General features: G+C 71.5%; 49 protein-coding genes (2 of these 49 cut by a window edge). 13 read left to right on the top strand and 36 right to left on the bottom strand.

Translation table 11 applies throughout. The annotated features are described in order from the left end of the window. The 10 genes in view from Ade02nite_RS26280 to iolC are tightly spaced (at most 15 nt apart) and all read right to left on the bottom strand, a layout consistent with a single transcriptional unit that may run on beyond the window. A protein-coding gene (locus tag Ade02nite_RS26280) for a Gfo/Idh/MocA family oxidoreductase (RefSeq protein WP_203769312.1) crosses the window boundary here: on the bottom strand, window positions 1–828 show its 5' portion. It extends 189 nt beyond the left edge of the window; 828 of the gene's 1,017 nt are visible here — the first part of the coding sequence; it begins with the start codon at window positions 826–828; its stop codon lies off the left edge, out of view. A gap of 10 nt (window positions 829–838) precedes the next feature. Beyond that, the gene (locus Ade02nite_RS26275; protein WP_203769310.1) at window positions 839–1,654 is read right to left on the bottom strand and encodes an ATP-binding cassette domain-containing protein; all 816 of its coding nucleotides are present in this window, start codon (window positions 1,652–1,654) and stop codon (window positions 839–841) included. A 4-nt stretch (window positions 1,655–1,658) separates the two neighbouring features. Further along, window positions 1,659–2,714 carry an ABC transporter permease gene (locus Ade02nite_RS26270; protein WP_203769308.1) on the bottom strand — a complete coding sequence of 352 codons (1,056 nt, stop codon included), beginning with the start codon at window positions 2,712–2,714 and terminating at the stop codon, window positions 1,659–1,661. 13 nt (window positions 2,715–2,727) lie between these two features. After that, window positions 2,728–3,720: a sugar ABC transporter substrate-binding protein gene (locus Ade02nite_RS26265; RefSeq protein ID WP_203769306.1), complete on the bottom strand. Its 993-nt coding sequence runs from the start codon at window positions 3,718–3,720 to the stop codon at window positions 2,728–2,730. Next, complete coding sequence (locus Ade02nite_RS26260) at window positions 3,717–4,649, bottom strand: TIM barrel protein (RefSeq protein WP_203769304.1); 933 nt, start codon at window positions 4,647–4,649, stop codon at window positions 3,717–3,719. Before Ade02nite_RS26260 ends, Ade02nite_RS26265 begins: the two co-directional genes overlap by 4 nt. A 15-nt stretch (window positions 4,650–4,664) precedes the next feature. Further along, a complete protein-coding gene (locus Ade02nite_RS26255; protein ID WP_203769302.1) occupies window positions 4,665–6,161 on the bottom strand; it encodes a CoA-acylating methylmalonate-semialdehyde dehydrogenase in 1,497 nt (498 codons plus the stop codon). Between the two features lie 8 nt (window positions 6,162–6,169). After that, window positions 6,170–8,023: a 3D-(3,5/4)-trihydroxycyclohexane-1,2-dione acylhydrolase (decyclizing) gene (gene iolD / locus Ade02nite_RS26250; RefSeq protein ID WP_203769300.1), complete on the bottom strand. Its 1,854-nt coding sequence runs from the start codon at window positions 8,021–8,023 to the stop codon at window positions 6,170–6,172. After that, window positions 8,020–8,907 (bottom strand): 5-deoxy-glucuronate isomerase, encoded by an 888-nt coding sequence (gene iolB / locus Ade02nite_RS26245; RefSeq protein WP_203769298.1) that lies wholly within the window; start codon window positions 8,905–8,907, stop codon window positions 8,020–8,022. Before iolB ends, iolD begins: the two co-directional genes overlap by 4 nt. Beyond that, complete coding sequence (locus Ade02nite_RS26240) at window positions 8,907–9,764, bottom strand: Cgl0159 family (beta/alpha)8-fold protein (RefSeq protein ID WP_203769290.1); 858 nt, start codon at window positions 9,762–9,764, stop codon at window positions 8,907–8,909. The genes iolB and Ade02nite_RS26240 overlap by 1 nt, the downstream gene beginning before the upstream one ends. Further along, the gene (gene iolC / locus Ade02nite_RS26235) at window positions 9,757–10,683 is read right to left on the bottom strand and encodes a 5-dehydro-2-deoxygluconokinase (protein WP_239169064.1); all 927 of its coding nucleotides are present in this window, start codon (window positions 10,681–10,683) and stop codon (window positions 9,757–9,759) included. Before iolC ends, Ade02nite_RS26240 begins: the two co-directional genes overlap by 8 nt. A 307-nt stretch (window positions 10,684–10,990) precedes the next feature. On the opposite strand from iolC, the gene Ade02nite_RS26230 reads away from it, so the two are divergent. Beyond that, window positions 10,991–11,707, top strand: coding sequence for a GntR family transcriptional regulator (locus Ade02nite_RS26230; protein ID WP_239169063.1), 717 nt, complete (start codon window positions 10,991–10,993; stop codon window positions 11,705–11,707). A 136-nt stretch (window positions 11,708–11,843) separates the two neighbouring features. Here Ade02nite_RS26230 and Ade02nite_RS26225 read toward each other — a convergent pair whose 3' ends face one another. Further along, window positions 11,844–12,203: a pyrophosphohydrolase domain-containing protein gene (locus Ade02nite_RS26225; protein WP_203769284.1), complete on the bottom strand. Its 360-nt coding sequence runs from the start codon at window positions 12,201–12,203 to the stop codon at window positions 11,844–11,846. Between the two features lie 191 nt (window positions 12,204–12,394). Here Ade02nite_RS26225 and Ade02nite_RS49570 point away from each other — a divergent pair, with 191 nt between their 5' ends. After that, a complete protein-coding gene (locus Ade02nite_RS49570; protein ID WP_239169062.1) occupies window positions 12,395–14,170 on the top strand; it encodes a serine/threonine-protein kinase in 1,776 nt (591 codons plus the stop codon). Window positions 14,171–14,214: 44 nt separating this feature from the next. On the opposite strand, the gene Ade02nite_RS26215 is transcribed toward Ade02nite_RS49570, so the two are convergent. Genes Ade02nite_RS26215 through Ade02nite_RS26205 form a run of 3 tightly spaced genes read right to left on the bottom strand, consistent with a single transcriptional unit; the run spans window position 14,215 to window position 17,032 of the window. Further along, entirely contained in the window at window positions 14,215–14,817 is a 603-nt protein-coding gene (locus Ade02nite_RS26215; protein WP_203769282.1) for a GNAT family N-acetyltransferase, read from the bottom strand. Further along, entirely contained in the window at window positions 14,814–16,331 is a 1,518-nt protein-coding gene (locus Ade02nite_RS26210; protein WP_239169061.1) for an APC family permease, read from the bottom strand. Before Ade02nite_RS26210 ends, Ade02nite_RS26215 begins: the two co-directional genes overlap by 4 nt. Window positions 16,332–16,381: 50 nt before the next feature. Continuing rightward, entirely contained in the window at window positions 16,382–17,032 is a 651-nt protein-coding gene (locus tag Ade02nite_RS26205) for a GOLPH3/VPS74 family protein (protein ID WP_203769271.1), read from the bottom strand. A 461-nt stretch (window positions 17,033–17,493) separates the two neighbouring features. On the opposite strand from Ade02nite_RS26205, the gene Ade02nite_RS26200 reads away from it, so the two are divergent. Together Ade02nite_RS26200 and Ade02nite_RS26195 are read left to right on the top strand one after the other, a co-directional pair. Next, window positions 17,494–18,264: a dioxygenase family protein gene (locus tag Ade02nite_RS26200; RefSeq protein WP_239169060.1), complete on the top strand. Its 771-nt coding sequence runs from the start codon at window positions 17,494–17,496 to the stop codon at window positions 18,262–18,264. A gap of 126 nt (window positions 18,265–18,390) precedes the next feature. Continuing rightward, the gene (locus Ade02nite_RS26195) at window positions 18,391–19,407 is read left to right on the top strand and encodes a TerC family protein (protein ID WP_203769269.1); all 1,017 of its coding nucleotides are present in this window, start codon (window positions 18,391–18,393) and stop codon (window positions 19,405–19,407) included. On the opposite strand, the gene Ade02nite_RS26190 is transcribed toward Ade02nite_RS26195, so the two are convergent. The 9 genes from Ade02nite_RS26190 to Ade02nite_RS26150 form a co-directional block, all read right to left on the bottom strand. After that, window positions 19,395–19,652 carry a hypothetical protein gene (locus Ade02nite_RS26190; RefSeq protein ID WP_203769267.1) on the bottom strand — a complete coding sequence of 86 codons (258 nt, stop codon included), beginning with the start codon at window positions 19,650–19,652 and terminating at the stop codon, window positions 19,395–19,397. The genes Ade02nite_RS26195 and Ade02nite_RS26190 overlap by 13 nt on opposite strands. Window positions 19,653–19,821: 169 nt before the next feature. Continuing rightward, window positions 19,822–22,725, bottom strand: a complete 2,904-nt coding sequence (locus Ade02nite_RS26185) for a LuxR family transcriptional regulator (RefSeq protein WP_203769265.1) — start codon at window positions 22,723–22,725, stop codon at window positions 19,822–19,824. A gap of 480 nt (window positions 22,726–23,205) precedes the next feature. Continuing rightward, window positions 23,206–23,775: a hypothetical protein gene (locus tag Ade02nite_RS26180; protein ID WP_203769263.1), complete on the bottom strand. Its 570-nt coding sequence runs from the start codon at window positions 23,773–23,775 to the stop codon at window positions 23,206–23,208. Between the two features lie 11 nt (window positions 23,776–23,786). Then, window positions 23,787–24,986: an ABC transporter permease gene (locus tag Ade02nite_RS26175; RefSeq protein WP_203769261.1), complete on the bottom strand. Its 1,200-nt coding sequence runs from the start codon at window positions 24,984–24,986 to the stop codon at window positions 23,787–23,789. A 73-nt stretch (window positions 24,987–25,059) separates the two neighbouring features. Then, window positions 25,060–25,800: an ABC transporter ATP-binding protein gene (locus tag Ade02nite_RS26170; protein WP_203769253.1), complete on the bottom strand. Its 741-nt coding sequence runs from the start codon at window positions 25,798–25,800 to the stop codon at window positions 25,060–25,062. Next, entirely contained in the window at window positions 25,797–27,035 is a 1,239-nt protein-coding gene (locus Ade02nite_RS26165) for an efflux RND transporter periplasmic adaptor subunit (RefSeq protein WP_203769251.1), read from the bottom strand. Before Ade02nite_RS26165 ends, Ade02nite_RS26170 begins: the two co-directional genes overlap by 4 nt. A 66-nt stretch (window positions 27,036–27,101) precedes the next feature. Then, window positions 27,102–28,613, bottom strand: coding sequence for a sensor histidine kinase (locus Ade02nite_RS26160; protein ID WP_203769243.1), 1,512 nt, complete (start codon window positions 28,611–28,613; stop codon window positions 27,102–27,104). Window positions 28,614–28,644: 31 nt separating this feature from the next. Beyond that, window positions 28,645–29,400, bottom strand: coding sequence for a response regulator transcription factor (locus Ade02nite_RS26155; RefSeq protein ID WP_239169059.1), 756 nt, complete (start codon window positions 29,398–29,400; stop codon window positions 28,645–28,647). Between the two features lie 70 nt (window positions 29,401–29,470). Further along, window positions 29,471–30,823 (bottom strand): efflux RND transporter periplasmic adaptor subunit, encoded by a 1,353-nt coding sequence (locus tag Ade02nite_RS26150; protein ID WP_203769241.1) that lies wholly within the window; start codon window positions 30,821–30,823, stop codon window positions 29,471–29,473. Window positions 30,824–31,001: 178 nt separating this feature from the next. Between Ade02nite_RS26150 and Ade02nite_RS26145 the strand changes: the two genes are divergently transcribed. Beyond that, a complete protein-coding gene (locus tag Ade02nite_RS26145) occupies window positions 31,002–31,601 on the top strand; it encodes a hypothetical protein (protein WP_203769239.1) in 600 nt (199 codons plus the stop codon). Window positions 31,602–31,841: 240 nt separating this feature from the next. Here the strand turns inward: Ade02nite_RS26145 and Ade02nite_RS26140 are convergent, their stop codons facing one another. Then, a complete protein-coding gene (locus tag Ade02nite_RS26140) occupies window positions 31,842–32,312 on the bottom strand; it encodes a hypothetical protein (RefSeq protein WP_203769237.1) in 471 nt (156 codons plus the stop codon). A gap of 119 nt (window positions 32,313–32,431) precedes the next feature. After that, a complete protein-coding gene (locus tag Ade02nite_RS26135) occupies window positions 32,432–33,430 on the bottom strand; it encodes a LacI family DNA-binding transcriptional regulator (protein ID WP_203769235.1) in 999 nt (332 codons plus the stop codon). Between the two features lie 56 nt (window positions 33,431–33,486). Here Ade02nite_RS26135 and Ade02nite_RS26130 point away from each other — a divergent pair, with 56 nt between their 5' ends. Continuing rightward, window positions 33,487–35,862 (top strand): beta-glucosidase family protein, encoded by a 2,376-nt coding sequence (locus Ade02nite_RS26130; RefSeq protein ID WP_203769233.1) that lies wholly within the window; start codon window positions 33,487–33,489, stop codon window positions 35,860–35,862. A gap of 496 nt (window positions 35,863–36,358) precedes the next feature. Here the strand turns inward: Ade02nite_RS26130 and Ade02nite_RS26125 are convergent, their stop codons facing one another. After that, the gene (locus Ade02nite_RS26125) at window positions 36,359–36,946 is read right to left on the bottom strand and encodes a TetR/AcrR family transcriptional regulator (RefSeq protein ID WP_203769231.1); all 588 of its coding nucleotides are present in this window, start codon (window positions 36,944–36,946) and stop codon (window positions 36,359–36,361) included. Window positions 36,947–37,015: 69 nt separating this feature from the next. On the opposite strand from Ade02nite_RS26125, the gene Ade02nite_RS26120 reads away from it, so the two are divergent. Next, a complete protein-coding gene (locus tag Ade02nite_RS26120; protein ID WP_203769229.1) occupies window positions 37,016–38,428 on the top strand; it encodes an MDR family MFS transporter in 1,413 nt (470 codons plus the stop codon). Window positions 38,429–38,435: 7 nt separating this feature from the next. On the opposite strand, the gene Ade02nite_RS26115 is transcribed toward Ade02nite_RS26120, so the two are convergent. From Ade02nite_RS26115 to Ade02nite_RS26105, 3 genes are read right to left on the bottom strand one after another with little or no spacing between them, the layout of a single operon-like run. Continuing rightward, window positions 38,436–39,059, bottom strand: coding sequence for a class I SAM-dependent DNA methyltransferase (locus tag Ade02nite_RS26115; protein ID WP_203769221.1), 624 nt, complete (start codon window positions 39,057–39,059; stop codon window positions 38,436–38,438). Between the two features lie 3 nt (window positions 39,060–39,062). Then, window positions 39,063–39,410 (bottom strand): ClpX C4-type zinc finger protein, encoded by a 348-nt coding sequence (locus Ade02nite_RS50970; protein ID WP_203769219.1) that lies wholly within the window; start codon window positions 39,408–39,410, stop codon window positions 39,063–39,065. Window positions 39,411–39,426: 16 nt separating this feature from the next. Continuing rightward, a complete protein-coding gene (locus Ade02nite_RS26105) occupies window positions 39,427–40,047 on the bottom strand; it encodes a hypothetical protein (RefSeq protein ID WP_239169058.1) in 621 nt (206 codons plus the stop codon). Window positions 40,048–40,137: 90 nt separating this feature from the next. On the opposite strand from Ade02nite_RS26105, the gene Ade02nite_RS26100 reads away from it, so the two are divergent. The 4 genes from Ade02nite_RS26100 to Ade02nite_RS26085 all read left to right on the top strand — a co-directional run bounded on the left by Ade02nite_RS26100 (window position 40,138) and on the right by Ade02nite_RS26085 (window position 43,683). Next, complete coding sequence (locus Ade02nite_RS26100; protein ID WP_203769215.1) at window positions 40,138–40,545, top strand: ankyrin repeat domain-containing protein; 408 nt, start codon at window positions 40,138–40,140, stop codon at window positions 40,543–40,545. A gap of 156 nt (window positions 40,546–40,701) precedes the next feature. Beyond that, on the top strand, window positions 40,702–41,265 hold the full coding sequence (locus Ade02nite_RS26095) for a histidine phosphatase family protein (RefSeq protein ID WP_203769213.1): 564 nt from the start codon (window positions 40,702–40,704) through the stop codon (window positions 41,263–41,265). Window positions 41,266–41,319: 54 nt separating this feature from the next. After that, on the top strand, window positions 41,320–43,125 hold the full coding sequence (locus Ade02nite_RS26090) for a LamG-like jellyroll fold domain-containing protein (RefSeq protein WP_203769211.1): 1,806 nt from the start codon (window positions 41,320–41,322) through the stop codon (window positions 43,123–43,125). 90 nt (window positions 43,126–43,215) lie between these two features. Further along, window positions 43,216–43,683: a MaoC family dehydratase gene (locus Ade02nite_RS26085; RefSeq protein WP_203769209.1), complete on the top strand. Its 468-nt coding sequence runs from the start codon at window positions 43,216–43,218 to the stop codon at window positions 43,681–43,683. Between the two features lie 45 nt (window positions 43,684–43,728). Here the strand turns inward: Ade02nite_RS26085 and Ade02nite_RS26080 are convergent, their stop codons facing one another. Together Ade02nite_RS26080 and Ade02nite_RS26075 are read right to left on the bottom strand one after the other, a co-directional pair. Next, window positions 43,729–44,334: an FMN reductase gene (locus tag Ade02nite_RS26080; protein ID WP_203769207.1), complete on the bottom strand. Its 606-nt coding sequence runs from the start codon at window positions 44,332–44,334 to the stop codon at window positions 43,729–43,731. Next, a complete protein-coding gene (locus Ade02nite_RS26075) occupies window positions 44,331–45,434 on the bottom strand; it encodes an LLM class flavin-dependent oxidoreductase (RefSeq protein ID WP_203769205.1) in 1,104 nt (367 codons plus the stop codon). The genes Ade02nite_RS26080 and Ade02nite_RS26075 overlap by 4 nt, the downstream gene beginning before the upstream one ends. 138 nt (window positions 45,435–45,572) lie before the next feature. Here Ade02nite_RS26075 and Ade02nite_RS26070 point away from each other — a divergent pair, with 138 nt between their 5' ends. After that, window positions 45,573–46,520: an FAD-dependent oxidoreductase gene (locus tag Ade02nite_RS26070; RefSeq protein ID WP_203769198.1), complete on the top strand. Its 948-nt coding sequence runs from the start codon at window positions 45,573–45,575 to the stop codon at window positions 46,518–46,520. Here Ade02nite_RS26070 and Ade02nite_RS26065 read toward each other — a convergent pair. From Ade02nite_RS26065 to pgi, 3 genes are all read right to left on the bottom strand, one after another. Beyond that, entirely contained in the window at window positions 46,498–47,856 is a 1,359-nt protein-coding gene (locus Ade02nite_RS26065; RefSeq protein WP_203769191.1) for a carbohydrate-binding protein, read from the bottom strand. The genes Ade02nite_RS26070 and Ade02nite_RS26065 overlap by 23 nt on opposite strands. A gap of 64 nt (window positions 47,857–47,920) precedes the next feature. Then, the gene (locus Ade02nite_RS26060) at window positions 47,921–49,027 is read right to left on the bottom strand and encodes a winged helix DNA-binding domain-containing protein (protein WP_203769189.1); all 1,107 of its coding nucleotides are present in this window, start codon (window positions 49,025–49,027) and stop codon (window positions 47,921–47,923) included. A gap of 36 nt (window positions 49,028–49,063) precedes the next feature. After that, window positions 49,064–50,695: a glucose-6-phosphate isomerase gene (gene pgi / locus Ade02nite_RS26055; RefSeq protein ID WP_203769187.1), complete on the bottom strand. Its 1,632-nt coding sequence runs from the start codon at window positions 50,693–50,695 to the stop codon at window positions 49,064–49,066. 153 nt (window positions 50,696–50,848) lie between these two features. Between pgi and Ade02nite_RS26050 the strand changes: the two genes are divergently transcribed. Further along, complete coding sequence (locus tag Ade02nite_RS26050) at window positions 50,849–52,795, top strand: glycosyltransferase family 39 protein (RefSeq protein WP_239169057.1); 1,947 nt, start codon at window positions 50,849–50,851, stop codon at window positions 52,793–52,795. A gap of 143 nt (window positions 52,796–52,938) precedes the next feature. Here the strand turns inward: Ade02nite_RS26050 and Ade02nite_RS26045 are convergent, their stop codons facing one another. Together Ade02nite_RS26045 and Ade02nite_RS26040 are read right to left on the bottom strand one after the other, a co-directional pair. Then, window positions 52,939–55,206, bottom strand: coding sequence for a putative bifunctional diguanylate cyclase/phosphodiesterase (locus Ade02nite_RS26045; RefSeq protein WP_203769185.1), 2,268 nt, complete (start codon window positions 55,204–55,206; stop codon window positions 52,939–52,941). A gap of 80 nt (window positions 55,207–55,286) precedes the next feature. Then, window positions 55,287–56,513, bottom strand: the 3' portion of a protein-coding gene (locus Ade02nite_RS26040) for a CBM96 family carbohydrate-binding protein (protein WP_203769183.1). Its footprint extends 321 nt past the window's final position; 1,227 of the gene's 1,548 nt are visible here — the last part of the coding sequence; its start codon lies off the right edge, out of view; its stop codon occupies window positions 55,287–55,289.

The following is a 56,513-nucleotide window of genomic DNA, read 5'->3' as shown; positions in this document are numbered from 1 at the left end:
GTACGCGCGCAGGAACCTCTCCCGCCAGTCCGCCGGTACCGGGCGGGAGTCCGTCCCCGCGTGGCGCACCGTCACCGGGCTCGCGTTGCCCAGCGCCGCCGTGCCGTTCTCGCCCACCACCTCGCCGCGGATGTCGTACCCGTAGCGGATGTTCACCGAGATCTCCACGTCGACCAGCACCCCGCTGCTCATCTCGAGCAGCAGCATCAGCGGGTCCTGGAGCTCGCCGCCGTTGCGGCTCCGCCGGGGCACCAGCACGCGGACCGCCGCCACCTCGTCGTCGAACAGCCAGCGCACCATGTCGATCTCGTGCACCGCCGTGTCGGTGATCGCCATCTCCTTCTCGTAGAACGCCGGCACGCTCGCGTTGCGGTGGGTGCAGTGCATCATCAGCGGCGACCCGATCACGCCCCGGCCCAGCGCGGCCTTCAACGCTCGGTATTCGCCGTCATAACGACGCATATATCCGACTTGCACCAGTCGCCGGCCGACGACGACTTCGGCATCGATGATCCGCAGGCACGCCTCCTGGGTGGTCGCGAGCGGCTTCTCGCAGAACACCGGCTTCCCGGCGTCGATCGCGGCCAGCACGTACTGCTCGTGGGTCGGCCCCCAGGAGCAGACGACCACGGCGTCGACCTCCGGATCGTTGATCAAGTCGACACCGAGAGAGTGAACCCGCGCGCCTGTGCGCGCGCCGACCGAGGCGGCCACCGCGGTGTCGACGTCCGAGACCGCGGTCACGCGGACACCGGCCAGCACGGTGGTCATCCGGCGGATGTGGTCCTGCCCGATCATCCCGGTGCCGATGACTCCGACCTTCAGCATGCGGCCTCCCCTAGCGCTTCAGCTCGTGGGACAGCTCGGCGAGCTCGTCGCCGCCGGCCATCTGCTGGGTCAGCTCGTCGAGGCCGACCTCCTTGCGGGTCTTGTCGAGCGCGGTCGCGCCGAGCTTCAGGATCACGAAGTGGTCGCCGACCATGTAGGCGTGGTGCGGGTTGTGCGTGATGAACACGACGCCCAGGCCGGCGTCGCGCGCCGCGGCGACGTACTTGAGCACCACGCCGGACTGCTTCACGCCGAGGGCCGCCGTCGGCTCGTCGAGGATCAGCACGCGGGCGCCGAAGTAGACGGCGCGGGCGATGGCCACGCACTGCCGCTGACCGCCGGAGAGCGTACCGATGGGCTGGTTGATGTCCTTGACGACGATGCCCATCTTGCGCAGCTCGGCGTCGGCGATCTCCCGCATCTGTTTGACCTTGAGGCCGGCCAGCGGGTACTTGCCGGCGGTCAGCTCGGAGCCGAGGAAGAAGTTGCGCCAGACCTCCATGAGGCCGACCACGGCGAGGTCCTGGTAGACCGTCGCGATGCCGTGGGCGAGCGCCTCGCGCGGCGAGCTGAAGTTGACCTCCTTGCCGTCGACGCGCAGGCTGCCCTCGTTGTGCGGGTGCAGGCCAGAGATGATCTTGATCAGGGTCGACTTGCCGGCGCCGTTGTCGCCGAGCACGCAGGTCACCTCGCCCGCGTTGACGCGCAGGTTGATGCCGCGCAGGGCCCGGATCGCGCCGTACGACTTGCCGACGCCCTCCATCTCGACCAGTGGCTCGCCGCGGTGCAGGCCCTTGTCGGCGTGCTCCGCCAGGGTGTCGGTCATGGGGTCACCCCACCTTCCGCCGGGTGGACATGCGTTTGACGTAGAGGTTCACCAGCACGGCGAGCAGCAGCATCACGCCGAGGAACGCCTTGAACCAGTTGGGGTCCCAGCCGGCGTAGATGATGCCGAGGCTGGTCATGCCGAAGATGAACGCGCCGATGGCGACGCCGATCGCGTTGCCGAAGCCGCCGGTCAGCAGCGTGCCGCCGACGACCGCCGCGATGATGTAGAGGAACTCGTTGCCGACGCCGCCGCCCGCCTGGAGCGTGTTGAAGCGGAAGAGCTGGTGCATGCCGACGAACCAGCCGAGGAACGAGACCACCATGAAAAGGCCGATCTTGGTACGGACGACAGGCACGCCGACCGCACGGGCGCTGTCCGGGTTGCCGCCGACCGCGAAGATCCAGTTGCCCACCCGGGTGCGCTGGAGGGTCCACGCCGCGAGCGCGACGAAGAAGATCCACCAGAGGACCGAGGTCCAGATCGTCACCGACCCGACCTTGAAGCTGGACGCGAAGATCGTGCCGAGCGAGTCGAAGCCGTCGATGTTGCTGATGTCCGGCGTCGACACCGTGCCGGTGACCAGCTTGGTCACGCCGAGGTTGGCGCCCTGGAGCACGAAGAACGTGCCGAGCGTGATGAGGAAGCTCGGGATGCCGGTGCGCATCACCAGATAGCCGTTGAGGAAGCCGATCAGCAGGCAGAACGCCAGCGACAGCAGCGCGCCGACCCACAGGTTCACCCCGTAGTACCAGCAGAACATCGAGCTGGTGAGGCCCGCGGTGTAGACGATGACGCCGGCCGACAGGTCGAACTCGCCGCCGATCATCAGCAGGCCGACGCCGACGGCGACGATGCCGATCACCGACGACTGGTAGAGCACGGTGAAGAACGACTCGGCCGAGCGGAACGAGGGCGCCAGCACGAGGAAGAAGACGAAGATGATGATCGCCGCGACCAGGGCGCCGATCTCGGGCCGCGCCATGAGCCGGCTGGCCAGGGCGGGCCGGACCGGCTCGGCCGAATGGGAAGAGGGTGCCGGAGCGACTGTCTGAGTCATGAGGGCACCTCCTCTACCGCGTGTTGTTCTTGGTGAAGGGAAGGATCTTGTCGATGTTCGTGGAGTCCACGAAGGACGGACCGGTCAGCACGGCCTTGCCGCCGCCGATGTCGTTGCCGTTCTTGAGGTTCAGGTAGAGCGACGTGACCGCCATGTAGCCCTGCACGTACGGCTGCTGGTCGATCGAGAAGACGATGTTGCCGTTCTTGATCTCGGTGGCCGCCTGCTCGTTGAGGTCGAAGGTGACCAGCTTGGCCTCGCTGCCGGACTGCTCCTTGGCCTTGATCGCGTCGAGCGCCTGCGGGGCGCCGAGCGTGACGATCGCGTCGATCGACTTGTCCTGCGCGAGCTTGGCCTGCAACGTCGAGGTGACGGCCGCGTCGTCGGCGCCGTTGACCTGGATGTTCTCGGTGCCGGGCACGGAGCTCTTCACGCCGGCGCAACGCGCCTCCAGGGCCACCGAGCCGGTCTGCTGGATCACGCAGAGGGGGTGCTTGACGCCCTGCTCGGCGAGCTTCTTGCCGGCCTCGGTGCCCGCGAGGGTCTCGTCCGAGCCGAAGTACATCAGCGCGCCGAGCCGCTGGTAGTCGTCGATGCCGGAGTTGAAGCCGACCACCGGGATCTTCGCGTCGCTCGCCGCCTTGACCGCGCCGGCCAGCGCGTCCGGGGTGACCAGCGTGGTGGCGATGGCGTTGACCTTCGAGTCGACGGCGTTCTGGATCAGCACGGCCTGCTTGGGCGCCTCCGGGTCGTTCGAGTACTTCAGCGTGACGCCGGTGTCCTTCGCGGCCTGGTTGGCGCCGTTCTTGACCTTGTCCCAGAACGTGTCGCCGGGCGTCTCGTGCGTGATGAAGGCGATCGTGTAGCCGGAGCTGCCGGGCGCGTTGCCGCCGGCGCTGTCGGTCTCGTCGGTCTTCTCGCGGCCGCCGCCACTGCACGCGGTGGCGGCGAGGACCACTGCCGCGCCGAGCGCGGCGATCCGGAAGGTGCGGGTCCGAGCGGTCATATCTTCTCTCCTGAGGGACGGGGATCGGTGGAGGTGAGTCCGCGGCTGTTCAGGTAGGCGCGCGTGCGCTGCGCGATCGGCAGCGGCACGTCGAAGTCGACCGGGTACATGTCCTGCTCGACGACGACGAAGATCTCGGCGTCGAGCTCGCTGAGCGCGTCGAGCACGGAGGGGACGTCCGGCTCACCCGCCGGGGGTTCGACGCTCGCGCCCATCGCCACGGCCTGGCCGAAGGCGAGGTCCTCCGCGACGGCGCGCCGGGCGACGGCGGGATCCATCTGCTTGATGTGGACGTAGCCGACGCGCTCGGGGTATTTGCGGATCAGGCCGGGCACGTCGGCCCGCCGGTACGCGAGGTGCCCGGTGTCCAGGCAGAGCGAGACGAAGCGCGGATCGGTCTCCTCCAGGAAGCGCTCGGTCTGCTGCTGGGTCTCCACCTGGTAGTCCGCGTGCGGGTGGAAGCGCATGTGGACGCCGTACTCCTCCAGCAGGATCCGCCCGAGCGTGTTGGTGTTCCGGATCAACGCCCGCCAGGAATCCGGATCGAGCTCGGACGCCTCCAGATAGGCGCCGGTGGCATCGTCGCGATAGCCGGGCACGGGCACGAAGACGACATTTCGCGCACCGACCGCGGCGGTCAGCTCGGCGACCTTCCTGGTCTCGGCGAGCACGGAGTCGAAGTTCTTGTGCGGCCCGCCCGCGCCGGCCACGGTGCCGCCGGCGATGGAGAGGCCGCGGGCGGCGACCTCGTCGCGCAACCGGGCGGGATCGGTCGGCAGATAGCCGTACGGCCCGAGCTCCAGCCAGCGATAGCCGGCCGCGGCCATCTCGTCCAGGAACCTGTTCCAGGGTGTCTGCTTGGGGTCGTCGGCGAACCACACACCCCAGGAGTCGGGGCAGCTACCGAGTTGCAAGTGACGGATCTGCATGTGCGAGGCTCCGAATCAGCTGGCGGTCGGGAAGTGCAGGGACGCGTCGGAAGGACCCGAGACGTGCGGCCAGCGGGAGGTGACGACCTTGCCGCGCGTGTAGAAGGAGACGCCCTCGGGCCCGTGGATGTGCTTGTCGCCGAAGAGTGAGTTCTTCCAGCCGCCGAAGGAGTAGTAGGCCATCGGTACCGGGATCGGGACGTTGATGCCGATCATGCCGACGTGGACGCCGCGCTGGAACCGGCGCGCTGCCTCGCCGCTGTTCGTGAAGATCGCCGTGCCGTTGCCGTACGGGTTGCTGTTGATCAGGTCGATCGCCGCGTCGGCGGTGTCGGCGCGCACCACCGACAGCACCGGACCGAAGATCTCCTCGCGGTACACGTCCATCTCGGTGCCGACCTGGTCGAGCACCGTCGGCCCGACGAAGAAGCCGTCCTCGTAGCCGGGCACCCGCAACCCGCGCCCGTCCACCGTCACCTTGGCGCCCTGCCGCTCGCCGCTGTCGATCAGCCCCTCGATGCGCTGCTTCGCGGCCGCCGTGACGACCGGGCCCATCTCGCTGGCCGGGTCGCGGCCCGAGCCGACCACCACGTCGCCGGCCTTGCGCGACACCAGGTCGACCAGCGCGTCGCCGGCCGCGCCCACGGCCACCGCCGCCGAGATCGCCATGCACCGCTCCCCCGCCGAGCCGAACGCCGCCGCGGTCAGGTGCCCGGCCGCGAAGTCGAGGTCGGCGTCGGGCAGCACGATCGCGTGGTTCTTCGCGCCACCGAGCGCCTGCACCCGCTTGCCGTGCGCGTTGGCCTGCTCGTGGATGTAGCGGGCGATCGGCGTGGAGCCGACGAACGAGACCGCCGCCACGTCCGCGTGGTGCAGCAGCGCGTCCACCGCGACCTTGTCGCCGTGCACGACGTTGAAGACGCCGTCCGGCAGCCCGGCCTGCTTGAGCAGCCCGGCGACGAAGGTGGACGCCGACGGGTCGCGCTCGCTCGGCTTGAGCACGAACGTGTTGCCGCAGGCGATCGCCACCGGGTACATCCACATCGGCACCATGGCCGGGAAGTTGAACGGGGTGATGCCCACGCAGACGCCGAGCGGCTCGCGGAAGCTGAACACGTCGACGCCGGTGGACGCCTGGTCCGAGTACGAGCCCTTGAGCAGCTCGGGGATGCCGCAGGCGAACTCGATCACCTCGAGGCCGCGCTGCACCTCGCCGGCCGCGTCGGAGAGCACCTTGCCGTGCTCGTCCGAGATGATCTCGGCGAGCTGCTTGACGTTCGCGTTGACCAGCTCGCGGAAGTTGAACATGATCTTGGTGCGCTTGCTGAGCGACGCCTGGCTCCACGTCTGGAACGCGATGCGGGCCGACGTGACCGCGGCGTCGACGTCCTCGGCGGACCCGAGCACCACCTCGTGCTGCTGCTGCCCGGTGGCCGGGTTGTAGACGTGGCCGCGACGGTCGCCGGACCCGGCGGTGAGCTCGCCGTCGATCCAGTGCTCGATGGTTGACATGCCTTCTCCTAGAGGTATTGCCGCTGGTCGCGCTTCGCGGCGTCGTAGGTGGCCCGCGCCGCCCGGGTGCTGTCCAGAGCCGACACCTCCGGCACGGGCACGTCCCACCACGACTCGGAGGACGGCACCGGCGACAGCGGATCGGTCTCGATGTGCACGACCGTGAGCCGGTCGGCCTCGCGGGCCCGCTTGAGCCCGTCGCGCAGGTCGGCGATCGTGCGGCAGCGGAGGACGTCGGCGCCCAGGCTCTCCGCGTTCGCCGCCAGGTCGACGGGCAGGTGGCCGCCGTCGTAGTCCTGGGACTCGCCGCGGAACCGGTAGCTCGTCCCGAACCGCTGGGACCCCAGCGACTCGGAGAGCGCGCCGATCGAGGCGAACCCGTGATTTTGCACCAGGACGACGACGAGCTTGATGCCCTCGGCGACCGCGGTGACGAGCTCCTGCGCCATCATCAGGTACGAGCCGTCGCCGACCAGCGCGTAGACCTCGCGCGACGGGTCGGCCATCTTGATGCCGAGCGCTCCGGCGATCTCGAAGCCCATGCAGGAGTAGCCGTACTCGACGTGGTACTGCTTCGGGTCGCGCGCCCGCCACAGCAGCTGGAGATCGCCGGGCATGCTGCCGGCCGCCTGCACCACCACGTCCCGCGCTCCGCACGCGTCGTTGACGGCCCCGATCACCTCGCTCTGCGCGGGCAGAGGGCCATGACCCAGGTGGTACGCCCTGTCGACCGCCTCCTGCCACCGGGCCACGTCGGCGCGGTAGTCGACCGGGAACCGCCGACCGTCCAGCGCCGCGAGCAACTCGGAGAGCCCGGCCTGCGCGTCCGCGACGATCGGATAGGCCGACTCCTTGTGCGCGTCGAACGAGGCCACGTTGATGTTGACGAACTTGACCGCCGGGTTCTGGAACGCGGTGCGCGACGCGGTGGTGAAGTCGCTGTACCTCGTGCCCACGCCGATGACCACGTCCGCCTCGCGGGCCAGCCGGTTGGCCACCGGGGTGCCGGTCGCGCCGACGCCGCCGACCGCGTTGGGGTGGTCCCAGCTCAGCGCGCCCTTGCCGGCCTGGGTGTCGGCGACCGGGATGCCGGTCTCACGGGCGAACTGGGCGAGCTCCGGGGACGCCTCGGCGTAGATGACGCCGCCGCCGGCGATGATCAGCGGGCGCTTCGCCTCCCGGATCACCTCGGCCGCGCGCTCCACGATCGCCGGCTCGGCGAGCGGGCGGGGCACGTGCCAGACCCGCTTGGCGAACAGCGCGTCCGGGAAGTCGTACGCCTCGGCCTGCACGTCCTGGGGCAGGCAGAGGGTGACCGCGCCGGTCTCGGCCGGGTCGGTCAGCACCCGCATGGCGGCGAGCAGCGCGGACGGCAGCTGCTCGGGACGCCAGACCCGGTCGAAGAAGCGGGAGAGCGGGCGGAACGCGTCGTTCACCGACACGTCGTAGCTCCGCGGGTCCTCCAGCTCCTGCAGCACCGGGGAGGCGGCCCGGGTCGCGAAGACGTCGGAGGGCAGCAGCAGGACGGGCAGCCGGTTGACCGTGGCGAGCGCGGCACCGGTCAGCATGTTCGTCGAGCCGGGGCCGATCGACGCGGTGCAGGCAAGCGTGGACAGCCGGTTCCTCATCCGGGCGTAGCCGGCGGCGGTGTGCACCATGGCCTGCTCGTTGCGGGCCAGCCGGTACGGAAGATCGGCCTCTCCGGTGCGCTGCGCCTGCAACAGCGCCTGGCCGAGACCGGCGACGTTGCCGTGCCCGAAGATGCCGAGGCAGCCGGCGATCGTGCGCTGCTCGGTGCCGTCGCGCTCGGTCCACTGGTTGGCGAGGAACCGCACCACGGCCTGCCCTACGGTGAGTCTCACAGCCGCGTCCTTTCGGTGTGGGTGGTGAGGGGGAGCCGCGGGTCGACGGGGACGCCGTTCCACGAGCCGCGCACCCAGCCGTGCGCCGGGTCGTCGCGCACGAGCCATTCGCGCTCGCCGGGGCCGGCCATCACGTTGAGGTAGTAGAGGTCGTAGCCGGGCGCGGCCATCGAGGGGCCGTGCCAGCCGTACGGGATCAGCACGACGTCGCCCGTGCGCACCTCGGCGCAGACGTCGATCGGGCGGTCCGGATGCCCGTACACCCGCTGATAGCCGCACCCCGACGTGCCCGCCGGCGACGCCGCGACCTCGAAGTAGTAGATCTCCTCGAGGCTGCTCTCGCCGTCGCCGGCCTCGTCGTGCTTGTGCGGCGGATAGGACGACCAGTTGCCGCCCGGGGTGAGCACCTCGCAGGCGATGAGCCGGTCGGTCTCGAAGACGCCGGGCGTGCAGAAGTTGTTGACCTGACGGCTGGCCTGCCCGGCGCCGCGCAGCTCCACCGGCACGTCCTGGGCGGCGCCGTAGCGGAACGGCAGGCGCTTGGTCGCGCGGGCCGCGGGCAGCGCGAACCGGCCGCCGTTCGGCGCGCGCACGGTGACCGTCGAGTCCCTCGGCACGTACGCGAAGTCGGTGACCCGCGAGAAGACCGAGCGCCGCCCGGTCAGCGTCATCCGCTCGTCGTCGCAGGTCACGTCGCAGCCGCCGGACAGCGGCAGGACAAGCATCTCGTCGGTGCCGGTGGCGAACTTGGCCCGCGAGCCGACGGCCAGGTCGAGCACGCGCAGCCCGCTGTAGCGCCAGCCCGCGTTCTCCGGCGTCACGACCAGGTCGAACGGCTTGTCGGCGGTGCTGCCCCGCCGCATCACGGGATTGACTCGCGCCATCACAACAACCCCACCGCCCGGTCGACCGCGTCGGCCACGCCGCCGCTCGACGGATAGAGCAGCGACCGGCCGATGACCAGGCCCTGCACGGTCGGCAGGCCGAGCGCCTTGCGCCACGCGGCGTACGCGGCCTCCCCCTCTCCGCCGAGGATCAGCGCGGGCAGGGTGGTCGCCGCCATCACCCGTTCCATGTCGTCGACGACCGGGACCTTGAGCCACGTGTACGCCGAGGTCGTGCCCAGCCCGGCGGCGACCGTCATCGCGCGGATCATCGCCTCGGCGGTGAGCTCGTTGCGGACCCGGCCGTCGACCCGGTGCGAGATGAACGGCTCGACCATGGCCATCTTGCGCCGGGCGGCGAGCGCGCCGACCGCGTTGCCGCAGGCCTCCAGCGTGGTGACGGTGCCCGGGTCGGCCGGGTCGATGCGCAGCAGCATCTTGCCGCCCTCGAAGCCGGCGGCCGCGATGCTGCCCGCGTCGTACGCGGTGAACCGGTCGTCGATCTCGAAGCTGGTGCCGGCGAGGCCGCCGCGGTTCATCGACCCGATGACCACCTTGTCGTCGAGCGCGCCGAGCAGCAGCAGATCTTCGAGGATGTCGGGGGTGCCGAGCACGCCGTTGACGCCCGGCCGGGTCAGCGCGGTGCGCAGCCGGTCGAGCAGGTCGGCCCGGTTGGCCATCGCGAGCGGGTCGTCGCCGGCCCGCAGCGCCCCGCGCGCCGGATGGTCGGCCGCGATGATCATCAGCTTGCCGTGCGGGCCGAACAGGCTGGACGGCCGGCGCCGCGAGGAGGCCGCGGCGGCGATGGCCGCGGGGCGACGGGTCCGGATGTCGAGGAGGCCGTCCAGGTCAGGCATGCCGTGCTCCTTCGATGAGGGCGTGCACCTCGCGCTCGGTGGGCATGGCGTCGGCGCAGGACAGTCGCGAGGCGACGATGGCTCCGGCGGCATTGGCGAAGCGCATCGTCGCCTCGAGCTCCCATCCGGCGAGCAGGCCGTGGCAGAGCGCCCCGCCGAAGGCGTCGCCGGCACCGAGGCCGTTGACCACCTCGACCGGGACGGGCGGCACCTCGACCTGCTCGTCCACGCGCGACGCCAGCACCCCGGCGGGGCCCTGCTTGATCACGGCCAGTTCGACGCCGGCGTCGTGCAGCGCGGCGGCCGCCTCCGCGGGTTTCCGGAGACCGACTGCCGTCTCGGCCTCGTCGAGGTTGCCGACGGCGACGGTGGCGTGGGGCAGTGCTTCCTCGTACCACCGGCGGGCCTCCTGCCGGGAGGACCAGAACATCGGGCGATAGTCGAGGTCGAAGACGGTGATGCCGCGCTTGGCGCGATATCTGAGGGCGGTCAGCGTCGCCGTGCGGGACGGCTCCTGGCTCAGGCCCGTGCCGGTCACCCAGAAGATCTCGGCGTCCCGGATCGCCTCGAGATCCAGCTCGGACGGGTGGATCTCGAGGTCGGGCGCCTTGGGGAAGCGGTAGAAGTAGAGCGGGAAGTCGTCCGGCGGATAGATCTCGCAGAACGTCACCGGCGTCGGCAGGGAGGCGACCGGCGTGACGAAGCGGTCGTCCACCCCGAAGCCGCGTAGCGCATCGTGCAAGAACTCACCGAACGGGTCGTCGCCGGTGCGCGTGATGACCGCGGAACGGCGTCCGTAGCGGGCCGCCGCGACGGCCACGTTGGACGCGCTGCCGCCGAGGAACTTGGCGAAGGTGCGCACTTCACGCAGGGAGACACCGACCTGTTCCGGGTACAGGTCGACGCCGATACGTCCCATCGTCAATACCTCGTCCGCGGGCATGCGCACGCCTCCGATTGCGGTCTCCGGCGAATGATCAGATTTCGGGCACGGTGGGGCGTGCCGTGTGCCGTGCTTGGATCCGGCGCGTTGATCAGAATGATTGCCGTCGGTTACCGACCGGCGACGCTAGGTTTGCTGCCTTCGATGTAATAGCTTGGAGCGGTCTACGTCAATACTTTGTCATGACAAACTGATAAGCCGAGCGCCACGCGAGTCGTCGTCCAAGGGGGAAGCAGTGTCATCGGATCTGTCGCCGCCACGAGGCCAGCTACGACCGGTCGAAGTGGACCGGACCAGCCCCGTGCCGCTGTATTTCCAGGTAGCGACCCGTTTGCAGGAGCTGATCGAGAAGGGCGAGATCGGCGTCGGCGCCCGCATCGAGAACGAGGTGGATCTCGCCGAGCGCCTCGGCGTCTCCCGCCCCACCACCCGCCGCGCCATCCAATATCTGGTCGAGCGCGGCATGCTCGTGCGCAAGCGCGGCGTCGGCACCCAGGTGGTGCACCCCAAGGTCCGCCGCCCGGTCGAGCTCTCCAGCCTGTACGACGACCTGGTCGCCGGCGACCGCTCCCCCCGCACGGAGGTGCTGGAGCTGCGCACCATGCCGGCCCCCGACCCGATCGCCGCCGCCCTCGAGGTCGCCCCCGGCACCGAGGTCACGTGGATCGAGCGCCTGCGCTACGCCGGCGGCGAGCCCTTGGCCCTGATGCACAACGCCATCCCCGTCGACGTCCTGCGCCTCACCCCCGAGGACCTCGCCTCGCACGGCCTCTACGAGCTGCTGCGCCGCGCCGGCCTCACCCCGCGCATCGCCACCCAGGTGATCGGCGCCCGCTCCGCCACCGCCGCCGAGGCCCGCATCCTCACCGAGAAACGAGGCGCCTCCCTGCTCACCATGACCCGCACGGCCTGGGACGCGGGCGGGCGCGCCCTCGAATACGGCAGCCACGTCTACCGGGCCAGCCGCTACAGCTTCGAGCTCAACCTCTCCGCCGGCTGACCGCCACCCGCCCTTGCGCGGCAGCCCTCTCGCCATCTAGTCCCCTCGGCTCGAGGAGGGGTGCGCCGCCGGCTGCTGCGCCACGCGTGGCTCGCCTTTCTGCGGCCGGCCGTGAGCTGCGTTTCGGGGCCGGCCGTCAGGGTGCGTGCGGAGGCCACGGGAGCCGGGCGGGCGTGGGCGGCCCGTCGCTCGGCAGGCGGGCTCGCACCTTGGCGGCGCACTCGGTCAGCGCCTGCCGCGGGTCGAGGTCGAGGCTGGCGAGGGCGACGAGCGCGGTGAACGCCACGTCGGCCAGCTCGGCGGCCACCTGGTCGCGGGTGTGGGTGACGCCCTTGCGCGGGTTCTGGCCGAGCAGGCCGATCCAGGCCGCCGCGGCCTCGCCGGCCTCCTCGGTGACCTTGAGGATGCGGCAGGTCAGCTCGAGCGGCATCGTCCCGTTGCTCAGATCGAGCCAGCGCCGCGCCTCGTGCACCGCCGGCCAGATGGTCTCGTCCACGTCTCCCCCGCTTCGCCGCCGACGGCCCAGTAAGGGAGGAACGACTCGTGCGGGATGGGGTGACGGGCACGGGCCTGGTGTGGCCGTGCGTGAGAGAAAGGGCGCCCGGCGGTTGCCCGTACCGGCATCGATCAGGACGATCGTCGCGGTTCGGCCACGATGGACGCGCGCCAGGAAGGATCCGACGACACGTGCAGTCATCCCTTTCCCTGACCGGCGGTATGCCGGGCGAAGCCGCCACCGCGGATCTCAGCGGGCGCTGTGTCGGCAACTCCTACGTCTTGGTCTGTCCCGTGGGGCACGGCGCCACCGGCACCGTGTGGCGCGGGATCGATCGGGCCACGGGCGCCGACGTCGCGGTCAAGCTGTTGCACGAGGGGCTTCTGCGGCAGCCCAAGCTGGTCATCCGGTTCGTGCAGGAACGCACGATCCTGATGATGATGCGCCACGAGAACATCGTGGGGGTCCGCGACCTCTTCAGCGTCGGCGGCTCGCTCGCGCTGGTCATGGACTACGTCTCCGGCGGGAGCCTGCGGCAGTACGTGCGGGCCATGGGCACGCTGGCGCCGGCGGACGCGGCCGACCTGCTCGCCCAGGTGGCGGCCGCGCTCACCCAGGCGCACGAGCTCGGCGTGGTGCACCGCGACGTCAAGCCGGACAACATCCTGCTCCAGGAGAACGACGGCCGTTTCGACGTGCGCCTGACCGACTTCGGCATCGCCCGGGTGCTGGACACCGCCGGGCTCACCACGCCGCAGGCCATCGTCGGCACGCCGCACTACATGGCGCCGGAGGCGATCCAGGGCGAGGCCGAGCCGGCCTCCGACGTGTACGCGGTGGGCGTCGTCCTCTACGAGCTGGTCACCGGCGGCACGCCGTACGCGGGTGAGCCCCTCGCCGTGCTCCGGGGTCATCTCGACGAGCGGCCGGTGTGCCCGCCGGGTGTCGTGCCGCCGGTGTGGGAGCTGATCTCCTGGTGCATGGCGAAGGATCCCGGCAGCCGCCCGACCGCCGCCGAGCTGGGCACCGCCCTGCGGGAGCTGGCCCGGGACACGGCCGGTGTGCCCGCGCTGGCCGGGCAGACGCAGGACTACGGCGGCGACGCCACCGCGCACCTCGGGCTGCGCGCCGTGTCGCACCCGTCGGCGCGTCCCGCTTCCCCGCGCCGGAGGCCGCGCAACGGTCCGCGCACCTGGAAGTGGCGGCGGCCCGGCATGATGGTCGCCCTGATCGGGCTCGCCGCCGCCGTGTCGGGGCTGGGCGGCTTCAACGCCTGGCAGCTGCTCGACTCGCCCGGCTCGGAGCAGGCCGTCGCCGCCCCGCCGGTGATGCCGTCCGCGCAGGCCTCGGGCCGGCCCCAGGCTCAGGCGAGCGGCGCGCGCACGGCGGGGCCCTCGGGCGCGCCCGCGGCCGGCGGGCCGGCGCTCCCCGGGAGCTTGCCGGAGGCCGGCGGAGCACTGGCGGGCGGAGCGGCGATCGGTCCCGGCGCGACGGGCGGCGCGAAGACCGGTGAGATGCAGGGCCGGGTGCGGGCGCCGGGCGTGCAGGTCTCGGCGGGACCGTCCGGCATCGGGGCCTCGGCCGGGCCCGGCCGGGCGGAGGCGCATTTCGGGCCGTGGCACTGCGGCGACGAGTACACGTGGGATCTCGGCCATCCCGTGCTGGTCAAGCCGTGCCATTCGCTGGGCGGCTCGGTGCGGGTGGCCGGTCAGATGGAGGCGATGCCCGGAGTGCAGGCGGACATCTCGATGACGGTGCGCGACGCGGACACCGACGATGTCGTCGCCGGGCCGTACGTCTGCAAGGGAATGATGTTCACCGACTTCGCGCTGCGCCACACCTGCGGGCCGGGCGACCTGCGCCTGCCGCACGGCGAGGGGCGCGTGCTGGTGGCCATGGCGTGGCAGTACACCCAGCGGCCGCTGCTGCCCGGCGGTGTGGCCCGCGGGCCGGTCTTCGACTGGTGAGACGCGGGAGCCCGGCAAGGCTCCCGCGTCTCATCGGCACGGCGTCAGGCCGCGCGCCACATCCGGAAGAACGGCGTGCCGTCGGGCAGGAGCATCTCGAAGGGCTCCATGTCGGCGTAGCCGGTCCGGCGGTACAACCGCACGTTGTTCTGGTTGGTCGCCTCGAGGTAGAACGACACCCCGGCCGGCTCCAGCTCGTCGTGCACCTGCTGCATCAGCTCGCTGCCCAGGCCGTGGTGCTGGTGGTCGGGGTGCACGGCGAGGAACGCGAGGTGCCAGTGCGGGTCGTGCGGGTGGTGCTTCTCGAAGAGCTGGTCGAGCGCGACGAACCGGTCGTGGTAGTCGCCGGCCAGCGCCTTCAGCCGCTCCTCGTAGTTCTCCGGCCCGGGCGACTCCTTGGTGTAGTCGAACCACACCGCGGCCGCCGCCAGCCCCTCGCCGGACGGGTGGTCGATCACGTCGACCCGGCCGTACTCGAAGGCGTTCTCGGTCAGCAGCGTGAAGAAGTCGGCCATCACCCGCAGCCGGTCGTCCAGCGGCGGCACCAGGTACCGGTTGGCGTCCAGGTCGAAGAACGAGTGGCTGATCAGCAGGCCGATCGCCGGGATCTCGTCCTTGCGGGCGGGGCGGATGGGGGCGTAGCTCACTTGTTCTCCTCGTTGCCGGCGAGGGCGGCGGAGAAGCCGCCGCTCCCCTGTGCGGTGGCGCTGCGGGCGCCGAGCCCGATGCCGGCGTAGATCTGGGGACGGCTGGAGCGCAGGATCAGCGCCCAGATGATGCCGGCGGCGAACAGGACGGCGAACGACAGCGGGATGACGAGGGCCGGCGTGCTGCCGGGCTCGACGCCGAGCAGCGTCGCGATGTTGTCGATCGCCAGGTACGACATGATGATCAGCAGGATGGTGCCGAGCACCGGGGCGCCGATGCGGTGCCAGAAGTCCTCGCCCTCGGGGTGCTTGAGGAAGTAGCCGATCACGGCGATCGAGGTGAGCGTGACCAGCAGCAGCACGCCGAGGCCGCCGCCCGTGCCACCCCAGAAGAAGAGGTTGACCAGCGGGTCCCAGCCGTTCACCGCGTAGAGCACGATGACCACCAGGGCGAGCGCCGACTGGGCGAGCGAGCCGTTCTTGGGCGCACCGGTGCCCGGCACGGTCTTGCCGAACGCGCGGGGCAGCACGCCCTCACGGCCGAGCGAGAACATGTACCGCGAGATGATGTTGTGGAACGAGATCATCGCGGCGATCAGCGACGTCAGGAACAGCGCATGCCCGATGTGCAGGGCGGCGCTGCCGAGCTGGTCCGAGGCGACGTTGAAGAACAGGTCGGGACCCTCGTTGGCGGCGCGGCCGACGACGTCGCCACCGGCGGCCGAGATCATCGCCCAGGCCGCGAAGCCGTACAGGACGGCGATGATGGCGACCGAGAGGTAGGTGGCGCGGGCGACCGTGCGGCGCGGGTCGCGCGACTCCTCGGAGAAGACCACGGACTGCTCGAAGCCGACGAAGCCGGTGACCGCCATGACCAGCAGCGCGCCCGAGCCGGCGCCGACCAGCGTGCCCGGGTCGAGCGGGGCCGAGGAGGCGGAGAAGTTGGGCGAGAAGATGTCGGCGAAGCTGAACGCGATCACCACGACGATCTCGGCGACCAGCAGCGTGGCGAGCACCTTGCCGTTGACCGCGACGTCGAGCACGCCGAGGACCGCGGTGAGCGCCCAGCAGATCAGCGCGAGGACCCACCACTTGATGTCGACACCGAACCAGTCGGAGAACAGCGGCGCCGCGATGGCGCCGAAGCCGCCGTACGACGCGACCTGGAACATGTTGTACGCGAGCAGGGCCACCCAGGAGGCGCCGACGCCGAGCGGCCGGGACAGACCCTGGGAGATGTACGCGTAGAAGGCGCCGGCGTTCGCGATGTGGCGCGCCATGGCGACGTAGCCGACCGCGAAGATCGCGAGCACGAGGGCGACGGCGACGAAGGCGATCGAGATGCCGGTCAGGCCGGTGACGGCGAGGCCGGTCGGCACGACGCCGGCGACGACGGTGAGCGGCGCGGCCGCGGACATGACGAAGAAGACGACCGCGGCGACGCCGAGCCGGTCACGGGCCAGAGCGTTGGTCAGCTGGCTCTGATCAGGGGGTTGTGTGGCGGTGGTGGACACGCTGGTCTCCATGAGGGGGTGTTTGAAAGAGGGGGTGGAAGGATCGGGGTTCAGGCGCGGCGGGCCATCACGGCATCGCCCACCGCGGCCTCGGTCTCGCTCACCAGCTCCTGCAGCATCGCGGGGAGGCGGCGCCGGAACTGGTCGAAGAGCTGCTCGCGGCCGCGGGCGTCGAGCGTGACGAAGACGTGCTGGTCGAGGCCGGTGGCGAGGATGAGTCCGGCCAGGACGAGGTCGGGGACGTCGAGCATCTCGCCGCGTCCGATGAAGGTGCGGATGCGGGTGGCGGGCCAGCCGGCGATCATCGAGTCGGTCGGCACGAACGACACCTTGCTGCCGAACAGGCCGCGCTTCTCCTGGCGCTGCACCAGGCCCGCCCGGGACAGGCGGCGCTCGACGAGGTCGACGGCGACGCCGTGGGACAGGAACGAGATCCAGTCGCGGATGGCCCGGTGGTGGCCCTCCCGCAGCAACTGGTCGAGGACGGCAGTGGCCGCCGGGTCTCCGGTGGGGCGGTCGTCGATGATCTGGATCTTGCCGTCGACGAGGTCGAGCCGGCGCCAGAGCACCAGCTCCCCGATCAGGGCGGCGGCCATGCCGAGGCCGAGGGTGGCCGGGGAGAGCAGGCACTTGCCCTTGACCGAGTCGTGAGCGGTGAGAAACAGATCATCGGCGAGGGGTAGCTGCGGCGAAGTCGCCACTGCCGGGCCTCCTCTCCACGCGCGCGCCTAGTCGCGCGGTGACTTGCGGTGAACTTCGCGCGGTGACTACCGAGAGTAGTTTCGGTGGCTCGACGCGAACGTTACGGTGAGCGCCCCCCAGCACGACATCGGGTAGCATGCCAGCGCTCTCACGCTGGCGCAATGTCCTCATGAGACGAATTTTCGGTCCGATGTGCTTTCATCGAGGATGCATGATGCAAGTCGGCTCTCACCAGGCATGCGGCACCCGGCGACGCCAGCCCGTAAAGGGAATTTAACGAACACCAAAGTGGACCTGGACCAAGATCAAGTCCCCGGTTATTTTCGGCACCTGCTCAATAACAGAAAGTCGCCGCTACGCCACGTGAACACCGTGCGTAATGTCGACTTCATTTAGTTGACGCTACAAGTAAGTCGGCGTACCGTGGGATTAGAAAGTTGAAGCTTCAACGGAGGCACCCATGGCCCGCATGCCCGCCCTGTTCCTCAGCCACGGCGCCCCGCCGCTGGTCGACGACGCGCGCTGGGTGAGCCAGCTGCGAGACCTCGCCGCCGGCCTGCCGCGCCCTCGGGCGATCCTGATGGCCTCGGCGCACTGGGAGTCGGCGCCGCTCATGCTCGGCGCGACCGAGCCGGCGCCGCTGGTCTACGACTTCGGCGGCTTCGAGCGGAAGTACTACGAGGTCACCTACCCCGCGCCCGGCGCGCCCGAGCTGGCCACCCGCGTCGAGGGGCTGATGCCCGACACCGAGCGGGTGGCGCGCACCAACCGCGGGCTCGATCACGGTGCGTACGTCCCGTTGACCGTCATGTACCCGGACGCCGACATCCCGGTGCTCCAGATGTCGCTGCCCACCCTCGAACCGGACGCGCTGCTCGAGATCGGCCGCCGGCTCGCTCCGCTGCGTGACGAGGGTGTGCTGATCATCGGCTCCGGCTTCACGACGCACGGGCTGCCGTTCCTGCGCGACTGGCGCCCCGACGCGGCCGCACCCGGCTGGTCGCGCGAGTTCGACGCCTGGGCCGCCGAGGCGCTCGCCCGCGGGGCGGTGGACGAGCTGGCCGCCTTCCGCGACCGCGCGCCCGGCATGCCCTACGCCCACCCCACGATCGAGCACTTCGCGCCGATGTTCCTCACGCTCGGCGCCTCGGACGATCCCGAGCGGGCGCCGGAGCAGCCGATCGACGGCTTCTGGATGGGCCTCGCGAAGCGGTCGTTCCAGGTGGCCTGACAGCGGGGCCACAGGTTCGGTGCGGTAAAAGACCAGGTAGATCCGGCGTTATTCAGGAATCTCCCAGGGTAAGCGGGGACGATTGATCGGCAACCGCCCCGCTTATCGCCCGGAGGTTCCCCTCTCATGCCACTTGAGGTCACCGCGCTCGGCTGGACGTTGACGATCGGCGTCATCGTCGCCCTGCTCGCCCTCGATCTGACATTGGGCGTCCTGCGCCCCCACGCCGTCGGCTTCCGCGAGGCCGCCGGCTGGTCGATCTTCTACATCGCTGTCGCGATCGCCTTCGGGGTGGTGTTCGGCTCGATCGCCGGCTGGGACTTCGGCGCCCAGTACTTCGCCGGCTACATCGTCGAGAAGAGCCTGTCGGTCGACAACCTCTTCGTCTTCGTCATCATCATGAGCACCTTCGCGGTGCCCGACAAATACCAGCAGGAAGTCCTGACCTTCGGCATCATCATCGCGCTGATCCTGCGGGTCATCTTCATCGCGCTGGGCGCGACGCTGCTGTCGCTCTTCTCGTTCATGTTCCTGATCTTCGGGCTGATCCTGATCTTCACGGCGGTGCAGCTGTTCCGCCATCGCGACGAGGATCCGGACGTCGAGGACAACGCGCTGGTCAAGGCCAGCAAGCGGTTCCTGCCGGTCACCGACGACTACATCGGCGGCAAGATGATCACCAAGGTCGACGGCCGCCGCGTCGTCACCCCGATGTTCATCGTGCTGATCGCGATCGGCAGCTCCGACCTGCTGTTCGCGCTCGACTCGATCCCGGCCGTCTTCGGCGTGACCGACGAGGCGTTCATCGTCTTCGTCGCCAACGCCTTCGCGCTGCTGGGCCTGCGTGCGCTCTTCTTCCTCGTGAAGGGCCTGCTCGACCGGCTGGTCTACCTCTCCACGGGCCTGTCGCTGATCCTGGCGTTCATCGGCGCCAAGCTGGTGCTGCACTGGCTCCACAAGGACATCAGCGACGCGGTGCCCGAGGTCTCGACGTCGATCTCGCTCGTCGTCATCCTCGTCATCCTGGCGGTGACCACCGTGGCGAGCCTGCTCAAGACGCGCAAGGACCCGGATGCCAAGGCCCATGCGGGCAGCATCCGGGCCCGTTCAGCGGCGCCGGCCGACGAGGGTCAGCCGAGGTAGCCACCGAGGCCGGCAGTCTGGCGCGCGCCGGACTGCTGGCGGTGGACGTCCTGACGGTAGAGGATCTCGCGGATCTGCTCGGTCTCCTCGGGCGTGTGGCGGCTGATGAGCTCGTCGAGCTCCGCGCGCTCCGCGGTCGTACGGAAGGAAGCCAGCTCGTCGGTGAGCTTGCGGTGGGCGACCCGCATCGTCCGGCGGTTCGCCAGTGCCGTGCGAACGTCGCGAAGCTTGGTCGTGAACTGCATGGCCGTCTCCTTACGGATCGTAATGGCGATAGGCCTCGTCGCCTTCTTCTACAACGATCCAGGAGGCAGGCTTCATACCCAAATCACGCAGGTAAAACGTTCGGTACGGAAGTGACGGTCGCCACCGTGACGCTGTAGCGGCGGTCACTCTCCGTGCCGTATGTGCTGGTCAGACGTTTGACGTGAGGTCCGCCACCGCAGGTAGCCGCGACGACAGCTGCGTGCGGGAGCGGACCCCCAGCTTGCGGTAGACGCGGGTCAGCGTCGCCTCGACGGTCTTGACGCTCAGGAAGAGCCGGCTCGCGATCTCGCGGTTGCTCGCGCCGTCGCGCACGAGGGCCGCGATCCGCAGTTCCGTCGAGGTCAGCCCGAGATCCAGAGGGGCGGAGTTGCTTTCGGTACGGGCGAGCGCGCGCTCGGTCTGCTCCGCCCACGGCTTCGCGTCCGCGGCCAGGAAGATCGCGAGCGCGGCGCCGATGGCCACCCGCGCGGCGGCGTACCGGCGGCGACGGCGCTCGGCGCTGCCCTGCACGAGAAGCGCGTGCGCCTGCTCCAGCGGCTGGTGCAACTGGGCGAAGTGCTGGGCGGCCGCGGCGGACAGCCGTACGGCCGACTCGGCCTGACCGCTCTCGGAGAGCACGACGGCGGTGGCCCGGTCGAGATAGCCGCTGAGCCCCGGATGATCACCGAGCCGGTGCACGGCGGCGCGCGCCTCGGCCAGCATCGCCTCGGCCTCCGCGTGCTCCCCCAGCGCGGCCAGCCCACCGGCCAGGTCACCGTGCCAGCGAACGATCATCGGGTCGGCGCCGCCGGACTCGGCCTCCAGCTCCCGCAGGCGCCGCAGCGCCGCCACACCCGCACGCGCCTGCCCCGCCCGCAACTCGGCCTGCCCGAGCGCGTGCAGGTTGCGCCGCAGATAGAGGGTGTCGCCCTCCTGCTCGGACGCGCGCACCCCCCGGCGGGCGAAGCCGACGGCGGCGGTGAGGCTCCCGCCGGCGAGCTCGGCCACGGCGGCCGTGTACCAGGTGGGCCCCGGGCTGAGGCCGGCGTGTTGCGCGGCGCGGACCGCGCGATGCGCGTACCGCAAAGCCTCCCGGCAGCGCCCCGCCCGCGTGGCCACCTCGGAGAGGCTGCGCAGCACCTCGACCCTCGCCTCGCCGATGCGGTCCTGCTCGGCCACGACGAGCAGCTTGAGCAACTCGTCCCGGGCCTCGCCGAGCCGATCGTCGACCATGGCGAACCGCGCCGCCATGTAGCGCGGCCCGTAGTGCAGCCAGTCCGGCGCCGGAGTCGCGGGCAGCGCGAGCGCCTGCCGCAACGTCTGCGCCCACCGGGGCTCCCCGCGCAGCCGCTGGATCTGCGCGAGGATGCTCAGCGCCATCGCCTCGGTGGTCGGATCGCCGGCCCCGCGCGCGGCGTCCACGGTCCGGCCCGCCTCGGCCTCGGCCGCGTTCGGATCACCGGAGAGGAAGGCGGCCCACGTCAGCCGCAGCCGCACCGGCGCCAGCAACGCCGGATCGTCACCCGCCTCGGCCAGCGCCGCGGCGAACGTCTCCCCCATGTCGGCGAGCCCCTGCCCCGCCAGGTCGAGCAGCACCACCCGCGCCCGCACCCGATGACCGGCCGGCGCCCCCGCCGCGATCACCGCCTCGGCGGCCCGCCCCGCCAGCGCGCCCGCCCCGGCGGTGAGCGCCGCCCGGGCCGCAGCGACAAGCCAGTCGAGCCGCTGAGCGGCATGCGTGTGCGGACACCGCTCCGCGGCGAGCAGATAGAGCTCGGCGGCCCGCTCGGCACACCCGTCGGCGGCCTCGGCAAGCGCCAGCGCCACTTCGGCATCCGGCCGGCCGCTGCACAAAGCCCGATGCCGCAGCGCCTCCACGGGATCGACGGCGGCCGCGGCAAGAGCGGTGTGCACCTCGACCCGCTCCTCGGCGCCGGCCTCCTCGGTCAGCACGCCCGCCAGCAAGGGCGGCGTGAACCGCACAGCCTCACCGTCGAGCCGCACCACCCCCGCCGCGGCGCGCAGCTCCCGCACGGCATCATCGCGCCCCGCCCGCAGCAGAACGGTCACGGTCGGCTCGGTGGCCAGCGCGGCCACCAGAAGCGTGCGCCGCACCTCGTCACCGAGCGCCGCCAGCCGCTCCCGCAGCAGCTCACGCGCGGCCTCGGGCAACGGAGCGGGCCGCCAGGCCGGACCGGGCGCGACGGCGGCGGCCAGTTCCAGGGCGAGGAAGGGGTTGCCGGCGCTGGCCTCATGCATCCGGCTGGCCGTGCGGCAGGGAAGACCGCGAGCCTCCAGCAACTCGGTCAGATCGTCGGCGGACAGCGGGGGCACCGCCAGCTCGTGAACGGGCGCCGGACAGAGCCGGGCCGCCCGGTGCTGATGTCCCGGGCCGGGCTGTTGACGGGCGGCGGGTGCTCGCCGGCCGGCGGCGCTCTCCCGCTGCTGAGACATGGCCGCGTCGTTCCCAGCGGCGCTCTCCCGATGCCTGGTCGCGCCCGCGCGGTTTCCGACGGCGCTCTCCTGCGGTCGGGCGATGTCCGTGTGGTGCCCGGCGGCGTCGGGGCGGCGCTGGGCAGTGATCGCGCGCACGCGCGGGCCCGGGCGACGGCGCATGGCGAAGGCGATCAGCTCCGCCGACTCCGCGTCCAGCCACTGACAGTCGTCCACCACCAGCAGCACGCTCCGGCTGCGGGCCGTGCGCGCCAGCAACAGCGGCAACACCAGCCGCCGGGCCAGCGCGGGACCACCCGCACGCGGCGGCAGCCCCTGCCGCAGCGCGGCGAGAGCAGCACGCTGAGCCGGAGGCAGGCCCGCTGCCGCCTCTCGCGGCAGTTGGCTCACCAGATCCGAGATGCCCGCGTACGCGAGCAGGCGCTCACTACGCACCGGCCGCAACCGCAGCACCAGCTCCCCGCGCCCGGCCGCCGTGGCAGCGACCGCGTCGAGAAGCGCCGTCTTACCGATGCCGGCCGGCCCGTGAAGAGCGACCCCGCCACCCGCGGCCAGCCGCCCCTCGACGGTGCCAAGAAGCTCGGCCCGTCCCCGCAGGGTGGTGGCGTCCGGATGCACCCGCTCACCCCCTCCGGCTCCCAGCTGGCTCTCAGCCTAGGAATACGAAGGACACCCATCAATGGGTTCGCACCTGACAACGTATTGACAATGTCACATCCATACTGGTCAGGACATATTGTCCGCGTGATCTCGCGAATGTGAACCGCCCCGGGCGGCGCGACACCACCCCGCCTCTAGAGCAAGACCGAACGTTCTATCTCTCGGCCCGCCGGACGGCGACGCGGGGCGACCTGGCGGCGTTGCCCTGGCAGCGGCGGCCTGACGGCGACGCGGCGGACGGCGACGCGGCGGACGGCGGCGCGGCGGACGGCGGCGCGACGGAAAGGGCACAGCGGCGAATGCGGAGCGGGGGCGGGACCCTGAGGCGGCGCGGCAGACGGGGCGGGCCGGGCGGTGGGACAGCACCGCCCGGCCCGTAGCCGGTGGGGACGTGGCCTCGCTCCACGGCCCCGCCGACGTCTGGGGGATGGGGACCGGCTACTTCTTCTGGGCGGTCACCGATGTGGCGGTCACCGAGCCGTCGGCGGCCGCGGCGCCCTGGATGGTTACCGACTGGCCGGCCTTGACGTCGGAGAGCTTGCCTGTCGACGACGTGGCCACCTTGGTCTTGCCGTCGGTCTTGACGGTTACGACGGTGCCGTCGGCCTTTTCGACGTAGATGGTGGTGCCGTTCACCAGCTTCACCGTGCCGGTGGTGTCGGCGGCGGCCGCGGTGGTGGCCGTGCCGCCCGGGTTCGCGCCGCCGAAGCCGCCGGCGGGGAGGCCCTCGGCGCCGGCTGCGGGGAAGCCGCCGGCGGCACGGTTGCCGAAGGCCGCCGCCCGGTTGCCTGCCGCGGGAGTGGTGGAGGTGCCCCATTGCTTCTGGGCCTGGAGGCCGCCCACGAAGCCGCCGACCAGCAGCACCACGGCGCCCAGCACGATGGTGCCCCTGTTCCACCAGCGCTTGGGGGCGGCCTTGGCCAGTTCGGCGGCGAAGCCGTCGTCCTCCGGCTCGGGGGACGTGCCGGTGACGGGGAGAACGGCGGTGTCGTCATTGATGGGAGTCACGGGAAGGGTCCTCACTCGTAGCGCAGCGCGTCGATGGGGCGCAGCCTTGCGGCGCGGCTGGCGGGCAGGCCGCCGAAGAACAGTCCGATGGCGATGGAGACGCCCAGGGCGAGGCCGACCGAGCTGGGCACGATCACCGGTTTCACGCCGACGATCTCGAAGTTGCTGCCGATCAGGGCGGCGGCCACGCCCAGGGCGCCGCCGATGACGCTGAGCAGGGTGGCCTCGATCAGGAACTGGGTCAGGATGACGCGGCGCGGGGCGCCCAGGGCCTTGCGGATGCCGATCTCGCGGGTTCGCTCGGTCACCGTCACCAGCATGATGTTCGTGATGCCGATGCCGCCGACCAGGAGGCTGATGGCGGCCACCGCCCCGAGCAGGGTGGTGAACGTGTCAGCGGTCTCCGTCTGCGTCTCGAGCAGCTGCGAGGCGTTCTGGATGCGGTACGGGGTGGTGCTCGAGCCGGTGGTGACGTTCATCTTCTGGTTGAGGATCGTCGAGACCTCGGACTGTACGGCGTCGACCTTGTCGGGATCCTTCGCCTCCACCAGGATCGAGTTGAGCGAGCCGTAGCCGGTCAGCACCTGGCGCACCGCGGTGAGCGGGGCGACCGCGGTGTCGTTGGCGTCCTGGAAGCCGGTCGAGCTCTTCTCCTCGAGCACGCCGATCACCGTGAACAGTGCCCCGCCGACGGTGACCTGCTTGTCGATGGGGTCGACGCCGGGGAAGAGCTCCTCGGCGACGGTCTGGCCGATCACCACGACGCGCCGGCCCTGTGCCTCGTCGTCGGCGGTGAAGGCGGCGCCCTGGCCGACCGGCGTGTTGCTGGCCGCGAACCAGCCGGGGGTGGTGCCGACGAACGAGCTCACGTCGTGGTCGGTGCCCTCGTACGTGACGGTCGACGACGAGCTCACCACCGGCGACACCGACTTCACGTCGGGCGCGAGCACCGGGTCCACCAGCGCGTCGGCCATGTCCTTGGTGAGTGCGGTGCTGCTGGAGCCGCCGCGGCCGGTGCTCATCACCGTGACCGTGTTGGTGCCGAGCGCCTCGATGCGGTCGCTGACCGCCTTGGCGGAGCCGTTGCCGACCGCGACGAGCAGGATCACCGCGGCGACGCCGATGAGGATGCCGAGCATGGTGAGCGCGGACCGCAGCTTGTTCGCGGACAGGCCACGCAGCGCAAAACGTACGACCTCGTAGAAACTCATGACGACACTCCGCTTCGCTCTGTGTCGCCATGACCCACCACACTGAGCCTGATGATGCCCTCGCTTCGCTCGGTCATTGCGCGTGCCTCCCGCCGCTGAAGGCGCCGACCGGCGGCCGGTGGATGGGCGACTGCCGGACGTCCGCGACGATGTCGCCGTCGACCAGCCGGATCAGGCGCTTGGCGCGGTCGCCCACCTCGGGCTCGTGGGTGATCAGCACGATCGTCCGGCCGGCGGCGCTGAGCTGGTCGAAGACGTTCAGGACGTCCTCGGTCGAGCGGGTGTCCAGGTTTCCGGTGGGCTCGTCGGCGAGCAGCAGCGCCGGCTCGGTGACCAGCGCGCGGGCCACCGCCACACGCTGCTGCTGGCCGCCGGAGAGCTGGTTCGGCTCGTGCTTGGCGCGCTCCGCGAGCCCGACGATGTCCAGCGCGGCCATGGCGCGCCGGCGGCGTTCCTTGGGCTTCACCCCGGCGTACGCGAGGGGAAGCTCCACGTTGGCGACTGCCGACGTACGGGGAATGAGGTTGAACGCTTGGAAGATGAACCCGATGAGGCGGTTGCGGGCGAGCGCCAGCTGCCGGTCGCCCAGCCGGCTGACGTCGACGCCGTCCAGCAGATAGGTGCCGGAGCTGGGGATGTCGAGCGCGCCGAGGATGTTCATCAGGGTCGACTTGCCGGAGCCGGAGGAGCCCATGATAGCCACGTAGTCGCCGCGCTCGACGGTCAGGTTGACGCCGCGCAGCGCGTGCACGGTCGCCTCGCCCTGCCCGTAGATCTTCTTCAGGTCGCGGACGTCCAGGACCGGGCGGGTCATCGTCCGCCTCCGCCGAAGGTGCCGCCGCCACCGCCGAGGTTGCCACCGCCGCCGGCCGGGAAGCCGCCCTGGCCGCCGCCCGGGAAGCCGCCGCCGCCCGCGTTGCCGGAGCCGGAGGTCGTGGTGGAGGTGGTCTTGAGCTCGACCTGCTCCCCCGCCGTGAGCCCGGAGGTGATCTGGGTGGCGGAGTCGCCCTCCAAGCCGATCTCGACCGAGCGCACCTCCGACGTGCCGTTGCTGACCACGGTGACCGTGTGCCGGTTGCCGACCGTGGTGACCGCCGCCGAGTTGACGTAGACCGCGTTCTCGACGCTGCCGGTGGTGACCGCGACCGAGACGGTCTGGCCCGCCTTCGCGCCGGTGGGCACCTTGTCGAGGGTCAGCGTCACGCCGTACGTCACCACGTTGTTGGAGGTCGTCGCCGACGGGTCGATCGAGGCGACCTTCGCCGTCGCGGTGGTGTTGTTCAGCGCGTTCCAGGTGACCTGGGCCGCCTGCTTCTCCTTGAGCTTGGTCGCGTCGGCCTCGGCGAAGGACGCGGCGACCTGAAGCTTCGTCAGGTCGGCGATCTCGATGAAGCCCGAGGAGGACGAGGAGGACGAGCTCGACGAGGACGAGGAGGAGCCGCCGCCCGAGGGAGCGCCTCCGCCGGACGAGCCGGACGAGGACCCGGACGACGACGATCCGGTGCCGGAGGAGCTGCTGCCGAGCGTGCCGTTGACCGCGGTGACCGTGCCGGACATGGGCGCGGTGAGCGTCGTGCCGTCCACCGCGGCCTCCGCCTCGTCCACGGCGAGGTTCGCCTGCTGCACCTCGTTCTCGGCCGACGAGGTGTCGGAGCCGGCGTCCTCGGCCCGGTCGAGCGCGTCCCGCGCGGCGTCCAGGTCGGCGTTCGCGGCGTCCAGCGAGCGCTGCGCCTCGGCCGGGTCGACCTTCGCGAGCACCTGGCCCTTGGTGACCTTGTCGCCGACCTTCACGCTGATCGCGGTGACCGTGCCGCCGGTGACGAAGCTGGCGCTCGCGGTGCTGGCGCTCTCGAGCGTGCCGTCCGCGGTGACGGTCTTGGTGACGGTGCCCTGCTGCACGGCCATCGTGCGGGTCGACGCGGCGGCCGCCGGGGTGGAGTCCGATCCGGAGAGGGTCTGGTACGCCCAGAAGCCCCCGGCTATGAGGGCGACGCCGAGGACGGTGTTGACCGCCACGGCCGGGCGTCGCAGGTTAAGGCGCGCTGGCATGCCGGACACTGTGGCGAAGCGGCCTCGGAGGAGCTTGCGAGCAACCTCGGAGCCAGCTCGGAAAGATCACTCGCCGTCACCTGACGTGGGCAGCAACACGCGGAAGGTCGCGCCGCCCGCGCTCGGTGACTCCAGCTCGACCCACCCTCCGTGACCGTGCACGATCGCCGCCACGATCGACAGCCCGAGCCCCGAGCCGCCGCCCTTGCCCCGCGTGCGGCTGCTGTCGGCCCGGTAGAGCCGCTCGAACACCCGCGGCGCGTGCACGGCCGGCACGCCCGGACCGTCGTCGGTCACCTCCAGCACCGCGAGCGGCGTGGCCTCGTGCACGATCTCGCCGGAGAGCACGCTGCCGGCGGCCGGCGGCCGGGCCGGCACCTTCCCCACCCGGACCGTGACGCGGGCCCGCGGGGGCGTGTGCTGCAAGGCGTTGGCGACGAGGTTGGTCGCCACCTGCCGCAGGCCGTGCTCGTCGCCGAGGACGGTCGCCGGCTCGAACGTGTCGTCGTCGTCCTCCAGACCGGCCAGCAGCACCGGCCGGTCCGGCACCCGGGCGTGCGCGTCGCGGATCGTGTCGGCGGCGATCTCGAGCAGGTCGACGGGCTTGCGGGTGGGCGGGCGCCGCTGGTCGAGCCGGGCCAGCAGCAGCATGTCCTCGACGAGCACGCCCATCCGGCCGGCCTCCGACTCGATCCGGCTCATCATCTCGCCGAGATCGGGAGCGGACCGGGCACCGCCGCGCCGGTACAGCTCGGCGAAGCCGCGGATCGAGGTCAACGGGGTGCGCAGCTCGTGCGAGGCGTCCGCGACGAACTGCCGCAGCCGCCGCTCGGAGGCGGTGCGCGCGCCGACCTCGGCCTCGATGCGGCTCAGCATCGAGTTGAGCGCGAGGCCGAGGCGGCCGGGCTCGGTGTGCGCGTCGGTGTCGGCGACCCGGCCGGAGAGGTTGCCGGCCGAGATGTCGGTGGCCAGCCGCTCCATGTCGGTGAGCGGGCGCAGGCCGAGCCGCACCACGAAGGCCGCGCCCAGCCCGAGCAGCGCCAGCAGCAGCAGGCTCACCCCGGTGTCGATGAGCACCAGCGTCTCGGTGGTCTGCTGCACCTCCGAGAGCGACAGCCCCATGACGGCCACTCCGCCGGTCGTCGGGTTGGCCACCGCGATGAGGCGCCAGTCGGTGCTGCCGTCACGAGCGGCGACGGTGTACGGGGTGCCGGCACCGGCCCGCGACGCGACCTCGGTGAACGCCTCGACGGCCGGCCGGTTCGCGTCGGCCGTGGAGCTGAGCGTGGTGTCCAGGGCGCCGTCCCCGCCGTACACGTAGACGACCTGATCGGGGCCGAGCCGCAGCACCCGGTTGCGCGGGAAGAAGCCGGCGTCCGGTCGCGGCGCGGCCGAGTAGGGCCGGGTCATCCCGCGCAGCTGGTCGTCGATGCGCTCGCGCAGGTACGACCGGATCAGCAGCACCCCGGCGATGTTGGCGAGCACCAGGGCGACCGCGGCGAGCGCGCCGACCACGAGGACCAGCCGCGAGCGCAGCGTCCAGTGGCCCCACCGCCGCGGCCGCAGCCTCACTCCCATGCGACCACCCCACCCACCGCCCTTGAACGGACTAAAGACCTTCTTCGCCTCGGGGCAATCTCAAGGCGTAACCCACGCCCCGGACCGTGTGGATCAGCGGCGGGTCGGTCCTGTCGATCTTGCGGCGCAGGTAGTAGACGTACGACTCGACGATGCGGCCGTCGCCGCCGAAGTCGTACTTCCAGACGCGGTCGAGGATCTGCGCCTTGCTCACCACCCGGCCCGCGTTGATCAGCAGGTACTTGAGCAGGTTGAACTCGGTGGGCGACAGGTCGACGAGCCGGCCTGCCCGGCGCACCTCGTGCGCGTCCTCGTCCATCTCGAGGTCGGCGTAGCGCAGCACCCCGGTCTCGGCCGGCTCCTCCAGCTCGGGCCGGCTGCGGCGCAGGATGGCCCGGATGCGCAGCACGACCTCCTGGAGGCTGAACGGCTTGGTGACATAGTCGTCGGCGCCGGCGGTGAGGCCGGAGATGCGGTCCTCGACGGCGTCGCGCGCGGTCAGGAACAGCACCGGCACCCGGGAGCCGGTCGCGCGCAGCCGCTTGGCGACGTCGAAGCCGTCCAGGTCGGGCAGCATCACGTCGAGGACCACCAGATCGGGTTCGTACTCCTCGATCGCGACGAGCGCGGCGTGACCGGACTCGGCCACCCGCACGTCGAACTCGACCAGGCGGAGCGTCGCGCTGAGCAGCGCGGAGATGTTCGGCTCGTCGTCGACGACGAGCACCCGGGTGGCACGGGCCGGGGGCTCGCCGACGGCGATCGAGGAGCGGGATTCAGTCAGCACCTGGAAGGGATATCAACGCTGTCTAGGAATTCCCTATGAATGAGCGAGGAGCCCGCTGAGCCCGTCCCGATCACCACGAACGGACCACCTGGTCGCCCTCCGACAGGCCGGAGCTGATCTCGGTGTACTGGTCGCCGACCAGCCCGATGGTCACCTTCTCCTGGGTGCCGCCCTTGAGCACGGTGCCGGAGGAGCCGGAGACGTCGTGCACGGCCGTGCTGGGCACCCGCAGCACCTGGGTCTTGGAGCCGGTGGTCACCCGCACCGAGGCGCTCTGGCCCACCAACAGGTCCTCGGGCGAGGTGTCGAAGGCGAGGACCACGCCGTAGCGGACCATGGTGCCGTCGCTGGTGCCGACCGGGTCGACCTGCACGACGGTGGCCTTGAACTCCTTGCCGGGCCGGTCGGCGAGCGTGACGACGGCCTTCTGCTTGACGGCGAGCCGGTCGGCGTCGGCCTCCGGGAAGTCGGCGTCGATCTGCATGTCGTACACGTCGGCCAGGGTGATGAAGGTGGAGCCGGAGCCGACCTGGCTGCCCACCTTGCCGCTGACGCTGATGACGCGGCCGGCGATCGGGGCGGTGATGGTGGCGCCCTCCAGGGCGTCCTCGGCGTTCTCCAGCGTGGTGGTCGCCTGGGTGACCCGCTGCTGGGCGCTGAGGATGGGGTCGGATCCGCTGCCCTGGCCGCCCTGCTGGCCACCGCTCTGCTGCCCACCGCCCGAGGTGCCGCAGGTCGTGCCGCCCGTGGGTGCGCCGCCGCCGGCCGAGGCGCCGCCGCCGGTCGGGACGCCGCCGCCCGGCCGGCCGGGCGAGGTGGTCTTGGCCGGCGCCGGTGCGGTGGTCTTCGCCGGAGCAGTGGAGCGGGTCGCGGTCGGCTTCGGGCTCGCCGTGCGCGTCGCCGTGGGGGTCGGCGTCGCCGTCGGCGCGGGAGAGGTGGTGGTCGCGGTGGGCGCCGGGGTCGCGGTGCCGGTGACGTACGCGGCGGCGACGTTCGACCCGCACGCCGGGCTCGTCGTGGCCGAGCTGGTCGCCGACGCGTTCGCCCGGGCCTCGGTCAGCGCGTCCTCGGCGTCGTCGAGCGCCTCCTGGGCGTCGCTCACCGCCTCGGCCGCGTCGGTGTCGTCGACCTTGGCGAGCACCTGGCCCGCGGTCACCGTGGTGCCGGCGCGGACCGAGACGCTCTCGACCGTGCCCGACACCGCGAACGAAAGACTGCGCGTCTGTGCCGGCTGCACCGTCCCGGTGGTCGCGACCTCGGTGGTCACCTCGCCGCGGTCGACCGCGACTGTGGCGGCCGCCTTCGGCGTCTCCTTGGCGTCCGCGGTCATGGCGCGGACGACTCCGTACACGATCAGCGCGAGCACGACGGCTGCCGCGGCGACCACAATCCAGCGCCGTCGACCGGCCAGTGCTTCACCCATGGTGCCCGAGTGTGGCGGCCGGTCCTCGCCGGACGCTCGGTCCCACCTCGGAGTTGCCTCGGAAGTGGCGCACAGCGAAATGACAGGTCCTCCGAGGCAACTCCGAGCTGGGATCGACGTGGCGGCGAGGTGGGCACGCTTTGGTGGTCGCGACCTGTGGCCGAGGAAATGAGGGATCGTGCCGAGATTCGGTTCGAAGGCGACCCGCCGCGCGGCGGCGCTGTTCGTGGCATCGGCGGCGGTGGCGCTCACCGCGGCGTGCGGCGGCGGGGACTCCGGGGACTCCGCTTCGGCGAACGGCGAGAACGCGCCGGGCGGCAACACCGCCTTCACGGCGTACATCGAATGCATGTCGAAGAACGGCGTGACCATCACGATGCCGTCGGGCGGCCCGCGCAACGGCGCCTCGGGTTTCCCGCGCCCGTCGGGCAGTGCGTTCCCGCGGCCGGACGGCAGCGCCTTCCCCCGTCCCTCCGGCAGCGCCGGGGCGGGCAACGGCGGCTTCCGCGGTGGCGGCATGGTCGACCAGAAGCCCGAGGGCGTCGACGACGCGACGTGGCAGAAGGCCCAGGAGGCCTGCGCCTCGGTGCGCCCGACCGGCGGGCCGGGCGGCAACGGCCAAGGCCGCGGCGGCAACGGCCAGGACGCCGCCTACCAGAACTGCCTGAAGGACAACGGTGTGACCGACACGGCGAACCTCGACACGAGCAACGCCACGGTCAAGAAGGCGATGGAGACCTGCAAGGTGCTCGCCCCGACGGCGACACCGACCGCCTGATCCGCTAGATCCCCGCGCCGGCGCCGCCGTAACCCCCGTGACGGCGGCGCCGGTGCGGCCCGTACGCCGTGCTCCCCGTGTGGCGCCTCCCCCGTCGCCGCGCGGGGGGCACGGATCTGTTGCGCAGCACCCATCGTTGTTGTTCCGCCGGGTCGGCCGGCGAGCCGCGTGCGGTGCGCCGGTAGAGGGCCGCGCCGATCACCGCCGCGGCCGCCCGGAGCACGGCGACGGCCGCCCGCCTCAATGCCGCTCCTGCATGTTGAGCCTCGTCCAGCGGTCGGCCATCTGCCGGCGGCGGCAGGCCACCAGATGACTGGCGAGGATCGCCGGCTGCCCGCCTCGCACGCACGCGTCGGCGCCCGCGGTCAGCACGGCGGCGACCAGCTCGGCCGGCGCCTCCTCGTCGACCAGGGCGACGATCGTGGTGCGCGACGGCAGCACGCGGCGGGCCACCGCCACCTCGCGGACGGTCGCCGCGGCGAAGAGCACGAGCTCGTCGGGCCCCAGGTCGTCGATGTCGGCCGGGCGGCGGGTGGACCAGCCGGCGGGCAGGTGCTCGGCGAGCCCGGCGACGCGCCCGGCGGGCCCGAAGACCGCCACCACCGGCAGCGGACCGCGGGTCGCGGGCAGACTCGCCGGGTTGATCGGCAGGTCGGTCGCGGTGGCGGAGAAGTCACGGTGTCCGCTCTGGCGGTTCAGCTGAACGAGCATGGGGCTCATCCCCTTCGGGAGGTGGTTCGTCGGGCACCTCTCACGATTCGCCCGCCGGCTGAGCCGTCCATGTGGCGTGCCTGTGCGTTTGTTGTCAGCTTGGTCGACGAAGATCGATGTCAAGTGGAATCGCGTGCCACAACCTTCACGATGCTCGTCACCGGCAGCGCCGGGCCGGTGCGGCCGCTCACGGCGGCCACGACGGTCGCGGCCAGGTGACCGGCGACCGCGCCCTGGTCGGTGGTCACGGTGGTCAGCGCGGGCTCGGCCAGGCGAGCCGACGGGATGTCGTCGACCCCGATCACCGCGAGGTCGGCGGGCGAGGTCAGGCCCCGCTTGCGGACGCCGGCGAGCACGGCCAGGGCCACCTCGTCGTTGTACGCGCACACGGCGGTGACCCCGGTCGCGTGCCATCGCCGGACGGCCTCGGCGGCCTTTGCCACGTCGAGGGTGACCGTCGCGGCGGCGGGCACCGGCAGGCCCCGGGCGGTCGCCGCGGCACGGACCCCGGCCAGGCGCGGCTCGGCGAAGAACCGCACCCGCTGGTCGTCGGGGTAGGCGTAGCCGAGGCGGGTGTGCCCGGCGGCGATCAGATGCTCGGCCTGGCGGCGCCCGACCAGCTCCTGCGGCACGGCGGCCGCGCGGCCCTGCGAGCGGCTGCGGGCCAGCGCCACGATCGGCGCGACCCCGGCGGAGCGCATCGCCACCAGCTCGGCCTCGGAGAAGTCGGCGAACGCGATCACGGCGGCGGGGGTGATCGCCTTCCACAGCTCGGCCATCGGGCGATCGTTGTGGTTGCCGGGGTGCACCACGAAGGTGAGCCCGTGGCGGGCGAGGGCGGTCGAGAGGTTGCCGAGCAGCGAGCCCACCTCGGGGCCGATCGGCCAGTCGGGCAGCAGGCAGAGCACCACGTCGGAGCGGCCGGTGCGCAGGGTGCGGGCGGCCGCGGAGGGCGCGTAGCCGAGCTGGGCGGCGGCGTCGAGCACCCGGCCGCGGGTCGTCGCGGAGATGGTCTGTCGGGGCGTGTCGTTGAGGACGTAGCTGACCGTGGCGCGCGAGACGCCGGCCAGGCGCGCGACATCGGCGCTGGTCACTCGGCGCGTCGCCGCATCGGCCATGACTTTCCCTTCCCCTCGGCGCTGACAATCTAACTTACACGTGTAACCATGTGCGCATGACGTCCGACTTCGCTGACCTCGTCTCGTCGCTCGACCTGCCGGCCAAGGTTCGCCTGCTGACCGGCGCCTCCGCCTTCACGCTCGCCCCGGAGCCGGCCATCGGGCTCGGCGAGATGCGCTTCTCCGACGGTCCCACCGGCGTGCGAGGGCTGAAGTTCACCGGCGGCCGGGTGGTGGCGCTGTTCCCCAACGCGACGCTGCTCGCCTCCGCCTGGGACGAGGACGCGGCGCACGAGGTGGGGCGGCTGCTCGCCGAGGAGGCCATGGCCCAGCAGATCCACGTGGTGCTCGGGCCCACCATCAACCTGCACCGCAGCCCGCTCGGCGGCCGGCTCTTCGAGGCGTACTCGGAGGATCCGCTGCTCACCGGCCGGCTCGCGGCGGCCTACGTGCGAGGCATGCAGGAAGCCGGGGTGGCCGCCTGCCTCAAGCACCTGGTCGCCAACGAGTCGGAGACCGAGCGCAACACGATGAACAGCGTCGTCGACGAGGCCACCCTGCGCGAGCTGTACCTGCTGCCGTTCGAGATCGCCGTCGAGGAGGCCGGCGCCTGGTCGATCATGGCGGCCTACAACAACGTGAACGGGCAGGCGGCGACCGAGCAGCGGCACGTCAACAACGACATCGTGAAGGGCGAGTGGGGTTACGACGGCCTGATCATGTCGGACTGGTTCGCCACGAAGACGGCGGCGCCGGCGGCCAACGGCGGCCTCGACCTGGTCATGCCCGGCCCGGACGGCCCGTGGGGCGCCGCGCTGGTCGACGCGGTCAAGGCCGGCGAGGTCGACGAGTCGGTGATCGACGACCACCTGGCGCGGCTGCTGCTGCTCGCGTCGCGGGTGGGCGCGCTCGGCACGCCCCGCGAGTGGCCCGCGCAGCTGCCGGCACCCTCCTCCCACGTGCGCAAGGAGCAGCTCACCCGGCTCGCGGCGGCGGGCATGACGGTGCTGAAGAACGCCGGGGACACGCTGCCGCTCGACCGGCAGCAGACCGTGGCGCTGATCGGGCGGCACGCGGTCGAGACGATCGACATGGGCGGCGGCTCGGCCCAGGTGAACCCGCCCTACCAGGTCAGCGCCCTGGAAGGACTCAGCGCGCTGCTCGGCGACAAGGTCAGCGTCGTCGACGGGGTGGACGTGCGCACCCGGCCGGTGCCGGCCCGCGGCGGCTTCCTGACCGCGCCGTCCAACGGGCAGGCGGGCATCGACGTCACCATCTACGACGCCGAGGGCAACGAGCTGGAGCGGCGGTTCTGCGGCCTCGCCAAGACGATGATCGGGATGGACGACGACTTCGCGGGCCGCCCCGCGTCGGCCCGCCTGGCCGGCATCGTCGAGGCGTCCGGGCAGGTGGAGCTGGGCGTGCTCGGCGTCGGAGCCTGGTCGACGTCGGCCTCACCGGACTTCACCCTCGCGGCCTCCGGCAACGGCTTCGGCGAAGAGGTGCTCACGCCGCCGTACCGGACGTTCGTGGTCGACTCGCCCGGCTCGCTGCTGTTCGAGGCGACGGTCTCGTTCGAGGAGATGGGCCTCTACGGGCTGGTGGGCACCATGGCCTCCCGCGAGACGGTGGACGTCATCGACGACGCGGTACGGGCGGCAGCGGCGGCCGACGTCGCGGTGGTGGTGGCCGGGCTCACCGAGGAACAGGAGACCGAGTCGGTCGACAAGTCCACACTGCGGCTCCCCGGCGCCCAGGACGCCCTGATCGAGGCGGTCGCGGGCGCGGCACGGCGCACGGTCGTGGTCGTCAACGCGGCCACCCCCGTGCTGATGCCGTGGCTGCCCCGCGTCGACGCGGTCCTGTGGGCCGGCCTGCCCGGCCAGGAAGGCGGCCACGCGGTGGCCGCGGCCCTGCTCGGCGACATCGAGCCGGCGGGCCGGCTGGTCACGACGTTCCCGTCGGCGGACGAGGCGGCGCCGGCCTGGTCGGTCACCCCGGTCGACGGGGACCTGCGCTACGACGAGGGCACGTACATCGGCTACCGAGGACACTTCGCGGGCAAGGCGCCGTCGCCGGCCTTCTGGCTCGGGCACGGCCTGGGCTACACGACGTGGGAATACTCGGACGTGCGGCTGGTGCTGGGCGACGCCCCGTCCATCACGGCCACGGTGACGAACACGGGCAGGCGGCGCAGCCGCGAGGTGGTGCAGGTGTACCTGCGCCCGGTGGAGCGGGACCAGCCGGTGCGGCTGGTGGGCTGGAAGGCGGTCACGGTGGAGCCGGGCGAGTCGGCGCGGGTGACGGTCCACACGGACCGGCGGATGTGGCGCACGTGGAACGCGGAGAAGGGCGAGTGGGGCCGCTTGGCGGACGGGGGCGAGTTCCTGGTGGCGCGCGGGCTGGGAGACATCCGCGCCACGGTCTCCTGACGACTGGTTTGCGCGCCTGACTCAGGAGCTCGGAGGTTGTTCGAGGTCGAGCAGATAGCCGGACGTCCAACAGTCATTGCCGTAGCGGAGACTGTCGAAGCTCATGACTGGGACCTCGACGCGGTGCGTCCGAGAAGGTGATCCCGGTCCGCCTGTCTCGCGATCCAGGCGGACGATCCGGCGGACGAGCCAGCGCCGCTCGGCCCGATCCGCCGGCTCGTCCGCGGATCCATACAGGTCTGTCTGGTACGCCTCGGCGACGCTGAGCTCGCCGCGAACACGAACCCAGGAGCCCGGCTCCGGCAGGGGCGCCGGCGGATCCGAGCCGCGCTCCCGGACGCTGTTCGTAGCCCTCAAGCGCGGCCGCCCACCTCGGCAGTGAGCCCGTCGCTGGCCACCACATGGTCGGGAACCAGCACGTCACGCCACAGCACGCCCACCTACCGATCATCGCTGCTCACACGCGGGAACGACACCAATCGCGCGAGCCCGCGTCTCAGCCCCGTACGCCCAGCAGGGGTAACCACACGTCGTCGACGATCTCGATGATCGCCTCGTCGGGCACGGGACGCAGCGTCATCAGCATGTCGTGGCGCAGCAGGTCGAAGGGCACGTTCACCACGCGGGCCGAGCGGGGCACGTCGGGCAGCTCGCCGCGGGCGACGGCGCGGCGGATGATCACGTCGAAGCCGGTGGGTGTGCCGGGCGGCCGCAGCCTGTCGCGCAGCTCGCTGTAGCTGGAGCCGGTGCTGCGGAAGTAGTCGGCGAGCTGGACGCTGACCAGGGAGATCAGCCGGCCGCGCTCGGCCACGGCGTTGCGCAGGAAGCCGAGCGCGTCGCCGCGCAGGCTGCCGGTGTCGGGCACCTCGACGGGCCGTTCGACCCAGTGGCGCTGGAGGGTCGCGAGCAGCAGCTCGTCGCGGTGGGGCCAGCGGCGATAGAGGACGGGACGACTCGTGCCGGCGCGGGCGGCGATGGCCTCGTACGTGAAACCGGCGTAACCCTGCTCGGTCAGCACGTCCCACGCCGCCTCGAGGATCGCCTCCTCGAGCTCCGCCCCGCGCCGCCGTGCTTTAAGACTCACTTGCGTATCTTACCGCGGCTGCCTACCGTGGAGGCGTTAGATACAGTCGCGTACCTTAAGGCGGCACTCATGGCCTCCGCACCCCTCGACCGGACCACCCTGCGCACCGCGATCGCCGTGCTCGTGGGCGGCATCACGGTCATCCTCGACTCCACGATCGTCAGCGTCGCCCTGCACGAGCTCTCCGCCGACCTGCACGCCGACGTCGCCACCATCCAGTGGGTCAGCACCGCCTACCTGCTCGCGCTCGGCGTCGTGATCCCGGTCGTCGGCTGGCTGCAGAGCCGGCTCGGCGCGAAGAACCTGTGGATCGCCGCGCTCGCGGTCTTCCTGCTCGGCTCGGTGCTCTGCTCGTTCGCCTGGGACGCGCCGAGCCTCATCGCGTTCCGCGTGGTGCAGGGCCTCGGCGGCGGCGCCCTGGTGCCGCTGATGACCACGATCATCATGCAGGCGGCGAAGGGCTCCGACCGCGCCCGGCTGATGTCGGTGGTCGCCCTCCCGGCCGCGCTCGGGCCCATCCTCGGCCCGGTGATCGGCGGTCTCCTCCTCGGCGCCGGCAGCTGGCGCTGGCTGTTCCTGGTCAACGTGCCGCTCTGCCTGGCCGGGCTGATCCTGGCGTGGCGCCTGATCCCCGCCTCCGCCGCCGGCCGCCGCGTGCCGCTGGACGCCGCCGGTTTCCTGCTGCTCTCCCCCGCCCTGGTCGCCCTGTTGTGGGGCCTGTCGAACGCCGCCGGCTCGTTCCTGCGCGCCGACGTGATCGTCCCGCTCGTGGCCGGGGCGGCCCTGCTCGCCGCCTTCGTGCTGCGGGCGCTGCGCCTCGGCGGGGACGCGCTGGTCGACCTGGCAGTGCTGCGCTCCCGCCCCACCTGGGCCGCGTCCGCGCTGCTCTTCCTCTCCGGCGCCGCCCTGTACGGCGCGATGTTCCTGCTGCCGCTCTACTGGCAGCAGGTGCGCGGCACGGACGCCCTCGAGGCCGGCCTGCTGCTCATCCCGCAGGGCGTGGGCTCGCTGCTCTCCCGCGCGGTCGCCGCCCGCCTGCTCGACCGCGTCGGCGCCCGCGGCGTCATCATCACCGGCTTCGCGCTGGTCGGCGCGGCCACGGTCCCGTTCGCGCTCGCCGGCGCCCACACGACCGTCTGGCCGTTGCTGGCTTTCCTGCTCGTACGGGGACTCGGCCTCGGCATCGTCGTGATCCCGCTGATGACCGTGGCGTTCGCCGGCCTCCCGCACGACCAGGTGCCGCACGCCAGCATCGTCACCCGCATCGCCCAGCAGGTCGGCGGCTCGGCGGGCGTGGCCCTGCTCGCCGTCATCCTCGCCTCGTCGGCGCACGCCTTCCACGTCGCGTTCTGGTGGACCGTGGCCTTCACCGTGGTGGCGGTGGCGCTGTCGTTCGCGGTGCCGGCGCGCGAGCCCTCCCCCGAGCCCGCCGCCGACCCCGAGCCGGCGCCCGCCGCCGACCCCGCCTCGGCGTCCGCCTGACCGGCCGTCAGCCGGCGAAGATCATCGCTCCGGGCACCGGCTCGTCGACGCCGATCACGGTCTGCGCGGTGATGGCGAAGCCGGCGTCCCGCAGCAGGGCCGCCATCCGCTCCGGCCGCCGGCGGTGCACGTGGATCCGCATCGGATGACCGCCGTACCCCTCGGTCTTCCACCGCGACCCGTCACCCACGTGGAACCCGGCCAGCAGCACCCCGCCGGGCCGCAGCACCCGCCGGAAGTGACCGAGAACGGCCGGCAGCACGTCGTCCGGGATGTGGATCAGCGACCAGAACGCCACCAGCCCGCCCACCGACCCGTCGGCGAGGCGCAGGTCGGTCATCGACCCCACCTCGAACCGCGCACCGGGATGCTCGCGCCGGGCGATCTCCACCATCGCGGGCGCGAGGTCGATGCCGAACGCGTCTACGCCGAGCCCTCGCAGATGCCCGGTCACGTGCCCCGGCCCGCATCCGACGTCGGCCACCGGCCCGTCCACCATCTCGGCGAACGTCGCCAGCGCCGCCCGCAGGAACGGTGCCCCCGCGAGCGCGTCGCGCGTGAGCTCGAAGTAGCTCTCGGCCACCGTGTCGTACGAGGCCCGCGCGTCCGCCAGCCAGCCGTCCACTGTCATCCGTCAGTCCTCACCGGAGAAGCGCTCCCACGCCGACTGCTTGGTGATCCCCAACGCGCCGCCGATCGCCGTCCAGGTCACGCCCCGGCCCCGCAGCCGCCGCGCGATGCGCCCCACGGCCTGGTCGACCTGCTGCTTGAGCGAGGCGACCCGGACCATCGTGGCCATCAGCTCCTCGTCCGACTGCTCGTCCCACCCCCGGATGCCCTCCGGCCGCTTGCCGGCCAGCACGTCGTTGCAGAGCCGCACGCACTCGTCACAGATCGACGGTCCGGGCCCCGCGATGAGCTGCCCGACCTCGTCCTGTCGCTTGCCGCAGAACGAGCACAGCATCTCGGTCACAGCGGTCATGACTCCTCCTCCGTCGTCAGGCTCGCCCTGACGACGTCAGGCTATCCCTGACGTCCACGGGAAGCAACATGGCACCGACCGCCTCCACCAGCGCGGCCGTCCGCTCGCCGAGCCCGGCCCGCACGCCCCACAGGGCGAGCGCGCCGAGAAAGCCCACCAGGTCACGCCGCACGCCGAGCAGCAGAGACGGCAGGACGGCGCGCGGAATGTCGACGTGATCGCCGCTCCCCCTGTTCTGCCAGATCCGCAGATCGTCGCCGATCGCCTCGACGGTCGGCTCCGGGTCGTGCCCGAGCCACACCGCGCGGCCCGCCGCGAGGTCCGCCCACTCGTGCCAGCTCTCCAACCCCGCGCAGCAGCCCGGCACCACGACGCTGCCCGTGGCGGTGTCCGCCACCCGCAGGCCGCCGTTGACGAGCAGCATCTCCTCGGCCACGAGCGCGTCCGCGATCCGCGCCGGCCCGTCCTGCGGCGATACGTCGAAGCGAGACGCCAGTACGGCGAGGAACAGCCCGATCTGCCCGTCGGTGCACGCCGCGTCCAGGGCCACCCAGGACCACGGGTCGGCGCGCGCCGCCCACGGCACCGCCGGCCCGTCCCACGGTTCCACTTCGAACACAGCCTTGGCGATGATCACCGTCGTATTGAACAGCCCTCGGCGGCGATCCGGCACCGGGCGGAACGACCGCGCTCGCGCTCCATCATGTGACTGCCGACAATGGCCCGCATGAGCGATCTCCAGCAAGCCCTGGTCGAGGCCGCCGGCTGGGGCACCGCCGCCCGGGTCGCGGAGCTGCTGCGGGCCGGCGCCGACCCGAACAGCCCCGACCCCGAGGGCACCACACCCCTGTACCGCGCGAGCGTGCAGGGCAGGCCGGACACCATCCGCGCCCTGACCGCCGCCGGCGCCGACCCCGCCACCGAGAGCGGCACGGGCGAGGAGGGCCTGCCGTTGTGTGCCGCCGCCTGCTGGGGCCACACCGCCGCCGTCGAGGCCCTGCTGGCCGCCGGCGCCGACCCTCACCAGCGCGAGGACGGCGGCCGTGGCCACACCGCGCTGGAATGGGCCGACGCCGGCGGCCACCACGAAACCCTCGCCCTGCTGCGCGCCGCCCGATCGCCGCGGCGAGGGTGAGCACAGGACAGTCGCCATCAAAGGGTCGCAGTGCGCGGCGGGCCGGAGTGGCCGCTGATCTTGTTGTGGTGGATGGCACCTCCGGGATAGGAAGACCGGGCCTTAGCCGGTGGTTTCGCGGGGTACAAAGAACGCGGGCGACTAAGGAGTCACATCATGGGCGAGATCGTGCTCATCCGGCACGGGCAGACCGAGTGGAGTGCGAACGGCAGGCACACGTCGTACACCGATCTCGAACTGACCGAGGAGGGCGAGCGGCAGGCGCGTGCGGCCGGTGAGCGCCTCAAGGGGCGTACGTTCGCCGCGGTGATCTCGAGTCCGCGCAAGCGGGCGCTGCGGACCGCCGAGCTGGCCGGGCTCACGGTGACCGAGACGACCGAGGACCTGGCCGAGTGGAACTACGGCAAGTACGAGGGCATCACCACGCCGCAGATCCACGAGACCGACCCGGGCTGGTGGCTGTTCACCGACGGCGCGCCGGACGGTGAGTCGCCGGAGCAGATCGCCGAGCGGATCGACCGGGTGCTGGCGCACGCGCGCACCTTCCTCGACCAGGGTGACGTGGCGCTGCTCGGGCACGGGCACGCGCTGCGCGTGGTGGGCGCGCGCTGGGTGGAGCAGCCGGCGGAGTTCGGTGGGCGCCTCAAGCTCGGCACGGCGACGCTGTCCACCCTCTCGTTCGAGCACGGCAGGCCCGCGATCGACGCGTGGAACGCCTGAAGATCTCGTCTCTCGTTTGCCGCAGTGTAGTTTTCGGCCGCCATATTGACGGCTGTGCAACGACGTGATCTCCTGCGCGCGGCCGCCGCCGCGCCCGCCGTGTCCCTCATCGCCGCCGCCCCGGCCCAGGCCGGGTCCCCGGCGGCGAAGGGCGGGAAGTTCGACGAGGACAGCCCCCGGTTCGCCCTCGCGGTCCTGCCCGACACCCAGTACCTGTTCGACGCCGACAGCGCCGACCCCGCGCCGCTGCGCGAGACGTTCTCCTACCTGCTGGAGCAGCGCGCCGAGGACAACATCGCCTTCCTGACGCACCTGGGCGACGTCACCGAGCACGGCACCGAGGCCGAGATCAAGCTCGCCGGCGAGACCTTCCGCAAGATCGACGGGCGGTTGCCGTACAGCGTTCTCGCCGGCAACCACGACGTCAACGGCTCGACGAACGACCAGCGCGGCAGCACGGCGTACCTCTCCACCTTCGGGCCCGCGCGCTTCCGGGGCCGGCCGACCTTCCTCGGCGCCTCGGCCGACGGCTACAACAGCGCGCACCTGATCGAGGCCGGCGGCCGCCAGTGGCTGATTCTCGCCCTCGACTGGCGCATCTCCGACGGCGGCCTCACCTGGGCCAACGGCATTCTCAAGGCGCATTCGCGTACGCCCGCGATCGTCACCACGCACGACCTCGCCTACGCCGACGACGCCGGCACCGCCTACCTCTCCGGCAACGGGCAGCGGCTCTGGGACAAGCTCATCAAGGGCAACGACCAGATCTTCCTGACCCTGAACGGGCACTACTGGCCGCCCGGCCGCACCGTCCTGAGGAACGACGCCGGGCACGACGTGCACGTGCACATCACGAACTACCAGGACCGCTACTACGGCGGCGCCGCGATGATCCGGCTCTACCACTTCGACCTGGTGCGCAACCGGATCGACGTGGAGACCTTCTCGCCGTGGTTCCTGTCGCGCTCGCCGCGCACGCCGCTGGAGGCCGAGACCATCGAGCTGACCGGCGACGTCGACCGGTTCAGCCTCGACATCGACTTCGACGAGCGCTTCGCCGGCTTCGCGCCGCCCGCCCTTCCCGCGCCGCGCCCGGCCGCCCAGGTGGTGGACCGGCACACCGCCGCCTACTGGCGGTTCGACACCGCCGGCCAGTCGGTGGCCGACGGCGCGGTGGTGCGGGACCTGAGCGGCAAGGGCAACCACTTGACCGTACGCAGGCTCGCCAACGGCAACGTGTCCCTCTCGGACGAGCACCACATCGGCGCGCCCGCGCACGCCAGCCTCTACTTCGACGGCGGCAAGAACCCCAACCGCGGCGCGATCCTGCACACCGGCGACAACGCGCCGCTGAACAGCGCGAAGTTCCTCGACGGCTACACGATCGAGGCGTTCATCAAGCTGCCCGAGCCGTTCGTCGGCGACCACAGCTGGATGGGCATCCTCAGCTGGGAGGGCCGCGCCGTCGACGCCGGCAAGAAGAGCGGCTATGACGAGCTCGAGCCCACGTGCAGCCTGAACCTGTCGGGCGAGCGGTTCCTGCAGTACGTGCTCTACACCGAGGACGGCGACCACAACCCCACGTCGTGGAGCCACGCCCTGCCCACCGGCGTCTGGCAGCACGTCGCCATCGTCAACGACGGCCGCCGCTCGATCATCTACGTGAACGGCTCGAAGATCGCCCGCAACCCCACCCAGCCGGCACACGGCATCGCCACCCTGGGCCGCCCGTTCGTGATCGGCGCGACCTCGTACAACCTGAAGTACGAGCAGGGCTTCTACGGCTGGATCGGCGACGTCCGCATCACCGGCCGGCCGCTCAAGCCGGCCCAGTTCCTTCCCGGCGGCCACTTCATCTGAGGCAGCTCCGCCTCAGGATCGCTCTCGCCCGCCACCGCCGGCAGTCACATGACGGACGGCGGGGGCGGCGCGGGTGGGCACGCTCGGGGCATGGCTGCTTTTGATCCTGGTACGCACACCGTCGTTCCCGCGCGCAGGTTCGCGGACCTGCGGGTCGGTGAGGTGTTCAATGCGCCGAGCCGAACCGTGACCGACGCGCACGCCGCCGCGTTCCAGACGGTTTCCGCGGACAACCATCCGATTCACTACGACCAGGTGTACGCGCGGGCGCACGGCCACGCGGCGCCGGTGGTGCACGGGCTTCAGGTGCTGGCGTTCACGGCGCCGGGGGCAACCCTGTTCCCGCAGTACATCGGGGACGTGTTCGTGGCGTTCGCGGGGCTGTCGGCCGAGTTCCACCGGGAGGTGCACGCCGGGGACACGCTCTACCCGAGCCTGACGATCATCGGGTTGGAGCCGGGCGACGGCACGGGTGTGGTGACCGCCCGGGCTGCCGTGCACAACCAGCGCGGCGAGCTGGTGCTGTCGGGCGAGCACCGGTACGTGCTCAAGCTCTGACGGGAGGCGGCCCCGCGCCTGGGCGCGGGGCTCATCCCGTACGGCTCAGAGAAGGTCTTTGAAGTCGACCGTCAGGGCGAACGGGTCGGCGACGGTGGCCGGCTCGCGGTGGTCAAGCTCGCGGGCCAGCTCGGACGCGGCGCGGGTGATGCGGGCGGCGAGCGTGCCGTCGGCCGAGTCGGCGCCCCAGTCGTCGCTGGCGGCGAAGACGGCGGTCGGGACGACCACGGCGTGCAGGTAGGCGAACATCGGGCGCAGGGCGTGCTCGAGGGCCAGCGAGTGGCGGGCCGTGCCGGCGGTCGCGGCGATCACGACGGGCTTGTCGGTCAGGGCGTCCTTGTCGAGGACGTCGAAGAACGACTTGAACAGGCCGCTGTAGCTGGCGGTGAAGATCGGCGTGACGGCGATCAGGGCGTCGGCACCGGCGACCGCGTCGAGCGCGTCCTTGAGGTCCGCCGGCGGGAAGCCGGTGAGCAGGTGGTTCGCGATGTCGTGGGCGAGGTCGCGCAGCTCGACGACGCGGACGGTGAGCTCGATGCCGCTGCCCGCGGCGGCGGTGACGGCCGCCGCGGAAAGCTGGTCGGCGAGCAGGCGGGTCGACGACGGCTGGCTCAGGCCGGCCGAGACGACGACCAGGGTGCGCTGCTTCATGCGGTGGCCTCTTCCTTCTGCTCGTCGGCCTGCTTGGCGGCCAGCAGCGACGCGTGGGTGGGTGCGTCCGGCACGTGGGCCGGCTTGAGGGCGGCGAACTCCTTGCGCAGCACCGGCACGACCTCGGAGCCGAGGATGTCGAGCTGCTCGAGCACCGTCTTGAGCGGCAGGCCGGCGTGGTCCATGAGGAACAGCTGGCGCTGGTAGTCGCCGACGTAGTCGCGGAAGCCGAGCGTGCGGTCGATGACCTGCTGCGGGCTGCCGACGGTCAGCGGGGTCTCGCGGGTGAAGTCCTCCAGCGACGGGCCGTGGCCGTAGACGGGGGCGTTGTCGAAGTACGGGCGGAACTCCTTGACCGCGTCCTGGCTGTTCTTGCGCATGAACACCTGGCCGCCGAGGCCGACGATCGCCTGGTCGGGGTCGCCGTGGCCGTAGTGGGCGAAGCGCTCGCGGTAGAGGCCGACCATGCGCTGGGTGTGCTCCTTGGGCCAGAAGATGTGGTTGGCGAAGAAGCCGTCACCGTAGTACGCGGCCTGCTCGGCGATCTCGGGGCTGCGGATCGAGCCGTGCCACACGAACGGCGGGACGCCGTCGAGCGGGCGCGGCGTGCTGGTGAAGCTCTGCAGCGGCGTCCGGAACTTGCCCTGCCAGTTGACCACGTGCTCGCGCCACAGCTGGTGCAGCAGCGCGTAGTTCTCGATCGCGAGGGGGATGCCGGCGCGGATGTCCTTGCCGAACCAGGGGTAGACCGGCCCGGTGTTGCCGCGGCCCATCATGAGGTCGACCCGCCCGCCGGCGAGGTGCTGGAGCATCGCGAAGTCCTCGGCGATCTTGACCGGGTCGTTGGTCGTGATCAGCGTGGTCGCGGTCGACAGCTGAAGCGTGCTGGTCTGCGCGGCGATGTACGCCAGCGTGGTGGTCGGCGAGGAGGAGAAGAACGGCTCGTTGTGGTGCTCACCGAGCGCGAAGACGTCGAGACCGACCTCCTCCGCGTGCTTGGCGATCGTGACGATGTTCTGGATCCGCTCGGCCTCGGTCGGGGTCACGCCCGTCGTCGGGTCCGTCGTGATGTCGCTGACGCTGAAGATTCCGAACTGCATGACGTGCTCCCTCTCCGGGCCGGGGCTCGTGCGCCCCGTTCACTGACACCCTCAACCTCTTTGCTGCCTCAACTATTTCAAAATCAAAGAACCTGCGCTGCGGCGGGGGTCACAGTTCGATCCGGTTACGGTGGCGGCATGAAACCCGACGTACTCGTGATCGGCGCCGGCGTCGTCGGCCTGACCACCGCCCTCCGCCTCGCCGAGCAAGGACTGCGGGTGCGGATCCGGGCGGACACCGTCCAGCGGGACACCACCTCGGCGGCGGCCGGCGCGATCTGGGGAGCGGAGCTGGCCGAGCATCCGGACGTGCGGCGCTGGACCGCGACGGGCTTCGCGATCCAGTCGCGTCTCGCCGAGGACCCGGCGACAGGGGTTCGCGTGACGCCGGGCGTGGAAGCCTCGCGGACGCCCGTGGCCGTTCCGGACTGGGCGACGGCGACGGTCGGCGCGGCCGAGCTGCCGCCCGGATTCGTGACCGGCTGGCGGTACGAGGCGCCGGTCACCGACATGCCGGTGCATCTGGCGTGGCTGGCCGGGCAGTTCGCGGGCGAGGTGATCCCCGGGCGCGTCGAGCGGCTGGCGGACGCCTTCGCGGAGGCGCCGATCGTCGTCAACTGCACCGGGCTGGGCGCGCGGGAGCTGGGGCCCGACCCCTCGATGCGGGCGTGCCGGGGGCAGCTGGTGGCGGTCCGCAACCCGGGACTGGACACGTTCTTCCTGGAGTACACCGACTTCGTCGAGGAGATGACCTATCTGATCCCGCAGGGCCCGGTGCTGCTGCTCGGCGGGTGCGCGTTTTTCGACGACGAGCGGCTCGACCCGGACCCGGCCGTCGCGGCCCGCATCGTCGAGCGCTGCGCCGCCGTGCACCCGGCGGTCGCGGACGCCGAGGTGATCGAGCATCGGGTCGGGCTGAGGCCGATGCGGCCGACGGTGCGCCTGGAGCACGAGGACCTCGGCGACGGCCGGCACCTGATCCACAACTACGGTCACGGCGGCGCCGGCGTCAGCACCTCGTGGGGCTGCGCCGGCGACGTCGCGGAGATCGTCTCGGGGTTGCTCAGCGGCCCTGCAAGGCCCTGACGTTGTCGGCGAAGGTCCAGCCCTTCGAGCCGTCCCAGTTGATGGACCAGGTCATCAGGCCCTTGATGCCGGGGACGCTGTTGTAGGCCTGGGCGACCAGCGACGGGGTCATGTAGCCGCCGCCCGCGCCGGGCTGGGCGGGGAGACCGGGCACCTGCTTGTCGTACGGGATGCGGATGGTGGTGCCCTGGATGGTGAGGCCGTTGTTGAGGCACTGGGTCTGCACGGTGAAGCCCTGCACGGTGCCGGCGGCGTACGAGTCGCCGGAGCAGCCGTACATGGAACCGTTGTAGTACTGCATGTTGAGCCACCACAGGCGGCCGTTGTCCAAGTACTTCTTGATGATCGGCAGGTACGAGCCCCAGATCGACCCGTAGGTGACGCTGCCGCCGGTGACGTAGGCGGTCTCGGGGGCCATGGTGAGGCCGAAGTTGGACGGCATCTGGGCGAGCACGCCGTCGATGATGCGGATCAGGTTGGCCTGCGAGGTCGACAGGGTGTTGATGGCGCCGCTGCCGGTGAGGCCGGTCTCGATGTCGATGTCGATGCCGTCGAAGTTGTACTGCTTGAGGATCGGCACGATGGTGGTGACGAAGCGGTCGGCGACGGCGCTGGAGCTCAGGTCGATGCCGGCCGCGGCGCCGCCGATCGACATGAGGACGGTGGCGCCGGCGGCCTTCGCGGCGCAGATCTCGGCGGCGGTCGGCACCCTCACGCCGGCGTCCATGCCGTTCTCCCACAGCACCGTGCCGTCCGAGCGGATCACCGGGAAGGCGGCCATCAGCACGTTGTACCCGTGCTGCGTGATGCGGCCGTCGTTGATCGGGACCCAGCCCATCCCAGGGTGCACGCCGTTGGCGGCGCCGTCCCAGTTCTCCCAGTACCCCTGGAGCACCTTGCCGGCCGGGCGGCCCCGGACAGCACAGCCCACGGGCGGCGTCGTGGTCGGCGGCGTCGTCGTGGGCGGTGTCGTCGTGGGCGGCGTCGTGGTGGGCGGCGTCGTGGTGGGCGGGGTGGTCGTCGGCGGCGTTGTCGTGGGTGGAGTGGTGGTGGGCGGGGTGGCCGGGCCGCCCGTGCACGCGCCGAGGTCACGCCACAGGGTCGGGGTCGCGGCCGGGTTCCAGCCGGTGCCCGCATAGGCGGTGTGGGTGACGAGCGCCTGATAAAGATGGGCCTGGTACGTGACCTGCTGCCCCACCGTGTACGTCGGCCCCTCGCTCCACGTCACCGACGAGCACGCGACGGCCGCCGCGCCCGGCGGGGCGACCAGCAGAGCGGAGCCGGCCGCCACCGCCGCCCCGGTGACCAGCGCTAACACAAGACGACGGACACCCATGGCGACTCCCTCGATGCGTGCGTGACGTGCGACACCCACATCATGGAGTTCACCTTCGTAAATATCAAGGGTTCTTAACAGTGAGCGGCAGGCCGAGGTAGGAGGCGTAGACCGCGAGAGCGTCGTCGGCCGCCCGGCGATCTTTGTCAGTGAAGGGCCTCAATGGATTGACCGTGACCGTCACACCCTTGGCGGTGATGCTTCGTTTCCAGGTCGCCATGACACGGCCGTCGCGGACGAGAGTGGACTGAAAGACGCCGTTCCCACCCGGAATGATCGCCGCGAGCTGCTCCGATGTGGCCATGAGAGAGCGGTCCTTGTAGCCCAGCAGGTATTCGTCGAAGCCCGGCAGCGCCATCCAGCCGGACATATCCGGCGCGGAGCGGGTGGGAGCGGGCGAGGCCGGCGCGGAGGGGGTCGGCGCGCCCGGGTCCGGGGCGACGATCATCTCCACCCCGTCGACGTCCACCGTCTGAAGGCCCGCCCCGGCGATGCCGAGCTTGCAGTCGGCCATGGTCAAGCCCGTCCAGCCGGCGAAGTCCTTGCGGGTGGCCGGGCCGTGGCTGCGGAAGTAGCGCAGCGCGATGAGGGCCAGCGCCTCCTCGCGCGACGGGCGGCGGGGTTTCGGCACCCACTCGTCGAGCAGCACGAAGCTCTGCTCCTTGCCGATGTGCGGGCCGATCACCGTCACGCCGCGCTGCGAGGCGTACCAAAGAAGGTGATAGCCCCGCTGACCACCGGTCTCGACGCCCTGGGCCGCCAGCGTCGCCAGGCACTCGGCCCGGGTGAGCCGGCCGCCGCCGGCCAGCGCCGAGCCGAGGATGTCGACCGCGCGATCGGCGTCGGCCTCGGACAGGCCCAGTGACTCGCGCCTTTTCGCCGCGCCGGCGAGGGAGCGGCTGCCCATCAGCTCGAGCATCCAGTGGGCGTCCTCGGGCGGCACGAAATGCACCGTGCCGCGCATCGGCCACGTGCGCACGGCCTCGCGCCGCTCGACGGCCGCCTCGACATCGGCGAGCGAGAAGCCCGGCAATCGCACCCCGAACGACCACAGCCCGCTGTTGACGTCTTGCGCCTGCATCGCGCCGAACCACTGCACCACCTCGGCGACCGAGCTCGCCGAGGGAAACAGCGCCGCCATGCGAAGGCCTAGGGCAGTCGTCCCATCCATGACGACGACCCTAGGCCCGGGGTATGACAAAAAGCGTCAGCGGCCGCGGCCCGCGCGGTACAGCTTGATCAGGTTGTTCGTCGACGAGTCGTCGTCGGCGGCCGGCGCGGACGAGGCGGTCAGCTTCGGGGCGAGCTGGTTGGCCATGACCTTGCCGAGCTCGACGCCCCACTGGTCGAACGAGTTGATCTGCCAGATGGTGCCCTGGGTGAAGGTGATGTGCTCGTACAGGGCGATCAGCTGCCCCAGCACCGCCGGCGTGAGCTTCGGCGCCACGATCGTCGTCGTCGGGTGGTTGCCCTGCATCACCCGGTGCGGCGCGATCCGCTCGGACGTGCCCTCGGCCAGCACCTGGTCGAGCGTGCGCCCGAAGGCCAGCGCACCGGTCTGGGCGAAGAAGTTGGACATGAAGAGATCGTGCATCTCGCCGATGTCGTGGTTGGGCCGGCTGAAGCCGATGAAGTCGGCCGGGATCAGCTTGGTGCCCTGGTGGATCAGCTGGTAGAACGCGTGCTGCCCGTTCGTGCCGGGCTCGCCCCAGAAGACCTCGCCGGTCTGGAAGGTCGCCGGGCTGCCGTCCAGGCGCACCGACTTGCCGTTGCTCTCCATCGTCAACTGCTGCAGGTAGGCGGCGAAGCGGTGCAGATATTGCGAGTACGGCAGGATCGCGTGCGACTGGGCGCCGAGGAACGTGTCGTACCAGACGTTGAGCAGGCCGAGCAGCGCCGGCACGTTGCTCTCCAGCGGCTGGGTGCGGAAGTGCTCGTCGACGGCGTGGTAGCCGCCCAGCATGTCGGCGAACTGCTCCTTGCCGATCGCGATCATGACGGAGAGGCCGACCGCCGAGGGCAGCGAGTAGCGGCCGCCCACCCAGTCCCAGAAGCCGAACATGTTGGCGGTGTCGATGCCGAAGTCGGAGACGCGCTGGGCGTTCGTGCTGACCGCCACGAAGTGCTTGGCGACCGCCGAGTTGTCGCCACCCAGCCCCTTGAGCAGCCAGTTGCGCGCCTCGGTCGCGTTGGTGAGCGTCTCCTGCGTACCGAAGGTCTTGGAGACGACGACGAACAGGGTGGTCGCCGGGTCGAGGTCGTGCGTCTTCTCGTACAGATCGGTGGGGTCGATGTTGGAGATGAACCGGCACTCGATCTCGGGCGTCTTGTACGCCTTCAGCGCCTCGTACGCCATGACGGGCCCCAGGTCGGAGCCGCCGATGCCGATGTTCACCACCGTCTTGATGCGCCGGCCGGTGTGCCCGGTCCACTCCCCCGACCGCACCTTGTCGCTGAACGCGCCCATGCGGTCGAGCACCTCGTGCACCTCGGCCACCACGTCCTGGCCGTCGACCACCAGGGAGGCCGTACGCGGAAGCCGCAGCGCCGTGTGCAGCACGGCGCGGTCCTCGGTGACGTTGATGTGCTCGCCGGCGAACATCGCCGCGATGCGCTCGCGCAGCTTCGCCTTCTCGGCGAGCGCGAACAGCGACGAAAGCACCTCGTCGGTGACCAGGTTCTTGCTGTAGTCGACGGTCAGGTCGGCCACCGTCGCGGTGAAGCGCTCGCCGCGCCTCGAGTCGCTGCCGAACAGGTCGCGCAGGTGCACCGCCGAGAACTTCTCCGCGTGGCCCTGCAGCGCCTGCCACTCGGCGCTGTCGGAAACGTGTTCGCTCATTGACCTTGTCTCTCGCTCGAAACCCGGACTCTCGCTCTCATCCTGGCACGAACTGACGCCGTACACCGGCGAGGAAGTGGAGATCACTACCTCATAGACCGCGCACAGGCCGGCCACAGAGCGGGCACGGCACCACCGCCGAGGGTGGGTGCCATGACGACCTTGATGGAACGCCCAGCGGCGGCCGCGCCCCGGCACGAGGCGCCGGCCCCGACCAGAGACCGCCGATGGCCGATCCTGGTGCTGCTCGCCGGCACCGCCGTCCTCTATCTGTGGGACCTCAGCGCCTCGGGGTGGGGCAACAGCTTCTACGCGGCCGCGGCGCAGGCCGGCGCGCAGAGCTGGAAGGCGTGGCTCTTCGGCTCGCTCGACGCGGGCAACGCCATCACCGTCGACAAGCCACCCGCCGCGATGTGGGTGATGGGCCTGTCCGCGCGGATCTTCGGCGTCAACAGCTGGGCCATCCTGGCTCCGCAGGCGCTCATGGGCGTGGCGAGCGTCTGGTTCCTGTACGCCGCCGTGAAGCGCTGGTTCGGCACGGCCGCGGGTCTCACGGCGGGCGCCGCGCTCGCGCTCACCCCCGTCGCGGTGCTGATGTTCCGGTACGACAACCCCGACGCGCTGCTGGTGCTGCTGATGACGGCCGGGGCGTACACCACGGTCCGGGCTGTGGAGAAGGCGTCGTGGAAGTGGCTGGCGCTCACCGGCGTCCTGCTCGGCTTCGGCTTCCTGACCAAGATGATGCAGGCCTTCCTGGTGCTGCCGGCGTTCGCGCTGGCCTATCTGATCGCCGCGCCGACGGGCCTCGGCAAGCGCATCCGGGACCTGCTCCTCGGCGGCCTCGCGCTGATCGTCTCGGCCGGCTGGTACGTCCTGCTGGTCGAGCTGTGGCCGGCGTCGTCCCGCCCGTACATCGCCGGGTCGACGAACAACTCGCTGTGGGAGCTGGCGCTCGGCTACAACGGCCTCGGCCGCATCCTGGGCGGCTCCGGCAACGGCGGCGGAGGAGGCGGTGGCGGCAACATCGGCTTCGGCGGCGCCACCGGCATCGGCCGCCTCTTCGGCGAGTCGATGGGCCTGGAGATCTCGTGGCTGCTCCCCGCCGCGCTGATCGCCCTGGTGACCGTGCTGGCGGCCACCTGGACGGCCCCGCGCACCGACCGGGCCCGCGCCGCGATGGTGCTCTGGGGTGGCTGGGTGCTGGTCACCGGCCTCACGTTCTCGTACATGAGCGGCACCATCCACCCGTACTACACGGTCGCCCTGGCGCCCGGCATCGCCGCGCTGGCCGGCATCGGCGGACGGGTGCTGTGGCTCTACCGCGGCCGCCTCTGGGGCCGCATCATGCTGGCGGCGATGGTCCTGGCCACCGCGGTCTGGGGCTGGGTCCTGCTCGGCCGGGCCGACTGGCTGCCGGTGCTGCGCTGGGCCTCGCTCGCGCTCGGCGCGGTCTTCGCCCTGGCCCTGCTGGTCCCGGCCGCCCGCCTGCGCCGCTTCGGCGTGGTGGCCCTGGTCGCCGCCATCCTCTCGGCGGGCGCCGGCGGCGCCGCTTACGCCGCCGCGACCGTCACGGTCGCCCACACGGGCTCCATCCCCACGTCCGGCCCGTCGTCGGCCGGCGGCATGGGCGGTGGCGGCTTCGGCAGGGGTACGCAGGGAGGCGCACCGGGTTCCGACGGCTCGTCCTCGACCGGCGGCGGCCCGACCGGCGGCGGCCCGGGCGGAGGCGGCATGGGCGGCGGCACCAGCAACAACACCGAGCTCAACGCCCTGCTGGAGGCCGGCACCACGAAGTGGAGCGCAGCCGTCAGCGGCGCCACCTCCGCCGCCGACCTGGAGCTCGCCACCGGCACCTCGGTGATCGCCCTGGGCGGCTGGAACGGCAGCGACGCCTCCCCCACCCTCGAGGAGTTCCAGGCCTACGTGGCCGCCGGCCAGATCCACTACTACCTCTCCGGCGGCGGCATGGGCGGAGGCGGCGGCATGGGCGGCACCACCACCGAGGCCGGCAAGATCGCCACTTGGGTCGCCGAGCACTACACCGCCACCACGGTCGGCAACACCACGGTCTACGACCTCACCCAGACCGCCACCAGCTGACCGCCCCGAGACGGCCTGCTTCCCGGGCCGGAAGCCTCCCCCCGCCAACGGCCCCGGAAGCAGAGAAGGAGCCCCGCGTCCCGCCGGACGCGGGGCTCCGCCGCGCCTGCCGGCACCCACTCGATCACAAGGCCCTGGCCGTCCTAGGAGGCTAGCCTGAAACTTCCGACCAGCATCTCGGTGACGTCCGCCGCCGCCACCGGCCGCGACAAGAAGTACCCCTGCCCGAAATCGCAGCCCATGTCCCGCAGAATCGCCAGCTGCTCGGCGTCCTCGATGCCCTCGGCCACCGTGCGCATCCCGAAGCGCGCACCCAGCCGGATGATCGTGCGGACCAGCGCCACATCGGACGGGTCGCCGCCCAACCGTTCGACGAAGGAGCGGTCGATCTTGAGCACGTCCATGGGGAAGCGGCGCAGATAGGCCAGCGACGAATAGCCGGTGCCGAAGTCGTCCATGGCCAGCAGGACGCCCAGCGATTTCAGGGCGACGATCCGCTCGAGATTCTCGTCGGTGTCGGTGAGCAGGACACTCTCGGTCATCTCCAGGACGAGCTTGCCGGGCGGCATGCCCGTTTCGGCCAGCACCGCGGCCACCGTGGCGGCCAGGTCGCCCGCCTCGAACTGGCGGACCGAGACGTTCACGGCCATTTTGTACGCGCCGCCCCAGGCGACGGCCTGGCGGCAGGCCTCGGTGAGCACCCAGCGGCCGAGCGGGACGATCAGGCCGGTCGACTCGGCGAGGCCGATGAAGTCGGCCGGGGACACCATGCCGCGGGTCGGGTGGTGCCAGCGGACCAGGGCCTCGAAGCCGACGATCTCGCCGGTGCGCAGGTCGGCCGTGGGCTGGTAGTGCAGGACCAGCTGGTCGGCGAGGAGGGCGGCGCGCAGGTCGCCGGCGAGCGAGACGCGCTGCACGAGCGCGTCGTGCATGCTCGGGTGATAGGCCGTGACGATGCCGCCGCCGGCGTCCTTCGACTTGTACATGGCCAGGTCGGCGTTGCGCTGCAACTGCTCGATGTCGGTCGCGTCGGCCGACGTGGCGATGCCGATGCCGGCGCCGGCGTGCAGGCCGCGGCCGTCGACGGTGAACGGGACGGCCAGCTCGGCGAGGATGCGGGCGGCGGTGCCGGCGGCGCTCGCCGTCGAGGTGATCAGCGCGAACTCGTCGCCGCCGAGGCGGGCCACCAGGTCCGGGCCGGCGGCGCGCAGCCGGTCGGCGACCTGCACGAGCAGCGCGTCGCCGGCGGCGTGGCCGAGGCTGTCGTTGATCTCCTTGAAGCCGTCGAGGTCGAGGAAGAGGATCGCCACGTCGCCGCGCGCCATCGCGGCGGCCAGGTGCTCGCGGAAGAGCGCGCGGTTCGCCAGGCCGGTCAGCGCGTCGTGGTACGCCTCGTGGCGCAGCTGGTCCTGGAGGTCCGTCGCCTCGCTGATGTCGCGGGTGTTGGAGACCAGTCCCCGGACGTACGGGTCACCGAGCAGGTTGGTGATCGTCATCTCGGCGAGGCGGTGGACGCCGTCCGCGTGGCGCAGCGTGACCTCGAACGTGGTGGTCGCGCCCGCCGTTCCGAGCACCTCGCCGATCTTCGCGGCGATGACGACGCCCGCGCGGTGGCCGGCCGTGTCGATGAGCCGCATGCCGGTGAGGTCGGCGGCGCGGTATCCGAAGATCCGCTCGATCGAGGAGCTCTGGAAACGTACCGTCGAATCGGCCTCGAGGATGGCCAGCGAGTCGGAGCTCTGCTCGACGAGGGCGCGGAACCGCTGCTCGCGCACCTGGCGCTCGGCCGTCCGCGCGGCGACGCGGTCCTCGAGGCCGCGGGCGAGCCGCCGGTTGTCGGCGAGCAGGATGCCCTCGCGCGCCACGATCAGCAGGATCGTGAGGAACCGGCACCAGGTCCCGAACGCGGTGGGCGCGCCACCGGACGAGATCCAGAAAAGACCGGCGAGCAAGGTCAGGACCACGACGCCGTACGGGAGCAGCAGCTCGATGTCGAGCCGGCCCGCGGGGACACCGGCCGGGCCCCGCGCACCGTAGGCGCCGGCGAGCACGATCAGCAGAGCCGCGCCGAGGGGGATCCAGCCGGGACCGTCGGCGCCCCGCTGGTAGGCGATCGCGTCAGCGCTCGCCACGAGCAGCGCGCCCGCGGAGGTCAGAGCGAGCACGCCCACGGCGGACGAGCCGCGGCGGCAGCGGCCGAGCGCGATCAGGGCGACGGAGGCGAGCAGCACGTCGGCGACCGGGCGGGCGAGCGAGACGAGAGGGTCGGCGGCCTGGGCCGGCTGGACCACGAGGTTCCAGCAGAGCACCACCAGCGACGTCACGATGAGCAGCGCGTCCACGAGGCCGCGGAGCCGGGCCAGCGCCGACCGGCGGGCCGCGAGCGCGGGTGCGGTGCTGACGACGCCCATGTGGGAGATGATCGGGCCCGCGGCCGGACAGTTGAGACATTCGGGGGCGCGCCTTCGGCGAAGGCGCGCCCCCATCTGGATCAGCCCAGCTTCACCTTGAAGATCGGGTCCGCGGCGAGCTTCTTGAACGACGCGAGCGACGCCGCCGAGCTGTTGATGCTGATGTCACGGTCGCCCTCGTCGTCCTTCGCGGTGTCGAAGTAGACGATGGCCTTGATGTTCGGCCGCTTGGCCAGCTCCGGCAGGACGTTCTGGTAGACCGGCGACTTGTCGGCCACCTTGCCCACGCGGTGGTACGCGCCCCACTCGGCCACCATGATCGGCTTCGCGGCGTGCTTGGTGGTCGCCCAGTCGTAGAAGCCCTGGCCGCCGCCGGTCGGCGCGCGGTCGAGCAGCGAGGCGAAGTTGCCGTAGTGGTAGTAGCCCTTCTCGGCGCTCACGTACGAGTCGAGACCCATCCAGTCGACGATGTCGTCACCGGGCCACAGGTCCTTCCACCAGCTCTGCGCCATCCACTTCTCATTGCCCATGTACGCCATCACGTTGACCACGTTGGTGACGCCCTTGGCGCGCAGCCGCTCGATGGTGTGGCGGTACATCGCGGCGAAGTCCTTCGCCTCGAAGCCCGAGCCGGCCTTGGCCACGACGTCGTTCTCCGGCTCGTGGTTGATGGCGAGGAAGAACTTCTTGCCGTACGCCTTCGCGCGCGCGGCGAACGCGTCGATGCGCTTGTCCTGCTCGCCCTTGGCGACCTTCGCCCAGGTCGAGCCGTACGCGATCTTCCAGTTGGTGAGCAGCACGCGCGGGTTCGCGGCGTCCGCGGTCATCGCGATCTCGGCCTTGGTCGGGAAGACCTCGTCGCCCTTGTGGTACGTGTGGAAGATCGTCGACGTGCGGCCGCTGAGCTTCTCCCAGTCCTTCAGCGCCTGGTCGCGGGGGGCGTCGGTGAAGCCGCCGGCCGCCGCGCCCCAGAGGACGCCGCAGGTCGGGACGAGCTTGTCGCCGGTGGTGCAGGTGCCGGCCGGCTTCACCGGCGCCGGCGTCACGGGCGGCGACGCGTCGCCCTCGGTGGTGACCTCGAGGACCGGGGCGCCGGTCTTGGCCTCGGCGGAGTTGAAGCGCATGGCCGCGGCGGTGGAGGTCAGGGCGAAGGCGTACGTGCCCCCGCCGGTGACCGACTTCCCGAGGTCGATCGAGAAGCTGCCCGCGTACGGGGTGACGGTGGCGAGCACCGAGCCCAGCGCGGGCGTCTTCGCGCCGGTGAGCTTGCCCTCGGCCCACGAGGTGTCCTGCACCTTGCGGACGCT

Source organism: Paractinoplanes deccanensis (assembly GCF_016862115.1).
GTDB classification, from domain to species: Bacteria; Actinomycetota; Actinomycetes; order Mycobacteriales; family Micromonosporaceae; genus Actinoplanes; species Actinoplanes deccanensis.
Note: the sequence above shows the minus strand (reverse complement) of the source record. Positions and strands in the feature narration are given on the sequence as shown.

What these genes read in the sequence shown, in the direction of transcription:
- Ade02nite_RS26085 (WP_203769209.1), top strand. Translation starts at nt 43,216, where the DNA reads ATGGCTGCTTTTGATCCTGGTACGCACACCGTCGTTCCCGCGCGCAGG.
- Ade02nite_RS26175 (WP_203769261.1), bottom strand. Translation starts at nt 24,986, where the DNA reads ATGAGTTTCTACGAGGTCGTACGTTTTGCGCTGCGTGGCCTGTCCGCG.
- Ade02nite_RS26150 (WP_203769241.1), bottom strand. Translation starts at nt 30,823, where the DNA reads ATGGGTGAAGCACTGGCCGGTCGACGGCGCTGGATTGTGGTCGCCGCG.
- Ade02nite_RS26165 (WP_203769251.1), bottom strand. Translation starts at nt 27,035, where the DNA reads ATGCCAGCGCGCCTTAACCTGCGACGCCCGGCCGTGGCGGTCAACACC.
- Ade02nite_RS26195 (WP_203769269.1), top strand. Translation starts at nt 18,391, where the DNA reads ATGCCACTTGAGGTCACCGCGCTCGGCTGGACGTTGACGATCGGCGTC.
- Ade02nite_RS26045 (WP_203769185.1), bottom strand. Translation starts at nt 55,206, where the DNA reads ATGGGCGTCGTCAGCACCGCACCCGCGCTCGCGGCCCGCCGGTCGGCG.
- Ade02nite_RS26190 (WP_203769267.1), bottom strand. Translation starts at nt 19,652, where the DNA reads ATGCAGTTCACGACCAAGCTTCGCGACGTTCGCACGGCACTGGCGAAC.
- Ade02nite_RS26080 (WP_203769207.1), bottom strand. Translation starts at nt 44,334, where the DNA reads ATGAAGCAGCGCACCCTGGTCGTCGTCTCGGCCGGCCTGAGCCAGCCG.
- iolC (WP_239169064.1), bottom strand. Translation starts at nt 10,683, where the DNA reads ATGGGACGTATCGGCGTCGACCTGTACCCGGAACAGGTCGGTGTCTCC.
- Ade02nite_RS50970 (WP_203769219.1), bottom strand. Translation starts at nt 39,410, where the DNA reads ATGACCGCTGTGACCGAGATGCTGTGCTCGTTCTGCGGCAAGCGACAG.
- Ade02nite_RS26240 (WP_203769290.1), bottom strand. Translation starts at nt 9,764, where the DNA reads ATGCCTGACCTGGACGGCCTCCTCGACATCCGGACCCGTCGCCCCGCG.
- pgi (WP_203769187.1), bottom strand. Translation starts at nt 50,695, where the DNA reads ATGAGCGAACACGTTTCCGACAGCGCCGAGTGGCAGGCGCTGCAGGGC.
- Ade02nite_RS26200 (WP_239169060.1), top strand. Translation starts at nt 17,494, where the DNA reads ATGGCCCGCATGCCCGCCCTGTTCCTCAGCCACGGCGCCCCGCCGCTG.
- Ade02nite_RS26115 (WP_203769221.1), bottom strand. Translation starts at nt 39,059, where the DNA reads ATGACAGTGGACGGCTGGCTGGCGGACGCGCGGGCCTCGTACGACACG.
- Ade02nite_RS26100 (WP_203769215.1), top strand. Translation starts at nt 40,138, where the DNA reads ATGAGCGATCTCCAGCAAGCCCTGGTCGAGGCCGCCGGCTGGGGCACC.
- Ade02nite_RS26265 (WP_203769306.1), bottom strand. Translation starts at nt 3,720, where the DNA reads ATGACCGCTCGGACCCGCACCTTCCGGATCGCCGCGCTCGGCGCGGCA.
- Ade02nite_RS26130 (WP_203769233.1), top strand. Translation starts at nt 33,487, where the DNA reads ATGACGTCCGACTTCGCTGACCTCGTCTCGTCGCTCGACCTGCCGGCC.
- Ade02nite_RS26095 (WP_203769213.1), top strand. Translation starts at nt 40,702, where the DNA reads ATGGGCGAGATCGTGCTCATCCGGCACGGGCAGACCGAGTGGAGTGCG.
- Ade02nite_RS26060 (WP_203769189.1), bottom strand. Translation starts at nt 49,027, where the DNA reads ATGGATGGGACGACTGCCCTAGGCCTTCGCATGGCGGCGCTGTTTCCC.
- Ade02nite_RS26160 (WP_203769243.1), bottom strand. Translation starts at nt 28,613, where the DNA reads ATGGGAGTGAGGCTGCGGCCGCGGCGGTGGGGCCACTGGACGCTGCGC.
- Ade02nite_RS26075 (WP_203769205.1), bottom strand. Translation starts at nt 45,434, where the DNA reads ATGCAGTTCGGAATCTTCAGCGTCAGCGACATCACGACGGACCCGACG.
- Ade02nite_RS26135 (WP_203769235.1), bottom strand. Translation starts at nt 33,430, where the DNA reads ATGGCCGATGCGGCGACGCGCCGAGTGACCAGCGCCGATGTCGCGCGC.
- iolB (WP_203769298.1), bottom strand. Translation starts at nt 8,907, where the DNA reads ATGGCGCGAGTCAATCCCGTGATGCGGCGGGGCAGCACCGCCGACAAG.
- Ade02nite_RS26170 (WP_203769253.1), bottom strand. Translation starts at nt 25,800, where the DNA reads ATGACCCGCCCGGTCCTGGACGTCCGCGACCTGAAGAAGATCTACGGG.
- Ade02nite_RS26065 (WP_203769191.1), bottom strand. Translation starts at nt 47,856, where the DNA reads ATGGGTGTCCGTCGTCTTGTGTTAGCGCTGGTCACCGGGGCGGCGGTG.
- Ade02nite_RS26270 (WP_203769308.1), bottom strand. Translation starts at nt 2,714, where the DNA reads ATGACTCAGACAGTCGCTCCGGCACCCTCTTCCCATTCGGCCGAGCCG.
- Ade02nite_RS26275 (WP_203769310.1), bottom strand. Translation starts at nt 1,654, where the DNA reads ATGACCGACACCCTGGCGGAGCACGCCGACAAGGGCCTGCACCGCGGC.
- Ade02nite_RS26070 (WP_203769198.1), top strand. Translation starts at nt 45,573, where the DNA reads ATGAAACCCGACGTACTCGTGATCGGCGCCGGCGTCGTCGGCCTGACC.
- Ade02nite_RS26120 (WP_203769229.1), top strand. Translation starts at nt 37,016, where the DNA reads ATGGCCTCCGCACCCCTCGACCGGACCACCCTGCGCACCGCGATCGCC.
- Ade02nite_RS26140 (WP_203769237.1), bottom strand. Translation starts at nt 32,312, where the DNA reads ATGCTCGTTCAGCTGAACCGCCAGAGCGGACACCGTGACTTCTCCGCC.
- Ade02nite_RS26260 (WP_203769304.1), bottom strand. Translation starts at nt 4,649, where the DNA reads ATGCAGATCCGTCACTTGCAACTCGGTAGCTGCCCCGACTCCTGGGGT.
- Ade02nite_RS26255 (WP_203769302.1), bottom strand. Translation starts at nt 6,161, where the DNA reads ATGTCAACCATCGAGCACTGGATCGACGGCGAGCTCACCGCCGGGTCC.
- Ade02nite_RS26050 (WP_239169057.1), top strand. Translation starts at nt 50,849, where the DNA reads ATGACGACCTTGATGGAACGCCCAGCGGCGGCCGCGCCCCGGCACGAG.